General features: G+C 60.2%; 52 protein-coding genes, 1 tRNA gene and 1 riboswitch (1 of these 54 only partly in view). Of the genes, 26 read left to right on the forward strand and 27 right to left on the reverse strand.

Annotation, left to right across the window (positions count from 1 at the left end):
* Window positions 1–18 precede the first annotated feature (18 nt).
* Window positions 19–95 (forward strand) — tRNA-Met (locus ACIQUH_RS13285).
* A 308-nt stretch (window positions 96–403) separates the two neighbouring features.
* Here the strand turns inward: ACIQUH_RS13285 and ACIQUH_RS13290 are convergent.
* Window positions 404–1123, reverse strand: a complete 720-nt coding sequence (locus ACIQUH_RS13290) for a GntR family transcriptional regulator (protein WP_400815698.1) — start codon at window positions 1121–1123, stop codon at window positions 404–406.
* Between the two features lie 200 nt (window positions 1124–1323).
* Here ACIQUH_RS13290 and ACIQUH_RS13295 point away from each other — a divergent pair, with 200 nt between their 5' ends.
* From ACIQUH_RS13295 to ACIQUH_RS13325, 7 genes are read left to right on the forward strand one after another with little or no spacing between them, the layout of a single operon-like run.
* Window positions 1324–2154 carry a substrate-binding periplasmic protein gene (locus tag ACIQUH_RS13295; RefSeq protein WP_400815701.1) on the forward strand — a complete coding sequence of 277 codons (831 nt, stop codon included), beginning with the start codon at window positions 1324–1326 and terminating at the stop codon, window positions 2152–2154.
* Window positions 2155–2214: 60 nt separating this feature from the next.
* Window positions 2215–2985 carry an amino acid ABC transporter ATP-binding protein gene (locus tag ACIQUH_RS13300; RefSeq protein WP_400816198.1) on the forward strand — a complete coding sequence of 257 codons (771 nt, stop codon included), beginning with the start codon at window positions 2215–2217 and terminating at the stop codon, window positions 2983–2985.
* A gap of 10 nt (window positions 2986–2995) precedes the next feature.
* Window positions 2996–3664, forward strand: coding sequence for an amino acid ABC transporter permease (locus tag ACIQUH_RS13305; RefSeq protein WP_400815703.1), 669 nt, complete (start codon window positions 2996–2998; stop codon window positions 3662–3664).
* A gap of 8 nt (window positions 3665–3672) precedes the next feature.
* A complete protein-coding gene (locus ACIQUH_RS13310) occupies window positions 3673–4341 on the forward strand; it encodes an amino acid ABC transporter permease (RefSeq protein ID WP_400815705.1) in 669 nt (222 codons plus the stop codon).
* Window positions 4342–4374: 33 nt separating this feature from the next.
* Window positions 4375–5253 (forward strand): 4-hydroxy-tetrahydrodipicolinate synthase, encoded by an 879-nt coding sequence (gene dapA, locus ACIQUH_RS13315; RefSeq protein ID WP_400815707.1) that lies wholly within the window; start codon window positions 4375–4377, stop codon window positions 5251–5253.
* A gap of 60 nt (window positions 5254–5313) precedes the next feature.
* A complete protein-coding gene (locus ACIQUH_RS13320) occupies window positions 5314–6546 on the forward strand; it encodes an NAD(P)/FAD-dependent oxidoreductase (protein ID WP_400815709.1) in 1233 nt (410 codons plus the stop codon).
* 18 nt (window positions 6547–6564) lie between these two features.
* Window positions 6565–8034: an aldehyde dehydrogenase family protein gene (locus ACIQUH_RS13325; RefSeq protein WP_400815711.1), complete on the forward strand. Its 1470-nt coding sequence runs from the start codon at window positions 6565–6567 to the stop codon at window positions 8032–8034.
* A 109-nt stretch (window positions 8035–8143) separates the two neighbouring features.
* On the opposite strand, the gene ACIQUH_RS13330 is transcribed toward ACIQUH_RS13325, so the two are convergent.
* Window positions 8144–8629: an Lrp/AsnC family transcriptional regulator gene (locus tag ACIQUH_RS13330; protein WP_400815713.1), complete on the reverse strand. Its 486-nt coding sequence runs from the start codon at window positions 8627–8629 to the stop codon at window positions 8144–8146.
* Between the two features lie 161 nt (window positions 8630–8790).
* On the opposite strand from ACIQUH_RS13330, the gene ACIQUH_RS13335 reads away from it, so the two are divergent.
* Entirely contained in the window at window positions 8791–9357 is a 567-nt protein-coding gene (locus ACIQUH_RS13335; protein WP_400815715.1) for a DUF296 domain-containing protein, read from the forward strand.
* Window positions 9344–9751, forward strand: a complete 408-nt coding sequence (locus tag ACIQUH_RS13340; protein ID WP_400815717.1) for a PPC domain-containing DNA-binding protein — start codon at window positions 9344–9346, stop codon at window positions 9749–9751. Before ACIQUH_RS13335 ends, ACIQUH_RS13340 begins: the two co-directional genes overlap by 14 nt.
* Window positions 9752–9789: 38 nt before the next feature.
* Here ACIQUH_RS13340 and ACIQUH_RS13345 read toward each other — a convergent pair whose 3' ends face one another.
* From ACIQUH_RS13345 to ACIQUH_RS13380, 8 genes are all read right to left on the reverse strand, one after another.
* A complete protein-coding gene (locus ACIQUH_RS13345) occupies window positions 9790–10683 on the reverse strand; it encodes a DUF296 domain-containing protein (protein ID WP_400815719.1) in 894 nt (297 codons plus the stop codon).
* Window positions 10680–11459 carry an SDR family NAD(P)-dependent oxidoreductase gene (locus tag ACIQUH_RS13350; RefSeq protein WP_400815722.1) on the reverse strand — a complete coding sequence of 260 codons (780 nt, stop codon included), beginning with the start codon at window positions 11457–11459 and terminating at the stop codon, window positions 10680–10682. Before ACIQUH_RS13350 ends, ACIQUH_RS13345 begins: the two co-directional genes overlap by 4 nt.
* Before the next feature lie 31 nt (window positions 11460–11490).
* On the reverse strand, window positions 11491–13131 hold the full coding sequence (locus ACIQUH_RS13355) for an acyl-CoA synthetase (protein WP_400815724.1): 1641 nt from the start codon (window positions 13129–13131) through the stop codon (window positions 11491–11493).
* A complete protein-coding gene (locus ACIQUH_RS13360) occupies window positions 13128–14297 on the reverse strand; it encodes an acetyl-CoA acetyltransferase (RefSeq protein ID WP_400815727.1) in 1170 nt (389 codons plus the stop codon). Before ACIQUH_RS13360 ends, ACIQUH_RS13355 begins: the two co-directional genes overlap by 4 nt.
* Window positions 14294–15151: an IclR family transcriptional regulator gene (locus ACIQUH_RS13365; RefSeq protein WP_400815729.1), complete on the reverse strand. Its 858-nt coding sequence runs from the start codon at window positions 15149–15151 to the stop codon at window positions 14294–14296. The genes ACIQUH_RS13360 and ACIQUH_RS13365 overlap by 4 nt, the downstream gene beginning before the upstream one ends.
* A gap of 1 nt (window position 15152) precedes the next feature.
* Window positions 15153–15956, reverse strand: a complete 804-nt coding sequence (locus ACIQUH_RS13370; RefSeq protein ID WP_400815731.1) for an SDR family NAD(P)-dependent oxidoreductase — start codon at window positions 15954–15956, stop codon at window positions 15153–15155.
* A gap of 76 nt (window positions 15957–16032) precedes the next feature.
* Window positions 16033–17043, reverse strand: coding sequence for a TRAP transporter substrate-binding protein (locus ACIQUH_RS13375; RefSeq protein WP_400815733.1), 1011 nt, complete (start codon window positions 17041–17043; stop codon window positions 16033–16035).
* A 63-nt stretch (window positions 17044–17106) separates the two neighbouring features.
* Window positions 17107–18984, reverse strand: a complete 1878-nt coding sequence (locus tag ACIQUH_RS13380; RefSeq protein ID WP_400815735.1) for a TRAP transporter large permease subunit — start codon at window positions 18982–18984, stop codon at window positions 17107–17109.
* Window positions 18985–19484: 500 nt separating this feature from the next.
* Here ACIQUH_RS13380 and recQ point away from each other — a divergent pair, with 500 nt between their 5' ends.
* Window positions 19485–21293 (forward strand): DNA helicase RecQ, encoded by a 1809-nt coding sequence (gene recQ, locus ACIQUH_RS13385; protein WP_400815737.1) that lies wholly within the window; start codon window positions 19485–19487, stop codon window positions 21291–21293.
* Window positions 21294–21352: 59 nt separating this feature from the next.
* On the opposite strand, the gene ACIQUH_RS13390 is transcribed toward recQ, so the two are convergent.
* Window positions 21353–22585, reverse strand: a complete 1233-nt coding sequence (locus ACIQUH_RS13390) for an ROK family transcriptional regulator (RefSeq protein WP_400815739.1) — start codon at window positions 22583–22585, stop codon at window positions 21353–21355.
* Window positions 22586–22848: 263 nt separating this feature from the next.
* Between ACIQUH_RS13390 and ACIQUH_RS13395 the strand changes: the two genes are divergently transcribed.
* The 8 genes from ACIQUH_RS13395 to nrdF all read left to right on the forward strand — a co-directional run bounded on the left by ACIQUH_RS13395 (window position 22849) and on the right by nrdF (window position 31050).
* Window positions 22849–23871, forward strand: a complete 1023-nt coding sequence (locus tag ACIQUH_RS13395) for a sugar ABC transporter substrate-binding protein (protein WP_003524279.1) — start codon at window positions 22849–22851, stop codon at window positions 23869–23871.
* Between the two features lie 224 nt (window positions 23872–24095).
* Entirely contained in the window at window positions 24096–25178 is a 1083-nt protein-coding gene (locus tag ACIQUH_RS13400; protein WP_400815742.1) for an ABC transporter permease, read from the forward strand.
* The gene (locus tag ACIQUH_RS13405) at window positions 25178–25960 is read left to right on the forward strand and encodes an ATP-binding cassette domain-containing protein (protein WP_003524281.1); all 783 of its coding nucleotides are present in this window, start codon (window positions 25178–25180) and stop codon (window positions 25958–25960) included. Before ACIQUH_RS13400 ends, ACIQUH_RS13405 begins: the two co-directional genes overlap by 1 nt.
* Window positions 25957–26586 (forward strand): nucleoside triphosphate hydrolase, encoded by a 630-nt coding sequence (locus ACIQUH_RS13410; protein ID WP_400815745.1) that lies wholly within the window; start codon window positions 25957–25959, stop codon window positions 26584–26586. The genes ACIQUH_RS13405 and ACIQUH_RS13410 overlap by 4 nt, the downstream gene beginning before the upstream one ends.
* 133 nt (window positions 26587–26719) lie before the next feature.
* Window positions 26720–26944, forward strand: a riboswitch (cobalamin riboswitch).
* A gap of 307 nt (window positions 26945–27251) precedes the next feature.
* A complete protein-coding gene (nrdH, locus tag ACIQUH_RS13415; RefSeq protein ID WP_003524283.1) occupies window positions 27252–27473 on the forward strand; it encodes a glutaredoxin-like protein NrdH in 222 nt (73 codons plus the stop codon).
* Between the two features lie 12 nt (window positions 27474–27485).
* Complete coding sequence (gene nrdI / locus ACIQUH_RS13420) at window positions 27486–27884, forward strand: class Ib ribonucleoside-diphosphate reductase assembly flavoprotein NrdI (protein ID WP_174006205.1); 399 nt, start codon at window positions 27486–27488, stop codon at window positions 27882–27884.
* Window positions 27872–30058, forward strand: a complete 2187-nt coding sequence (gene nrdE, locus ACIQUH_RS13425; protein ID WP_400815749.1) for a class 1b ribonucleoside-diphosphate reductase subunit alpha — start codon at window positions 27872–27874, stop codon at window positions 30056–30058. The genes nrdI and nrdE overlap by 13 nt, the downstream gene beginning before the upstream one ends.
* Window positions 30059–30075: 17 nt before the next feature.
* A complete protein-coding gene (gene nrdF / locus ACIQUH_RS13430; RefSeq protein ID WP_400815751.1) occupies window positions 30076–31050 on the forward strand; it encodes a class 1b ribonucleoside-diphosphate reductase subunit beta in 975 nt (324 codons plus the stop codon).
* 30 nt (window positions 31051–31080) lie between these two features.
* On the opposite strand, the gene ACIQUH_RS13435 is transcribed toward nrdF, so the two are convergent.
* Complete coding sequence (locus ACIQUH_RS13435; RefSeq protein WP_400815753.1) at window positions 31081–32184, reverse strand: alpha/beta hydrolase; 1104 nt, start codon at window positions 32182–32184, stop codon at window positions 31081–31083.
* A 152-nt stretch (window positions 32185–32336) separates the two neighbouring features.
* On the opposite strand from ACIQUH_RS13435, the gene recF reads away from it, so the two are divergent.
* The 3 genes from recF to ACIQUH_RS13450 are packed head-to-tail and all read left to right on the forward strand — an operon-like array spanning window position 32337 to window position 34727.
* A complete protein-coding gene (gene recF / locus ACIQUH_RS13440; protein ID WP_400815755.1) occupies window positions 32337–33464 on the forward strand; it encodes a DNA replication/repair protein RecF in 1128 nt (375 codons plus the stop codon).
* Between the two features lie 22 nt (window positions 33465–33486).
* Window positions 33487–34254, forward strand: a complete 768-nt coding sequence (locus ACIQUH_RS13445) for a molybdopterin-synthase adenylyltransferase MoeB (RefSeq protein ID WP_400815757.1) — start codon at window positions 33487–33489, stop codon at window positions 34252–34254.
* Window positions 34251–34727, forward strand: a complete 477-nt coding sequence (locus ACIQUH_RS13450) for a GNAT family N-acetyltransferase (protein WP_400815760.1) — start codon at window positions 34251–34253, stop codon at window positions 34725–34727. Before ACIQUH_RS13445 ends, ACIQUH_RS13450 begins: the two co-directional genes overlap by 4 nt.
* Before the next feature lie 6 nt (window positions 34728–34733).
* Here the strand turns inward: ACIQUH_RS13450 and ACIQUH_RS13455 are convergent, their stop codons facing one another.
* A complete protein-coding gene (locus ACIQUH_RS13455; protein ID WP_400815762.1) occupies window positions 34734–35738 on the reverse strand; it encodes a 2-hydroxyacid dehydrogenase in 1005 nt (334 codons plus the stop codon).
* A 180-nt stretch (window positions 35739–35918) separates the two neighbouring features.
* Here ACIQUH_RS13455 and ACIQUH_RS13460 point away from each other — a divergent pair, with 180 nt between their 5' ends.
* Entirely contained in the window at window positions 35919–36452 is a 534-nt protein-coding gene (locus tag ACIQUH_RS13460) for an SH3 domain-containing protein (protein ID WP_035214555.1), read from the forward strand.
* Here ACIQUH_RS13460 and ACIQUH_RS13465 read toward each other — a convergent pair.
* Window positions 36445–37437 carry an adenosine kinase gene (locus ACIQUH_RS13465; protein ID WP_400815765.1) on the reverse strand — a complete coding sequence of 331 codons (993 nt, stop codon included), beginning with the start codon at window positions 37435–37437 and terminating at the stop codon, window positions 36445–36447. The two genes, ACIQUH_RS13460 and ACIQUH_RS13465, sit on opposite strands and share 8 nt — an antisense overlap.
* Window positions 37438–37915: 478 nt before the next feature.
* On the opposite strand from ACIQUH_RS13465, the gene ACIQUH_RS13470 reads away from it, so the two are divergent.
* Window positions 37916–38860, forward strand: a complete 945-nt coding sequence (locus tag ACIQUH_RS13470; protein WP_003507159.1) for an AEC family transporter — start codon at window positions 37916–37918, stop codon at window positions 38858–38860.
* A gap of 5 nt (window positions 38861–38865) precedes the next feature.
* On the opposite strand, the gene ACIQUH_RS13475 is transcribed toward ACIQUH_RS13470, so the two are convergent.
* The 9 genes from ACIQUH_RS13475 to rimP form a co-directional block, all read right to left on the reverse strand.
* Window positions 38866–39882 (reverse strand): class I SAM-dependent methyltransferase, encoded by a 1017-nt coding sequence (locus ACIQUH_RS13475; protein ID WP_400815770.1) that lies wholly within the window; start codon window positions 39880–39882, stop codon window positions 38866–38868.
* 133 nt (window positions 39883–40015) lie between these two features.
* Complete coding sequence (gene pnp / locus ACIQUH_RS13480) at window positions 40016–42157, reverse strand: polyribonucleotide nucleotidyltransferase (RefSeq protein ID WP_400815772.1); 2142 nt, start codon at window positions 42155–42157, stop codon at window positions 40016–40018.
* A gap of 266 nt (window positions 42158–42423) precedes the next feature.
* Window positions 42424–42693, reverse strand: a complete 270-nt coding sequence (rpsO, locus tag ACIQUH_RS13485; protein ID WP_003492949.1) for a 30S ribosomal protein S15 — start codon at window positions 42691–42693, stop codon at window positions 42424–42426.
* Window positions 42694–42917: 224 nt separating this feature from the next.
* Window positions 42918–43865, reverse strand: coding sequence for a tRNA pseudouridine(55) synthase TruB (truB, locus tag ACIQUH_RS13490; protein ID WP_400815776.1), 948 nt, complete (start codon window positions 43863–43865; stop codon window positions 42918–42920).
* 3 nt (window positions 43866–43868) lie between these two features.
* Window positions 43869–44285, reverse strand: coding sequence for a 30S ribosome-binding factor RbfA (gene rbfA, locus ACIQUH_RS13495; protein WP_003507167.1), 417 nt, complete (start codon window positions 44283–44285; stop codon window positions 43869–43871).
* 139 nt (window positions 44286–44424) lie between these two features.
* Entirely contained in the window at window positions 44425–47160 is a 2736-nt protein-coding gene (gene infB, locus ACIQUH_RS13500) for a translation initiation factor IF-2 (protein ID WP_400815780.1), read from the reverse strand.
* A 102-nt stretch (window positions 47161–47262) separates the two neighbouring features.
* Window positions 47263–47964, reverse strand: a complete 702-nt coding sequence (locus ACIQUH_RS13505; RefSeq protein ID WP_400815782.1) for an RNA-binding protein — start codon at window positions 47962–47964, stop codon at window positions 47263–47265.
* Window positions 47961–49577, reverse strand: a complete 1617-nt coding sequence (nusA, locus tag ACIQUH_RS13510) for a transcription termination factor NusA (protein ID WP_400815784.1) — start codon at window positions 49575–49577, stop codon at window positions 47961–47963. Before nusA ends, ACIQUH_RS13505 begins: the two co-directional genes overlap by 4 nt.
* Before the next feature lie 63 nt (window positions 49578–49640).
* On the reverse strand, window positions 49641–50237 hold the full coding sequence (gene rimP, locus ACIQUH_RS13515) for a ribosome maturation factor RimP (protein WP_400815786.1): 597 nt from the start codon (window positions 50235–50237) through the stop codon (window positions 49641–49643).
* A gap of 288 nt (window positions 50238–50525) precedes the next feature.
* Here rimP and ACIQUH_RS13520 point away from each other — a divergent pair, with 288 nt between their 5' ends.
* Window positions 50526–52154, forward strand: a complete 1629-nt coding sequence (locus tag ACIQUH_RS13520) for an MFS transporter (protein WP_400815789.1) — start codon at window positions 50526–50528, stop codon at window positions 52152–52154.
* A gap of 180 nt (window positions 52155–52334) precedes the next feature.
* Here ACIQUH_RS13520 and ACIQUH_RS13525 read toward each other — a convergent pair whose 3' ends face one another.
* Together ACIQUH_RS13525 and recR are read right to left on the reverse strand one after the other, a co-directional pair.
* Window positions 52335–53600 (reverse strand): lytic murein transglycosylase, encoded by a 1266-nt coding sequence (locus ACIQUH_RS13525; protein ID WP_400815791.1) that lies wholly within the window; start codon window positions 53598–53600, stop codon window positions 52335–52337.
* A 34-nt stretch (window positions 53601–53634) separates the two neighbouring features.
* Window positions 53635–54240, reverse strand: a complete 606-nt coding sequence (gene recR, locus ACIQUH_RS13530; RefSeq protein WP_077983270.1) for a recombination mediator RecR — start codon at window positions 54238–54240, stop codon at window positions 53635–53637.
* A gap of 37 nt (window positions 54241–54277) precedes the next feature.
* Between recR and ACIQUH_RS13535 the strand changes: the two genes are divergently transcribed.
* On the forward strand, window positions 54278–54913 hold the full coding sequence (locus ACIQUH_RS13535) for an MOSC domain-containing protein (protein ID WP_400815794.1): 636 nt from the start codon (window positions 54278–54280) through the stop codon (window positions 54911–54913).
* Between the two features lie 68 nt (window positions 54914–54981).
* Here ACIQUH_RS13535 and ACIQUH_RS13540 read toward each other — a convergent pair whose 3' ends face one another.
* Both ACIQUH_RS13540 and ACIQUH_RS13545 read right to left on the reverse strand, forming a co-directional pair.
* Window positions 54982–55305, reverse strand: coding sequence for a YbaB/EbfC family nucleoid-associated protein (locus ACIQUH_RS13540; protein ID WP_400815796.1), 324 nt, complete (start codon window positions 55303–55305; stop codon window positions 54982–54984).
* Window positions 55306–55329: 24 nt separating this feature from the next.
* Window positions 55330–56589 carry the 3' portion of a DNA polymerase III subunit gamma/tau gene (locus ACIQUH_RS13545; RefSeq protein ID WP_400815798.1) on the reverse strand. The gene runs 615 nt beyond the window's last position, so 1260 of the gene's 1875 nt are visible here — the last part of the coding sequence; its start codon lies beyond the right edge, outside the window; the stop codon is at window positions 55330–55332.

Below are 56589 nucleotides of genomic sequence, written 5' to 3' on the forward strand. Positions count from 1 at the left end.
CCGACTTCTCGCTGGTGCCGCGGGGTGGAGCAGCCCGGTAGCTCGTCAGGCTCATAACCTGAAGGCCGCAGGTTCAAATCCTGCCCCCGCAACCAAATTCTATCCAATTATCAAAGGGCTCCGGGAAAACTCGGAGCCCTTTTTGCGTTGCTGCTCCGACTCAAGCTCGCCAGTACGAAACTTCTCCACATAGTCATCGCCCTTCAGCACAGCCAACTGCTTATCCATAATGGTCGCGGCTTCCATGAAAGGACTGGCCACGCTTTGTATAGGCAGAGGAATGGACGTTGCGTGTAGTTGATATGCCGTATCAGGCAGAGGCTATAAGTAGTCGCTGTTTCGGGCTGCGGCCCTGACTGGAAGGGTGTATCATCGATGTCCCGATCTTCCGGGGCTGGAGTGACTATTCCGCGGCGACATTGGAGCCAAGCGAAACGTCTGTCGTATAGTTCTCCCGCAGAAACCGGATGAAGTTGTCCTGGAACTGCCGCGTGTGGGCGTGCGCCAGGTTGTCGGCGCGCTCCACATCCTTGGCGCGGATCGCTTCCAGCATCAGGTTGTGCTCGTCGGTCAGGAGATAGCCCTCACCGGTTCGCTCCAGATATTCGAAGTGGAGATGCAGCATGCGCTGGCCCTGGTTCAGGAGACGCTCGTAAAAAGATGCGAGATAGGCGTTCTTGCCGGCATAGGCCACCGCCATGTGAAATTGCTTGTTGGCCTCCGACATCTTGAGATGTTGTCCGGTTTTCACCGCAGCCTCGAATTCTCTCTGGCGTCTGGCGATGATCTTCAGGTCAGCATCCGTGCGCAGCGCCGCCGCAAGCCGGGTGTTCATGCGCTGGGCGACATCGAGTGCTTCCACATATTTGGGAAAGCTTGCCACCTCGATAGGCGCAACGATGGTGCTGCGGTTGGAGAGCGTCACAACCAGATCTTCGCCCGCCAGCCTGATCAATGCCTCGCGGATCGGCGAGCGTGACATGTCGAAGCGTTCGGCAAGCGTCATCTCGTCAAGAAGCTGCCCTGGCGGCAGAGTCAATGCCAGGATTTCATTTCGCAGCGTGTCATAGACATTTTTCCAACCCGTGCCGCGCACCCGCTTCATTTCAATTTCGTCAGACACTTAGGTCCCTTTCCGTCATCCAGTGGCATTGGGCCAGAAAATCGGCCTGGCGGCAATGTTAAATTTTCCGCTTGACTTTGTCGACATGGAGACGACATAAATTAATAAGTCGACACGGAGCCGACAAAAAAGACAAAAAGAACGGCCAAAGCCGACGAGTGGAACCGCGCGTCCTATACGCTAAAAAATGGGGAATGCTTATGCTATCGAAGATGGTAAGGCCCGCTCTGCGGGCAACGGTCGCGCTCGCCCTGATGTCGGGGCTCGCGACAGCGGCAATGGCCCAAACGGCGGAAGGATATTGGCAGGGTGTCCAGAAGAGCGGCAGGCTGCGCTGCGCCGCCGCCGTAGCGCCGCCTTACGTCATGCGCGATCCGGCCAGCGGTGAATATTCCGGTTTTTTCGCGGATCTTTGCCGGGAATTCGCCGGGGTTCTGCAGGTGAACCCCGAATTTGTCGATACGACCTGGGACAATATCGTGGCGGGTCTCCAGGCCGGCAAATGGGATTTATCGCTGGCGCTCAACCGCACGCCCACCCGCGCCATGGCGGTGCAATTCTCCATCCCGGCGATGGAATATCAGATTTCGCTCGCCTATAATAAACAGAACCCGAAAATTCCGGCCGGCGCCACCTCGGTTGCCGATCTCGACAGGCAAGGCGTGACCATGGCGGTCATGTCGGGTTCCGCACAGGACAAGGCAATTTCGGCGGCCGTGAAGAAGGCGCAGATTCTGCGCCTGCCGACCAACGACGAAACGCGTCTTGCGGTCGTGTCCCGCCGCGCGGATATCCTTGTCGACGCCTCCGATACCAATCAGCTCTTCACCCAGTCGAACCCGGAATGGGCCGTGGCGCTGAACCCGACCCCGGCGCTCGCCAAGCAGGGCGTCTCTTTCGGCCTGCCGCATCAGCTTTCCACGGCCGATATCGAGGTTGTCAACATCTTCCTCGAAGAGCGGGTTGCGACGGGTCATGTCGACGCCTTGATCCGCAAGGCTGTCGATCAGGTTCTCAAGACCGGCAACTGAACAGCGCCGGAGCCGCCGCGCGGGCGGCTCCGGGCCCGTTCCGAACAGGAGAACCTGATGATGCCAGATGCGACTTCGCTGGTGAAAATCGAAGGACTGCACAAGAGCTACGGCGGCGTGGTGAAGGTGCTGCAGGGGCTGGATATCGAGATGAAGGCGGGAGACCGCGTTGTCGTCATCGGCCCGTCCGGCGGCGGCAAGTCCACCCTTTTACGCGTGCTGATGGGACTTGAGCAGATCGACAGCGGCTCCGTCGTCTTCGGCGGCAAACCCTATATTTCCGTAAACGGCAATGGAAAGACAGCCATCGACGCCAGGGTCCGCCGCTCGATCGGCATGGTCTTCCAGCACTATACGCTGTTTCCCCATCTCAATGTGATCGGCAATCTCATTCTCGCACCGATGAAAGTGCGGGGAGAGAAGAAAGCCGAGGCCGAGGCAAGGGCGATGGCGCTCCTGACACGCTTCGGTCTCGCGCAAAAGTCAAAGTCTTATCCGGCTCAGCTTTCCGGCGGCCAGAAACAGCGCGTGGCGATTGCCCGCGCCCTCATGCTCGATCCGAAACTGATGTTGTTCGATGAGGTGACGTCGGCGCTCGATCCCGAGCTTGTGGCCGAAGTCGAACAGGTCATCCTGCAACTCGCCCAGCAGCAGATGCCGATGGTGATCGTCACCCACGACATGTGGTTTGCGAAAAACATCGCGTCGCGCGTCATCTTCTGCGCAGGCGGCGTCGTGGTGGAGGATGGTCCTCCGGAACAGGTGCTCGGCTCGCCGAAGGAAGAGCGTACGCGCGAGTTCATCGAGCGGGTCTTCCATATCAAGCATTGAGGGATGGGCCATGAACTATAGTTTCGATTTCGCGTCCGTCTTCCGCAATTTCGGACCCTTGTGGGAAGGGCTGTTCGTCACGGTCCAGCTCACCGTCGCGGCCAACGCCATCGGGCTGACGCTCGGCTTCGTGCTGGCGCTGCTCGTCATGAGCCGCTGGGCGGCGATCCGGTTGCCGGTGATGCTTTTCATCGAATTTTTCCGCTGCACGCCGGCGATCATCCAGATCGTCTGGTTCTTCTATTGCGTGCCCATGCTGTTCAATGTGTTCCTCGGCTCGGTCACGATGGGCGTGCTGGCGCTCGGCCTCAACCTGGCCGCCTTCAATGCGGAAGCCTATCGCGCCGCGATCCAGGCGGTGCCGAAGGAACAGCTCGATGCCGGCGTGGCGCTCGGCCTGACGCCGCTCCAGAGGGTGCTCTACATCGTTCTGCCGACGGCAGTGCGCAACTCCATTCCGGTGCTGCTGACAAACGGGATCGGCATCTTCCAGCAGAGCGCGCTGGTCGCCATCGTCGCTGTCCAGGATCTGATGTATCAGGGCAAGACGCTGGCCACGCAGACCTACCGGCCGATCGAGACCTTCACCATCGTCGCCCTCGTTTATTTCGCCGTGTCTTTCCCGGTTTCCCAAATCGTCGGTTATCTGGAACGCCGCCGTGAAATCATGGCAAGCTGAGGAGGCGGATGATGACCCTCAACTTCGCGATTGTGCTCAGATTCCAGGACGCGCTTCTTCTCGGCCTCTGGACGACGCTCAAGCTGACCCTCGTCTGCATCGTGCTCGGCTGCATTTTCGGTTTCCTGCTGGCGCTCGCCCGCACATCGAAAAGCGTTATTCTCCCGGGCATGGCCAGCGTCTATGTGGAATTCTTCCGTGGTACGCCGGTGCTCGTGCAGCTGTTCTGGATATTTTTCTGCCTGCCGCTGGTTCTCGGCGTGGAGCTTTCCAACATGGCGTCCGCCATCATCGCCCTGACGCTCTATATGGGTGCGATCAGCAGCGAAACCTTCCGCGCCTCGCTGAAATCCGTCGGGCGCGAGCAACTGGACGCCTGTGTGGCGCTGGGGCTTTCGCCCTTCGTGCGCACCACGAGCGTCGTGCTGCCGCAGGCCGTGCTGCGCGCCACGCCGACGCTGCTATCCAATTGCGTCAGCCTTTTCAAGGAAAGCGCGCTGGTCTCGGCGGTCGGCATGGCCGATCTGATGTTCGTCGGCCAGAACATTTCCAACACAACGGCCCGCCCCATCGAGGTGCTGACCGTCGTCGCTCTGATCTACTTCATTATCGCCTTTCCGCTGACGCGCGCCGTCACGGTTTTCGAACAGCGCATCCTCAAACGGCTTGCCGTCTGACGCGCCAACCACCCATCCGAACGGAGATATTCCATGAAACTGTCCGGCGTTATGCCCGCTCTCGTTACCCCCTTCGATGCCAACGGCAAGATCGATTTCAAGGCCTTCGAAAAACTTCTCGCCCATCTGCGCGAAGCCGGCGTGACCGGCTGGGTGCCGAACGGTTCGACCGGCGAATATTTCAGCCAGTCGACCGAGGAACGCCGCGACGTGCTTCAATTCGTCAAGGACTTTGCAAGGCCCGGTGAAATCCTGATCGCCGGCACCAATGCGCCCGCCACGCGCGAGGTCATCGAGCAGACGGCACTGGCGAAGGACATCGGCTATGACACGGTTCTGCTGGCCCCGCCTTTCTACACGCGCCCGACCCAGGCCGAACTCATCAGGCACTACGAAACCATACTCGCCGCCGTCGACGTTAATCTGGTGCTTTACAGCTATCCCGCCAAGGACGGCTCGGACATCAGCTTCGAACTGATGGATCACTTCGCCAATAATCCGCGCGTCATCGGCATCAAGGAAAGCTCCGGTGTGCTACAGCGTGCGATCGACATCGCCAGCCGCTACGGGGACAAGATCCAACTCGTATCTGGCTCGGACGATATCGCGCTCGATTTCATGGTCTGGGGAGCGGAAAGCTGGATCTGCGGCCCGTCCAACTGCATGGCCAAGGCCTGCTGCGATCTCGACCGGACCTATAAGGCCGGCGATCTCGGCAAAGCCCGCGATATGATGAAGACGCTCTACCGCGCGATGAACATTCTGGAATCCGGAAAATTCGTCCAGAAGATCAAATATGGCTGCGAATTGCAGGGTCTGCCGGTTGGGGAATGCCGCGCGCCGCTCGGTCCCCTGACCGACGAGGAGAAGGCCGAATTCCGCGCCGCCATGCAGCCGATCCTCAACTGGTGAGCGAAGCGCGGCCGGGCGGCTTGCGCCCGGCCCATCGTTGAATTGAACGGAGAGAGCGGCATGACGACCGTCGTGATCGGAGCGGGCATTATCGGCACCGCCATCGCCTATGAATTGCAGAAACGCGGGCGGCAGGTCGTGCTCCTGGACAGGGGTGAGGTCGGAGGCGGCGCGTCCTATGGCAATATGGCGTCCATCGCGGTCACCGAATTCATGCCGGCGTCGCGTCCTTCCATCTGGAAGCAGATACCGGGCTGGATGCTCGACCCCGAAGGGCCGGTGCGCGTTCGTCCCGGTTATATGCCGAAACTCATCCCGTGGTTCGCCCGTTTTGTCGCCGCGTCCCGCCCGAGCCGGCTTCGTCAGATCGAGGCCGAAGGTGCGGCACTCTGCAAGCGCGTCTATGACGACCTGTTGCCGCTCCTGAAGGAAACGGGTCTGGAAGGCGAATTGACGGCGGAGGGGTGCCTCTCCCTCTATACCGATGAGGCGGAACTCTCCGCCGACCGCGACCATATCGAAATCCTCGACCGTTTCGATTTTCCGTATCGCCGCCTGACGGGGGCGGAGGCCAGGGAACTGGAACCGGAATTGTCGAAAGATATCGGCATTGCCGTGCTGTTTCCCGAAAACCGCAGCCTGCGCGACCCGTTCCGCCTGGTGAACGGCCTTGCGCAGCGCTTCACGGCGCTTGGCGGCGATATCCGCCGCGGCGACGTGACGGGTCTCGACCGATCGGACCGCATCACCGCCGTCCGGCTGGCCGGCGGCGAACCAGTCCTTGCCGATGAAGTGGTGATCTGTGCTGGCGCCCATAGCGGCCTCCTGTCAGGGATGCTCGGCGAACCGATGCCGCTCGAAACGGAACGCGGCTACCACACCCAGATCATGTCGCCCGGCATTTCCATGCGGCATTCGATCATCTGGCCGGCGCGCGCCTTCATGGTGACGCCAACGGCTGGCGGTATCCGCGTCGGCGGCACGGTGGAAATGGCGGGCCTCGACGCCGCCCCCGATTATCGTCGTTCGAAGATCACCGTGCGGCGGGCGCAGACTGCCCTGCCGAAGCTGCGCTGCGAGGATTTTACCGAATGGATGGGCCATCGTCCGGCCTTTCCGGATACCGTGCCGGTCATGTCTGCCTCGGCAAAGGTGCCGGGCGTTTATTACGCCACCGGCCACGGCCATCTGGGCGTCACCTATGCGGCGACGACCGCACGCCTGATGGGCGATCTGATCACCGGGCGGGCGCCGCCCGTCGACATGCGGCCGTATCGCATCGACCGCTTCTGACACACATGTGAGGACACCATGCAGAACAAGCTTTTCATCGATGGCAAGTGGGTCGCTCCGGCCGACGGAGCCACGCTTGCGGTGATTGATCCGGCGACCGGGGAGGTCTTCCACCACATCGCCGCCGCCGGTGCATCGGAGGCGGAACTGGCCGTGAGGGCCGCCCGCGAAGCCTTCGACAACGGCCCTTGGCCCCGCCTTTCGGGTAAGGAGCGCGCAACATATCTCCGCGCCATGGCGCAGGGCATTCGCGACCGCCTGCCCGAACTGGCACGTCTGGAAACCCGCGACAACGGGAAACCGCTTCCCGAATCCGAATGGGATCTGACCGACGCCGCCGGCTGCTTCGACTTCTACGCCGATCTCGCCGAGGAGCTGGATGGCGAGGCGGAAGAGGTGAAGCTTGGCGATGCGCGCTTCGTTTCCAGGGCCGTGCGCGAGCCGCTCGGTGTCGCGGTCGCCATCGTTCCCTGGAATTATCCGCTGTTGATGGCGTCCTGGAAGGTGGCGCCGGCGCTTGCGGCCGGCTGCACGATCGTCCTGAAGCCGGCCGAAACGACATCGCTGACGGCGCTGGAGCTTGGCGTGATCGCGCAGGCCGCGGGCCTTCCGAACGGGGTTCTGAACATCCTTTCCGGCAGAGGCTCTGTCGTCGGGCAGGCGCTCGTCGATCACCCTGATGTCGACAAGGTGGCCTTCACCGGCTCCGGGCCGGTCGGCTCGAAAATCATGGCTGCCGGCGCGAAGGATATCAAGCGCATCAGCCTTGAGCTTGGCGGCAAGTCGCCCTTCGTCATCTTCGCCGACAGCGATATCGAGAAAGCGGTCGAATGGATCATGTTCGGCATCTTCTGGAACCAGGGGCAGGTCTGCTCGGCCACATCAAGGGTTCTGGTGGAGGCCCCGCTCTATTCGAGACTGCTGGCGCGGCTGGTGGAGGAAGCCCAAAAGATCAAGCTGGGGAACGGCCTTGATGAAGGTACGCTCCTTGGCCCGCTCGTCAACAGGGGACAATATGAGGATGTGCTGCGCCATATCGACCGCGCCGTCGAACAGGGCGCGACGCTTGCCTGCGGCGGCAGGTATGACGGCTTCGACAGGGGTTTCTTCGTTGCCCCCACCATTCTTGTCGACGTGGCGCTCGACAGCGATGCCTGGCGGGAGGAGATATTCGGCCCCGTCGTCTGCATCCGGCCTTTCGAGACCGAGGAGGAAGCGATCCGCCTTGCCAATGATTCCCGCTTTGGCCTTGCCGCCGCCGTGATGTCGGCGGACGATGCGCGCTGCGAGCGCGTCGCGACCGCCTTCCGCGCCGGCATCGTCTGGATCAACTGCTCGCAGCCGACATTCACCGAAGCGCCCTGGGGCGGCTACAAACAGTCCGGCATCGGCCGTGAACTCGGCCGCTGGGGTCTCGACAACTATCTGGAAACCAAGCAGATCACCCGTCTGGTCAGCGAAGAACCCTGGGGATGGTATCTGAAATGAGGTTCGACAGGGCGCTCTGCGGCCGTCAGCAATTGCGGCTCGATCCGAAGGATCCTCTGCACAATGCCTGCGAGATCGCCGTACAGATCAAAGACGAGGTATCCCTCACTCAGCTCAATGGCGGTTCCGGATCGGGCACAACGGACAATGTGTGTTTGAGACATTTGAGCGCGAAACAGGAGCGTGAATGGCGCACGCCCTCAATCTTATAGAGCTTCCTGCGCAGAAACTGCTCGTAGCCAGCGGTTCCCGCCACCGCCACCTTGATGAGGTAATCATATTCGCCGGTGGTCAGATAGGCTTCCAGCACCTCCGGAAGAGCGGCCATGGCCTCGCCGAAACGTTCCAGAACCTCGTCGTCATGACGCTCCAGCATCACCTCGATGATAACGGTTTCGGTCAGTCCGAGCTTGGCCTGATCGAGAATGGCGGTGTAGCCGCGAATGATCCCCTCGTCTTCCAGCCGCTTGACGCGCTGCCAGCAGGGGCTCGGCGAGAGCCCTACTTTTTCCGAGAGCTCCGTATTGCTCAGCCTGCCGTTCTTCAAGAGGGTGCGCAATATCTTGCGGTCAATTCTGTCCAGCGGTTTGGTCATGCCGGTCTTCCCAAAATACGTTGCAAAAAAATCTGCCGCCCTTGCGGCCGCCGGCGAAAGAAGTGTTTTCCGTCACGCCGTTTGGCGGCGCTATTCGAAAGCACCTTCGGTCGATCCTTGAGTACCGTACTGCAAGGTACAGGCAGCAGGGAGGAGCAGGCATGGCACCAAGAGAACAGCAGCATTTTCCAAGGCCGAGAACGCTGATCCATCCCGGCATTTCCTCGCCGGTGCGCATCAACAGCCTTCACTCGCCATCTGCCCGCCATGTGCGGCTGTTCATCGCGCCGGGATCCAGCCTCTACGATGGCATTGTGCGGCCGCTCTTCGAAAACGGCATCGAAAATGCCTCGCTCACCATTCTCGGCGGTTATTTCGACGTATTGTCCTATTGCGTGGCCCCACCCGATCCTTCCGGCAGGGCTGTCATTGCCTATACGAAACCCATCGATGCCGGTGCGGCATGGCTGGTTTTCGGCAATGCCACACTGGGGCGCAGCATGAAGGGCGAGCCGATCGTCCATTGTCATGCCGCCATGCGCACTGCGGCGGGCGTTGTCAGGGGCGGTCATTTGCTGACGGAATCCTGTATTGCCGGCGAAGGCGGCGTTTCCGCACTTGTGACCTCGCTCGACGGTTTCGTGTTGCAGCAATCCTTCGATCCCGAAACCAATATTCCTCTTCTTCAACCCAGGAACCGCACGGAGCGCGCCGATGAACACGCATAACACTGTCGAATCCGGCTCCATGGGACGTGTGGCCTATGCCCGAATCGCGCCCAACGAGGATCTCGTGCTTGGCGTCGAGAAACTGTGCCTCGCCGAAGGGTTTCGCAACGCTTTCGTGCGCGGCGCGCTGGGCAGTCTGGTCGATGCCTGTCTCGGCACCCGCAGCGGCGCGTTCCTGCAGATACGTGGTCCCGCCGTTGAAATCGTCTCCATTGCCGGGGAGGTGCGCGCCCAGCCAGATGGCTCGCTGCGCGCCGCGCTGACCGGCGTCGTCGCCGATACCGAAGGTGCTGTTTACGGCGGTCCCTTCATCGCGGGCGCCAATCCGGTCTGCATGACCTTCGAGGTGACGCTGGAAGAATGGTTGCCTGCGGAGACGCCGCAGGCGGCCTGAGTTGCGGGAAGGCGGGCCGGTGAGTTGCGCGGCGCAACTCATGCGACGGCCCCCTGTCTTTCGGTTAGAAGTAGCTCGAAAGTGACGCAAACGGGGTTTTTGCCGCGCACCAGCCGCCCGCTGCTGATATGCTTGGTGAGATCGACCATCGCAATATCCAGCATCGCCTGTTCGCTGCCCATAGCGGAGGGGCCGATACGGCCATTGCGGATGAGGATTTCGCTGGCATAGGCGCTGAGACTTGTCCCGTCTTCATAATCCGCACCGACCAGGCTTCCGATACCATTGACCTCGGTCTCCCGCAGGCCAAATTGGGCAGCGGCCGTTTCAAGGGCCGTGCAGATATCGGTATTGGGACGCACCGTGCATAACAGCGCCCGCAGGCCGGTGTCCTTTCGGTTGCGCGGTCGCGCGATGGGGGTGAAGAGGGGGAAATTGGTTTCCTCATCCTTTTGCACATCGAGGATTGCGCCATCCAGCGCCAGCGCCTCAAGTGGCGTTTCCCCGGCAAATTCGGCCTCGAAAGGCAAGAGATGTCCCATGGAGACAACGTCGTCGGCACTCTTCCAGGAACCATGGCAATGCAGAAACGGCTTTCCATCGCGCCGGCCCATATGCAGGCCGGCATCGAGGATCGTGCCATCAGGCATGGAAAAGGTTTCGCTGTACCAGGCGGCATGGGCGTCATCGGGTGCGGCTGCGGGCATGACATAATGCAGCCGTTTCATCGGTACGTTTCTCAGTCTGACGTAACCACCCTCGAAACCCCGTTTCGCAAAGGCATCGGCAATCGCTTCATTGACACAGATGCCGGGCCTGGCCGTCAGCGTGACGGGATAGGCATGGCAGCCGACGGCACGAAAGCGTTCGGCTGTTTCCGGCCCGGGATGGACGATGCTGCGCGGAAGCGCCACCGGGGCCATTGTCGTCATACCGCAAGCCCCGCGGTAATGAAGCCGCCATCCACGGCGAGCACCTGTCCGTTGACGTAGCTTGCGTCATCCGACACGAGGAAGGCCACGGCCGATGCGATCTCATCCGTCCTGCCATAGCGATGCATGGGAACGCGGCTATGCCACTGGCTGCGAACATTCTCCGTGTGAACGGCCTGGGTGAGGGGGGTATCGACCGGGCCGGGAGCAATCGCATTGACCCGAATGCCCGATTGCCCGAGTTCGTTTGCCATCACCATCGTCAGAAGGTTGACGCCGCCTTTCGATGCGCCATAGGCGCTGCGGCCACGATTGCCGCACATGCCGGAAACGGAGCTGATATTGACGATGGAGCCGGAAATCTCGCGGTTCAGCCAGTAACGCGCCGCGGCGCGGGCTACCGCGAAGCTGCCGACGAGATTGACGTCAACGATACGGCGAAATTCCTCGACGCTGGTGTCGACGGAAAGTTTGTCGATACCGACACCGGCGCTGTTGACGACGGCCACCAGTTCAACCGCATGATCGGCGCCGCCCGCCGTCAAGGCGGTGAAAGCCTCTTCTATCGACGCCTCATCCGCCACGTTGCAGACGATGCCGCGCGAGGCATCGATACCGAGTTTTTCGCAGGCCGCATCCAGTGCCTCGCGCTTGAGATCCAGCAACCATGGCTGCCAACCGCGTGCCATCAGCAGCTGCGCGGTGGAAAAACCGATACCGGATGCGCCGCCGGTGATCGCGACAGCCCCTTTTGTTCCTGTCGTCTGTTGTGTCATACCGTCTCCTCCCGGTTGCATGTCGTGCCCGTCAGCCGGTCCGCTTTTCCTCGAAAACGGGCATCTGGCCGCGTTTTTCCAACTCCTCGCGGATCATTTTCTTGGTGATCTTGCCATAGGCGGATTTTGGCATGGCATCCCAGAACACCACGGTTTTCGGCAGCTTGTAGCGGGCCATCTTGCCCTCGAGATAGGCCTTGAGGTCGATGCCTGCGATATCCGCCCCCTCGCGCGCCACGCAGACGGCGACGCCCACCTCGCCCCACACCGCGTCCGGCACACCCAGAACGGCGGTCTCGCTGATATCCGGGTGCATGAGGATTTTCTCCTCGATCTCGCGCGGATAGATGTTCGAGCCGCCGGAAATATACATGTCGGAAGCGCGGCCGGTGATGTAGACGAAGCCGTTCTCATCGCGATGGCCGAGATCGCCGGTGCGGAACCAGCCATTGCGGAAGGCTTTGGCATTGGCCTCGGGATTGTCGTAATAACCGGCAAAGACGGCTGGACCGATAACGCAGATCTCGCCGGTCTCACCCGCGCCAACCTCCTCACCCGCCTCGTTCTGGATCTGCACTTCCATGCCGGTCCGGTCGAAACCGCAGGTGCCGACCCGCGCTTCCGGGCCATCTTCGGCGCTGTGGAAGGAAGCGGGCAGCACGGTGATGTTGCCGGTCACTTCACCGAGGCCGAAATATTGCACCAGCACCGGACCGAGTTTTGCCAGCGCCCGTTTCTGATCGGCGCGATACATCGGCGCGCCGGCATAGATGACGTAGCGCAGTGAGGAGTGATCGAAGCGGTCCACGGAAGGGTCTTCGATCAGCATTTTTAGAATGGTCGGCACGGTGAAGGCATTGGTGACACGCCATTTCTCGATCAGTGCCCAGACAGCGGGCACATCGAGTTTTTCCGCGGCCGGAAGCACGGTTTTGGCCCCGTGCGCCACCTGCACGAGCTGGTGAATGCCCGCACCGTGCGAAAGCGGCGCCACGACGATGGAGGCGTCGCCGGTTCCGGTGCCGGGCATCAGATCGCAGAGATGGTTGGTGATGACGAAAGCCATCTGGCCGTGAGTCAGCACCGCTGCCTTGGGGCGACCGGTGGTGCCCGACGTGAAGAAGAACCAGCAGGGGTCGTCTCGGTTCACGGCTTCGCTTTTGACCGTCTGGCCCAGATGACGGGCCACGATGGCGTCGTAATCCTCACCGAACTCGGCCGGGCCGATGGCAATGGTGAAATCGAGAGCGGTTGCCTCACGGCTGGCTTTGGCATGACCCTGAAAAGCGCTGGCGCAGATCATGCCGCGCGCGCCGCTGGCCTTGGCCAGGTAAGCCACTTCATCGGATGACTGCCGGTAATTGGTCGGCACCCACACCGCACCCACGCGGAAGCAGGCGAACATGGATTCGAACATCTGGTTGTTGTTGGAAGACTGCACCAGAATGCGGTCACCCTTCTTGACGCCGAATTCATTCACCAGCGCATGGGCCATGGCGTTAACGCGGGCATCCATCCGAGCCCAGGTCCATGTGTTTTCGCCCCAGACGAAACCGATATTGTCAGGGTTGCGGCGTGCCGCCTGGGTCAGGAAATGCGAGAGATTCATCACCCGCGTGGTGGAGGGCGCGACCCCGCCCGCGGGATGCTGCACGGCACTTTGCATCGTCATTTCACGCGCTCCATGATCGAGACGTAATTGGCAACCGCAGTACCCCCCATGTTGAATACGCCGGCCAGTGAGGCATTGGGTATCTGCATGTCGCCCGCCTCGCCCATCAATTGCATGGCGGCCATGACGTGCATGGAAACGCCGGTCGCTCCGACGGGGTGACCTTTCGATTTCAGGCCTCCCGAGGGATTGATCGGCAGGCGGCCGGTCTTCAGCGCCGTGCCCTCCTGCACCACCCGATGGCCTTCACCGGGCTTCGCCAGCCCCATGGCCTCATATTCAATGAGCTCGGCGATGGTGAAGCAGTCATGGGTTTCAACGAAAGAGAGATCGTCGAGGGTAGCGCCCGCAAGCTCCAGCGAACCCGCCCAGGCGCGGCGTGCGCCTTCGAACGCCAGCGGGTCGCGACGGCTGAGCGCCAGAATGTCGTTGACGTGTTTGCGCCCCCTGAAGCCGATGGCGCGGTTGAGCGTCGCGGCGGTTTCCTCATCGGCCAGAATGATGGCGGCGGCGCCGTCGGAGATCAGCGAGCAGTCGGTACGGCGCAGGGGGCCGGCGACGTAAGGGTTTTTCTCCGATACGGTATTGCAGAATTCGAAACCGAAATCCTTGCGCATATGGGCATAGGGATTGACCGCGCCATTGGCGTGGTTCTTGGCGGCAATCATCGCCAGCTCTTCGGAGCGATCGCCATAACGCTGGAAATAGGCCTGAGCGATGCGCCCGAACTGACCGGCAAAGCCGCCGCTAATATCGGCCTCTTCGGCGCGGTAGCAGGCGGAGAGCAGAATTTCGCCAACTTCCGCTGTCGGCAACGCCGTCATTTTTTCGGCGCCGACGACAAGCGCGATACGCCCGCGCCCGGCCTCGATGAAATCCATGGCGCTGTAAAGGGCGGCCGATCCCGTCGAGCAGGCATTCTCGAAGCGCACAGCCGGCGTATAGGCAAGCCGCTCATCGCCCATGGCCACCAAAGCGCCCTGAAAATCCTGCTTTGAGAACCCGTTATTCATCACACCGACGAAAATGCCGTCGATATCGCCGACGTCGATGCCGGCATGGTCTATGGCGGGTGCTACGACCGAAGCCATCAGTTGTTCGGTATTTTCAAGGGCCGATTTGCCGAAAGGCGAATGCGCCCAGCCGACGATCTGCGCTTTGCTCATTTGCTCGTTCTCCTTGTTTGCCGTTTCGTGTCGCCTTCACCGCGCGTGCGGGCGCGGCTGGCCATCATTTCTGCGATGCGCGTTTCGATGCGGGTCACTTCCTCGCGCAGCAGGGCGGCCAATTCCGGCTGGCGCTCCGGTCGCATGCGGCTATCGACAGCGGCGATGCTCAGTGCACCGGCGACCGCGCCATCCGGTGTGCGAATGGCGACGCCGATACCCCAGGAATTGGAAAGGATGAGACCGGGATTGAGCGAATAGCCATTCGCCCGGGTCAACTCGACATCACGGCGCAGCCCATCAAGCGTAATGCCCGGATAGTTCGCGGCGATGAGACCGCTATTGGCGGCAATGACGCTTTCCACCTCGGCATCCGGCAGCGCCGCCAGCATGGCGAGCGACCCTGCGCCGATACCTAACGGGTGCTCGAACCCGGCCTGAAGCGCGTGGGTGCGCACCGGCCAGGTGCCTTCTTCACGATAAAGGCACAGCGCAAACGTATCGCGGCGCACGGAAAGGAAGCTCGAATCCTCGGTGCGGCGGGAAATGCGCGTCAACCCGTCCTGGGCCATCTGCAGCAAGCCAAAACGGCGCGACGACAGGCTGCCCAGCACATAGGCTTCCTCGCCGAGATAATATCGCCGTGTTTCCTCGTCCTGTTCCACGAGGCCCGCGCGGATCAGCGCCAGCAGCAGACGGCGGGCCGTGGGCTTGTTCAGCCCGCTTTCGGTGACGATCACGGACAGCGATACGCCGCGTTCGGCGTGCCGCCCCACCATGGACAGCAACGCCAGCGCTCGGTCTACCGCACGCGCGCCCGTCAGATCATTTTCTATCGGAACTGCCGTGGCCATATCAGGAAAACGCCCCCACCGCACAACTTTGCCCGCCATCGACCGGCAGGCAGATGCCCGTAATGAATTTCGCTTCATCGGATGCCAGAAAGACGGCGGCGCGGGCGATATCGAAGGCATCGCCCATACGGCCCACGGGCACCGCGGCATTGCGCGCCGCGACCATATCCTCGACGGAGGCGTATTGGTTGCTGATCTGCTTGTAGATCAGTGGCGTGTCGATCATGCCCGGCAGAATGCAATTGGCGCGAATACCCTGTCGGGCATATTGCATGGCCAGTGCCACGGTCGCCTGATTGACGGCGGCCTTCATGGCGTAATAGGCAAAATAGGGATAGCCGGTCCAGCGGATCGAGGCGAGCGAGGAAATATTGACGATGGCCCCGCCGCCCTGCGCCAGCATCACCGGCAGCACCGCCTTGGCGGTGCGATAGACGGAGCCGATATTGAGATCGACCGAGGCGCGAAAGCGTTCCTCGTCCAGCTCGACCGGCCCGCCCATATGCGTCACGCCGACATTGTTGTGCAGGATATCGACGCCGCCAAAGGCCTCGCAGGTGCGGGCAACGGTGTCCGACACGGACTGCAGCTCGGTGACATCGGCCGCGACAGCAATTGCCTCGAACCCTTCGCCGCGAATGATCTCTGCCGTCTCTTCAGCGGCGTCAGCGGAAAGGTCGATACAGGCGACACGCGCGCCTTCGCGGGCAAACTGCACGGCTGCAGCCTTGCCATTGCCAAAACCCGGACCTGATGATCCTGCGCCAAACACGAGCGCGCGTTTTCCCGTCAGGCGACCTGTCAAAACAGTCTCCATTCCAATCGTCAGACATAATCGGGTTGGCCCCACCGGAGGTGGGGCCAGTTATTCAGCGGACCGATCAGGTCAGGCTGGCGCCAACGGCCTTCTCGAGAATGGCCCAGGCTTCGTCGCCATATTTGCCCTTCCACTCGGAATAGAAGCCCGCTTCCTTCAGCGCGGCGCGGAAGAGTGTCGCATCCGTGTCGTTGAAGGTCATGCCCTTGGCGATCAGGTCTTCCTTAACCGAGGCATTCAGCTTCGCCACATCGGCGCGCTCATCCTTGCCGGACTGGTTGAGGTTCTTTGCAACAATGGCGCGCAGGTCATCCGGCAGGCGTTCCCAGGCGCGCTTGTTGGCGAGGAACCAGAAGCCGTCCCACATGTGGTTGGTGACAGAGCAGAATTTCTGCACTTCGAACAGCTTGGCGGTGGAAATGATGGCCAGCGGATTTTCCTGGCCGTCGACGACGCCGGTCTGCAGCGCGGTATAGACCTCGGCGAAATTGATCGAGGCCGGCGCCGACTTGAAGGCCTTGAACATCGAGGTCCAGAGCGGGCTTACCGGTACGCGGATCTTGAAGCTTTCAAGATCGGCCGGCGTGGCTATCGGCTTTGACGCGCTGGTGATCTGGCGGAAACCGTTATCCCAGATCGTATCCATGGCAACGAGGTTCTGCTTGGCAATTTCGCCACGCACATATTTGCCGAGATCGCCATCCATGGCCGCCCAGACGGAATCGTAGTTGGGGAAGGCGAAACCGATGCCGCTGATGGACGCATTCGGCACCAGCGTCGACAGGATCAGCGGTGAGAGCGTGAAGAATTCAACGCCGCCGGAACGCACCTGGCTCAACACGTCGGTATCGGCACCCAGCTGGCTGCTGGGGAAGATACTGATATTCACCTGCCCGTCGGTCTCCTTGGCGATGCGCTCGGCGGCCTCCTTGGCGCGAATGTTCATCGGGTGTGCGGCAGGCAGGTTGTTGGCATATTTGTAATTGTACTGGGCAGCGCGGGCGCGCGACACGAAGGCGGTGGCCAGAACGGCGGAACCGGCGCCGGCGAGCATGGTACGTCTGTTGATATTCATTGCTTTCTCCTCCCAAAATAAAGCAGTGTCGTTCCTCGGCATGGCGGGCGGCCCGCCACGGTCCTAGAGCAGAATGGTCGAAAAACCGGGAATTGCGGCAATCAGCAGCAGGCCGATGACCATGGCCGCGAGATAAGGCCAGATGGCGCCCATGGCTTCATCGGGCGAGACATTGCCGATCTTGCAGGCGATATAAAAGCCGATGCCGATGGGCGGCGCCATCAGGCCGATATTCATGGCGACCACCACGACCATCGAATAATGGATGTCGTTGATGCCCAGCGTGCGGGCAATCGGGAACATGATCGGCGCGAGCAGAACGATTGCCGGCAAACCTTCCAGTACGCAGCCGAGGATCATGAAAATCAGGATTGACACGACCATATAGGTCATCCAGCCGCCCGGCAGATCGGTAATCATGGCAGTCAGCTGGAAGGCGAAACCGCTCTGCGTCAGCCCCCAGGCCATGGCCGAGGCGCAGCCGAGGATCAGCAGAATGGCGCCGGAAAGGGCTGCCGTCTCCACCAGCATGGAATAGAGCTTTTTAAGGCTGATGCCGCCATAAAGCACCGCACCGATAATCATCGCATAGAGCACGGCGATGGTGGAAACCTCGGTTGCCGTCGCCACGCCGCCGCCGACAAGGCTGCGGATGAGGAAGGGCAGAACCAGCGCCGGGGCGGCAATCAGCGCTGCCTTGCCCACCAGCGGCCACGGGGTGCGTTTTGCGCCTTCCATGTTTTCATGCCGCGCCTTCCAGCGGGCCAGAACGGCCAGCACCAGAAGCAGCACCATGGCAATCATGAAACCGGAGGTGAAGAGGCCGGCAATCGATACGCCCGCCGCTGAACCCAGAACGATCAGCACGATGGAGGGCGGAACCGTATCGGCCATGGCCGCACCGGTGGCCAGAAGCGCGATCATTTCCTTGGGCTTGTGGCCACGGCGCTTCATTTCCGGAAACAGCGCCGGCGCAACGGTTGCCATATCCGAAACCTTGGAGCCGGAAATGCCCGAGACCAGAAACAGCGAACCGAGCAGCACATAGGACATGCCGGCGCGGATATGGCCGAACATCGAGGACAGAAGCTCGACAATCGCCTTGCCCATGCCGGTGGCATCGAGCACGCAGCCCAGCAGCACGAACACTGGCACCGACAACAGAATGATGCCCGACATGCCCTCATCCATGCGCCCGATCATCACGATGGTCGGGACCCAGGTGGTGAAGGTCAGGTAGGCGAGGGTTCCAAGGCCGAAACAGAAGGCGATCGGCACGCCCAGCACCAGAAACACCGCCACGAACAGGCCGAGGAAGATCGCCAGATTAAGATTGCCGAGGGATTCCAGCATCGGGGATGCCAGATAGAGCAGGCCGGAGGCGACCGCGACGGTCAAAAAGGCCGCGATGATATCGCGCAGCTTTTCCCTGCGGAAGAGATTGTTGAGAACCAGGAGCAGCATAAGACAGGCGCCGACCGGCAGCGCCGCAGCGCGGAAGGACATCGGAATATTCAAGGCCGCCGATGTGACCACCCATTCTTCGATGGCGTATTCCATGGCGGGCTTGATAATCGCTGCGAGAAATGTCGCCACCAGCACCAGGGCCAGCGAATTGATGTAGCCCAGAATACGTTGCGGAAACATGTTGAGAAACAGCGTCAGGCGCAGGTGTTCGCTGCGATCGATGGCAATTGCCGCACCCAGCATGGCAAACCACAGGAAGCATAACGACGCCGTTTCATCGATCCAGACGATCGGCAGATGCAGGGCATAACGGGATGTCACGCCCAGCAGAAGCAGGCCGATCATCGCTGCCAGCAGCACGGCCGCCACGGCCTCGATGGGGCGCATGAACCACGAGCCGGTCACCGGCCCGGTGTGCAACAACTCGCCATCGAGCACAAATACGTCGTCATTCGCGTTTGCGGTCATGGTCATCGGGGCCTCCTCTCCCACAGAACAACCTTCGCAATGAAGATGGCCAGCAAAACAGCATGTCCATGCCACGGCCGCGACATCAGGATTCCGTTGTTGCCAGACTGGCCAGACCCCTCCAAAAGTCCTGATGTATCGGTATATTGCCTCCACAATATGGACCGTTACAAAACCATGTATTCGGGATACACAGGAAAATTGGTGAAATCAACAGTAAATAGGCGGATTTGTGTAGTTTATTTGCGTATCTATAAGGTCCATATAGTGGATCATACTTAATTCTGATCTATATTCACGGGTAATGGTGATGCGACGGAATGCCATGCAAATGCCTGCCAATGCTGATCGTGTCGGGTCTTCTGGCTGGCAGGATGCGAAACAGGGTTGGGGGCCACAAAATCAATCCCGCTCCCTGCCTGCTTGACCAATTCCATCTTCGGGATTGCCATAGGTCCCAAAACGGTGATGATGCGCCATCATTCCAGTTCGGATAAAAAGCTGCCGTGACCGCTGACCCCTTACATATCCTCAAGACCGTCTACGGTTACGATGCGTTTCGCGGGCGGCAGGCCGAGATCATCCGGCATGTGGTGGCGGGCAACAATGCTTTCGTGCTGATGCCGACGGGCGGTGGAAAGTCGCTATGTTATCAGATCCCAGCGCTTGCCCGTAAAGGCATGGGGCTGATCGTCTCACCGCTTATCGCGCTGATGGTCGATCAGGTCGCCGCCCTGCGTCAGGCCGGTGTGCGGGCCGAAGCTCTCAATTCCGATCTTTCTTCGGAAGAGCGGCGTGCGCTCTGGCGCGATATGCGGGCCGGCAAGGTCGATATTCTCTATGCTGCGCCGGAAACCCTTCTCAAGCCGGATGTTCTGGATGCGCTCCAGCCTATTCCACTGTCACTGATCGCAATCGATGAAGCCCATTGCCTGTCTCAATGGGGGCATGATTTCCGCCCACCTTATCGCCAGCTCGACACGCTGATCGAGCGTTTTCCCGATACGCCGCGCATGGCGCTGACGGCGACGGCCGATGAGCCCACCCGCACCGAAATTCTCGGTCATCTGGAAATTGACGAAGACGACGCCTTCATCGCCGGGTTCGACCGACCCAATATCCGCTATGCGATCATGGAAAAGGATAATCCGCGCGCGCAGCTGAAGCGTTTTCTGAAAGACCGCGATGGTGAAAGCGGCATTGTCTATTGCCTCTCCAAACGCAAGGTGGACGAAACGGCCGCGTGGCTGCGGGAAGAAGGCCGCGATGCGCTGCCCTATCACGCCGGCATGGACAAGGCCGCCCGCGAAGAGAACCAGACCCGTTTCCAGCACGGCGAGGCGGTCATTATTGTCGCGACCGTCGCTTTTGGCATGGGCATAGACAAGCCGGATGTGCGCTTCGTGGTTCATATCGATCTTCCCGGCAGCATCGAGGCTTATTATCAGGAAACGGGCCGCGCCGGCCGCGATGGCCTGCCGTCAGACGTGCTCATGCTTTACGGCTACGAAGATATTGCCCTGCGTAACCGTTTCATCGAAGAGTCTGATGCCGCCGACCAGCGCAAATATATGGAGCGCCAGAAGCTCGATGCGTTGCTCGGTCTCGCGGAAACCGCGAGCTGCCGCAGGCAGGTTCTGCTGTCCTATTTCGGCGACCGGTGTGAACCCTGCGGCAATTGCGATACCTGCGCCGAGCCGCCCGACCTGTTTGACGGGGCCATCGCCGCGCAGAAGCTTCTGTCCTGCATCTACCGCACGGGTGAACGTTTTGGCCAGGCCTATGTCATCCGCGTATTGCTGGGTGTCGAGGATGAGCGGATTTCCCGCTTCGGACATGATCGCATCACCACCTATGGAATAGGCAAGGAGCATGACAATCGCACCTGGCGCGCCATTCTGCGTCAACTGGTTGCGTTGCGCATGATTGAAGTGGATTTGTCCGGGCATGGAGGCCTGTCCATTTCCGATGAGGGACGGCGGTTTCTGCGGGAAAAACCGGCGTTGATGCTGAGGATACCATCTGCTCCGCGCTCTGCACGGCAACAGACGCCTCGCAACACGGCATCGACGGCTCTACCGGAATCCGATCGTAGCCTTTTTGAAGCATTGCGTGCGAAGCGCATGGAAATTGCCCGCGCGCAGAACGTTCCGCCCTATGTGATTTTCCACGACAGGACACTGATTGAACTTGCCACGGCAAAACCGGTTTCGGCGAAGGAAATGGCCGAGATTGCCGGCGTCGGAGACACCAAGCTCGAGCGCTATGGGCCTGCCTTTCTGGCGGCGATCATGCAGCATACCGCCGGTGAGTGACCGGCAGGCAGCCAAATGAAGAGCCGGGTAATGAAAAACCAGCGTAGTCCGGCGGAGGCTCAGCCGGTCGTGTCCTTGAACAGAACATTCTGGTCGATGAGGTAGCGCGAAAACAGCGGCAGGCTCGCCCCGCCGATTGCGCGTGCCTGGCTGCCAACCGCGCCTTCGACGATTTCCGGCAGCGTGACGCCCTGCAGATCGTGGTGTTTAAGGGCAAGGCGGGTGGCGGCGACGATCCTCGTTCTGACCCAGTCGGGAAAACCGCCATCGATGATGACACTCGAAAAATCGATGATTGAGGCGGCGGCAATAACGGCCTGCGCCAGCGCTGCGGCGGTTTTTCTGATCCAGCTTTCCAGCGGCTCGCCGAAATCGATCCACTCGTCTGGAGAAAACCACAGGGGGCGCGGATCGATGCCCCTTTCGCGCAGCATGTTTTCCAGAACGAAGATCGACGCGATTTTCAGAAGCTGGACGGTATTGCCGTCCTGCCCCTGCACCGGCAGGGGGCCGATTGCACCGGCCGTTCCCGTCTTTCCGGAAAAGAGCGCGGAATTTAGAACGACGCCGCCGCCGATGAAGGAACCGATGAAGATATAGAGAAAATCCGGATAATGCTGACCTGCGCCGAAAACCAGTTCGGCACCGCAGGCGCTGGTCGCATCGTTCTGGAGAAAAACCGGATAGCTGACGCTTTCGGCAATTTCCGACCGGATGTCGACGCCCCGCCACCGCTCCATTTCAATCTGCGGGGCACCCACTTCCTGCGCCCAGTTCCACAATTCAAAGGGGGCGGCGATGCCGACGCCGGCAATTTTCTCTCGCTCGGCCGGGGAGAGCTTCGATTCGAGCTCCGTTATGCCGTCGATCACGAACGGCAATATCCATTCCGGCAGCGGATAAGGGTAAGTTCTGCGCAGCTTGAGCCTGATCCGGCCGACAAAATCCATCAGCACGAGATCGACGCTGCGCCGACCGATCTTTACGCCGAAAGAAAAGACAGCATCGGGATTGAGGCGCATCGGCGTCGATGGCTGCCCGACTTTGCCGCGCAGTCTTTCGCCGCGAATGAGAAGCCCGTCCTTTTCAAGCGAGCGCATGATAACAGAGACAGTCTGCGCCGAAAGGCCGCAAAGTCTTGATATCTCGGCTTTTGACAGTCCGCCGTGACGGCGAACGAGGGACAGCACGAGCCGCTCATTATAAGCGCGCACCCCGATCTGGTTGGCGCCGCCGCTTATATCCAATGTGGTGGGCGGCGCTGGTGGCGCCGTCTCGACAGATTGTCTCATAATGTCATCCTCCCGCCCGCCCTATCCGCCGTGACCGATACAGCAGGCTTTATGGCAATCTTGCTATCGCAACGTTAAACGACGCGGCGATATTCCTCCCTGCCGCATATTAGAATGCCATACGGAATTAATAATTCAATCGGATTTATTTATTGACAGCCGTTTCCTTTGGTGGTTCCATCTGGTCAACGGTCGTCGATCTCGGAGGAGACGGGATCGTCGGGTAACCGTCACGGTGCTCAAATATCCATTGGGAGGATCTCATGAAGACCACTGTTTCCGCTCTTCTGGGCGCGCTTGCGCTTGGCGTTTCTTTCGCTTCCGTCGCGTCCGCGGCCGATACCTCGGTTTGCCTCATTACCAAGACCGACACCAATCCCTTCTTCGTCAAGATGAAGGAAGGCGCGACCGCCAAGGCGAAAGAACTCGGCGTGACGCTGAAATCCTATGCCGGCAAGATCGACGGCGATTCCGAAAGCCAGGTAGCCGCTATCGAAACCTGCATCGCCGATGGCGCCAAGGGTATCCTGATCACCGCATCGGACACCAAGGGCATCGTTCCGGCCGTGCAGAAGGCGCGTGATGCCGGTCTTCTGGTAATCGCTCTCGACACGCCTCTGGAGCCCGTCGACGCCGCTGATTCCACTTTTGCCACCGACAATCTTCTGGCCGGTGAACTGATCGGCAAATGGGCTGCCGGCAGCCTCGGCGACAAGGCCAAGGATGCTAAAATCGCCTTCCTCAACCTCACCCCCTCCCAGCCGACGGTGGATGTGCTGCGTAACCAGGGCTTCATGAAGGGCTTTGGCATCGACGTGAAGGACATCAACAAGATCGGCGACGAGAACGATCCGCGCATTGTTGGTCACGATGTTACCAATGGTAACGAAGAAGGCGGTCGTGCGGCGATGGAAAATCTGCTGCAGAAGGATCCGACCATCAACGTCGTCCACACCATCAACGAACCTGCAGCTGCCGGCGCTTATGAAGCGCTGAAGGCGGTCGGTCGCGAAAAGGATGTTCTGATCGTGTCCGTCGACGGCGGTTGCCCAGGCGTCAAGAACGTGGCGGAAGGCGTGATCGGTGCGACCTCGCAGCAATATCCGTTGCTGATGGCAGCACTCGGCGTCGAAGCCGTCAAGAAGTTTGCCGACACGGGTGAAAAGCCGAAGCCGACCGAAGGCAAGAACTTTGTCGACACCGGCGTGACGCTGGTGACCGACAAGCCGGTCAAGGGCCTCGACTCGATCGACACGAAGGAAGGTCTCAACAAGTGCTGGGGCTGATGCCTCACCGTTGAAACCCGCGGGGGCATTCGTGCCCCCGCCCTTGGACCAGAATGATTTCAGGCACGATCCGGGGGATCGGACAAAGGAACAAACGAGCGCGTCACGCGTCCTGCGGGGATGGCATGGGCGGCTTCACAACACTTTGAAATCTACGCATCATTCTCCTTGGAGATAGACCCGGTATCAGGGCTGATGCGATGGAGCGATCGGGAGGAAAATCCATGAGCGATCAGCCGGTGCGGGCTCAGCCGCATAATGAATTTGAAAAGGTGCTTTCGGGAAGTTCGACACAGGTCGCCGCTTTCGATACGCATGACAAGAGTGCGCTGGAAAAATTCCAGCACTTTCTCCATTCCAGCCCCGCGGCCGTGCCGCTTATCGTTCTGGTGCTGTCGCTGATCATTTTCGGCCTGCTCCTCGGCGGCAAATTCTTCTCGGCCTTCACGCTGACCCTCATCCTGCAGCAGGTCGCCATCGTCGGTATCGTTGGCGCGGCGCAGTCGCTGGTCATCCTGACGGCGGGTATCGATCTCTCGGTCGGTGCGATCATGGTTCTCTCTTCCGTCATCATGGGGCAGTTCACCTTCCGTTACGGCTTGCCGGCGGAACTCTCCATTCTCTGTGGCCTTGCCGTCGGTGCATTTTGCGGCTTCATCAACGGTATTCTGGTCTCGCGCATGCGCCTGCCGCCCTTCATCGTCACGCTCGGCATGTGGCAGATCGTACTGGCGACCAACTTCCTCTATTCCGCAAACGAGACGATCCGAGCCCAGGATATCGCCCAGCAGGCGCCGATCCTGCAATTCTTCGGCGCCAATATCCGTGTCGGCAGTGCGGTCTTCACCTATGGCGTGATTGCCATGGTCCTGCTCGTCGCGCTGCTCTGGTATGTGCTGAACCGCACCGCCTGGGGCCGCCATCTTTATGCTGTCGGTGACGATCCGGATGCCGCCGAACTTGCCGGCGTCAATGTCAAGCGCATGCTGACGACCGTCTACACCCTGTCCGGCCTCATCTGCGCCTTCGCCGGCTGGGCGCTCATCGGCCGCATCGGCTCGGTTTCGCCGACCGCCGGTCAATTCGCCAATATCGAATCCATCACTGCGGTGGTTATCGGCGGCCTGTCGCTGTTCGGCGGGCGCGGCTCCATCATGGGCATGATCTTCGGTGCCCTGATCGTCGGTGTCTTTTCGCTCGGCCTCAGGCTCATCGGAACCGACCCGCAATGGACCTATCTGTTGATCGGCGTCCTCATCATCATGGCTGTCGCAATCGACCAGTGGATCAGAAAGGTAGCAGGCTGATGGCAAAAGAACCCATTCTCACAGCACGCAATCTCGTCAAGCGCTACGGTCGCGTGACTGCCCTCGACCATGCCGATTTTGACCTCTATCCGGGCGAAATCCTGGCTGTCATCGGTGATAACGGCGCCGGAAAATCCTCGCTCATCAAGGCGATTTCCGGTGCTGTAACACCCGATGAAGGGGAGATCCGGCTGGAAGGCCAGCCCGTGCAGTTCCGCTCGCCGATCGAGGCGCGCAAGGCGGGTATCGAGACGGTCTACCAGAACCTCGCCCTCTCGCCGGCGCTTTCCATAGCCGACAATATGTTCCTCGGCCGTGAAATCCGCAAACCCGGCATTCAGGGCAGCCTGTTCCGGGCGCTGGACCGCCCGGCCATGGAAAAATTCGCTCGCGAGAAGCTGTCGGAACTCGGCCTGATGACGATCCAGAACATCAATCAGGCGGTGGAAACCCTCTCCGGTGGCCAGCGCCAGGGTGTGGCCGTGGCGCGTGCGGCGGCATTCGGTTCCAAGGTCGTCATCCTCGACGAGCCGACGGCAGCACTCGGCGTTAAGGAAAGCCGGCGTGTTCTGGAGCTTATTCTCGATGTACGGTCCCGTGGCCTGCCGATCGTCCTGATCTCGCATAACATGCCGCATGTCTTCGAGGTTGCGGATCGCATCCATATTCACCGGCTGGGCAAGCGCCTGTGCGTCATCAATCCGAAGGACTATTCGATGTCGGATGCCGTCGCCTTCATGACCGGTGCCAAGGAAGCGCCGAAGGAAACGCTTGCCGCATGACGCTGAAGCTTGAAACGATCGTCGAGGATGTTCTTCGGCGGGCAGAAGGTAGATCCCGTTTTATCGTTGCCATAGCCGGTCCCCCTGGGGCCGGCAAATCCACGCTGGCGGACGCCCTTTGTGATGCTTTGCTCACGCGCGGCGAGACGGCCGCCGTTCTGCCGATGGACGGCTTCCATATGGATAACGGTATTCTTGAGGAGCGGGGGCTGCTGTCGCGAAAGGGCGCGCCCGAAACTTTCGATGTGCGCGGCTTCCTCGATATAGTGTCGGCCGTTCGTAAAGGCGGCCAGGAAGTCCTTGTCCCGGTTTTCGACCGTTCCCGCGAAATCGCCATTGCGTCCGCCCGCGCTATCGTACCGGAAACACGTTTCGTCCTTGCCGAAGGCAACTACCTGCTGCTGAACGAAGCGCCGTGGACGACGCTTTCCAGGAGCTTCGACCTCACCATCCTTGTGGGTCCCTCCGTCGCGGTGCTGGAAGAGAGGCTGCGCAACAGATGGTTGGGCTATGGTCTCGATGCCGCTCAAATCCACGCCAAACTATTCGAGAACGATCTTCCCAACGGAAAAAGGGTGATCGAAAACGCCCGTCCCGCCGATATTCGCATCGATATCTGGGAATAGATTAACGCTTTTCCGTTCTTCAGCCGCAAAGCGCATTTGCCGTTAAGCCTTTGTTGACCATGTGTTGAATCTTTTTGATCCACAGGGTGGGGCTTTTGTGTGTCTATTCATTGACGCGAAAATTTCCTCATATACTATATGTGGTGTTCGAGGTTCTTCCGATTCGCAAGGATTGGGAGCTAAGACGGGAATTCGGTGCGTAACGCCATCCTGGCGGAGCAAGGCCGAAACTGCCCCCGCAACTGTAAGCGGTGAGCATCGTTCCGATTTGGGTCACTGGGGCTGAAAGCTCCGGGAAGGCCGGGATAGATGTTGTGACCCGCAAGTCAGGAGACCTGCCTTGAGCGCAAACGTCCACGGGCGGGGTGTCCGGAGGAAGGTGTATGACGCAAATGATTTGCGTTCGCCCTTTTCTGCCCCCTCCAGAACAAGCTTCGGGGTGAAGTCATGCCAGTGCATTCTTTTGAGTTGCTACGCTCGTCGGCGTAGAGAGTGATTTTCCGCGGCTTGAAGATCGCCAGGAAAAGGAAACCCGGTTTCCGCCTGGAATGCGACGAACTCTCCAAGCTGCACGTTTTGCCTGAATGACAGATCCATCGCCACCCGATTGCGAGTGCAATCGGCAATGTTGAGCCGTGTCCTAAATCGGCTTCGAAAGGGAAATTATGACCGTCACCGTTTACAGCAAACCCGCCTGCGTCCAATGCACCGCCACGTACCGCGCCCTCGACCGCATCGGCGTTCCCTATGAGATTGTCGATATTTCCGAGGATGCTGACGCGCTCGATCACGTCCGTGGCCTTGGTTATATGCAGGTTCCCGTGGTCGTCGCCGGCGAACGCCATTGGGCGGGTTTCCGGCCTGACATGATTGGCTCGATCAGCTGAGGCGGTGGGGCGATGGGCCTGATCGTCTATTATTCCAGCCGCTCTGAAAACACCCATCGTTTCCTTCTGAAACTGGGACGGCGTTTGTTTCGCCTGCCGCTCGGCGCTGAGGATGACGTGCCTCAGGTGTCGGAGCCCTATGTGCTCGTTACCCCCACCTATGGGGGCGGCGGCACAAAAGGGGCCGTGCCGAAACCGGTTATCCGGTTCTTGAACGAGCCCTCCAACAGAAATCTCATTCGCGGCGTCATCGCGGCGGGCAACACGAATTTTGGCGCAGCTTTCGCATCCGCCGGAGATATCGTCTCGCGCAAGTGCGCAGTGCCGTTTCTCTATCGCTTCGAGCTTCTCGGCACGGAGGAAGATGTCGCCAACGTCAAACATGGATTGGAACGATTTTGGACACGCTGACCTCGAGCGCGCTGCGCAAGGACGCCAAACAGCCGGTAGCAGCAAGCCAGAAACCGCTCGATGCGGCTCTGGACTACCACGCACTGAACGCGATGCTGAACCTTTATGACGAGAACGGGAAGATCCAGCTCGACAAGGATCGCCTCGCCGCCCGGCAATATTTCCTCCAGCACGTCAACCAGAATACGGTGTTTTTCCATAACCTAAGGGAAAAACTCGATTATCTGGTGACGGAGGGATATTATGAGCAGGAGGTGCTGGATCAGTACTCCTTCAATTTCGTCCGCGACCTCTATGACGAGGCTTATGCCCGGAAATTCCGCTTCCCGACCTTTCTGGGCGCCTTCAAATATTACACCTCCTACACGCTGAAGACCTTCGACGGAAAACGTTATCTCGAGCGTTATGAGGATCGCGTCTGCATGGTGGCGCTGGCTCTCGCGCGTGGTGATGAGCAGCTTGCCCGCAATCTGGTCGATGAAATCATTTCCGGCCGCTTCCAGCCGGCAACACCGACATTTCTCAATGCCGGCAAGAAGAGCCGCGGCGAGCTGGTCTCGTGTTTTCTGCTGCGCGTGGAAGACAATATGGAAAGCATCGGCCGCTCCATCAATTCGGCGCTGCAGCTTTCCAAGCGCGGCGGCGGCGTGGCGCTCTCCTTGACCAATATTCGCGAGGCTGGCGCGCCGATCAAGCAGATCGAAAACCAGTCTTCCGGCGTCATTCCTGTCATGAAACTGCTGGAAGATTCGTTTTCCTACGCCAACCAACTGGGTGCACGCCAGGGTGCCGGCGCGGTCTATCTACATGCTCACCACCCTGACATCATGCGCTTCCTCGATACCAAGCGTGAAAATGCCGACGAAAAGATCCGTATCAAGACCCTGTCGCTCGGCGTGGTGATCCCGGACATCACCTTCGAACTCGCCCGCAATAACGAGGATATGTACCTGTTCTCGCCCTATGATGTGGAGCGGGTCTATGGTGTGCCGTTTACCGAGATTTCGGTCAGCGAAAAATACCACGAAATGGTCGCCGACAGCCGCATCCGCAAGAAGAAGATCAAGGCGCGCGAATTCTTCCAGATCATCGCCGAAATCCAGTTCGAGAGCGGTTATCCCTACATCATGTTCGAGGATACGGTGAACCGCGCCAATCCGGTCGCCGGCCGCATCAGCATGAGCAATCTGTGCTCGGAAATCCTGCAGGTCAGCGAGGCGAGCGAATTCAACGCAGATTTGTCCTATAGCCATATGGGCAAGGATATTTCCTGCAATCTCGGTTCGCTCAACATCGCCTCGGCGATGGATTCGGCCGATTTCGGCAAGACCATCGAGACCTCCATCCGGGCGCTGACCGCGGTGTCGGACATGAGCCATATTTCCTCCGTTCCCTCGGTGGAAAAGGGCAATGATGCCAGCCACGCCATCGGGCTTGGCCAGATGAACCTGCACGGTTATCTGGCACGCGAGCGCATCTTCTACGGTTCCGAAGAAGGTATCGATTTCACCAATATCTATTTCTATACCGTGACCTATCACGCCATCCGCGCCAGCAACCGGCTCGCGGTGGAACGGGGCCAGAGCTTCAAGGGCTTTGAGAATTCCAAATATGCTTCCGGCGAATATTTCGACAAATATACCGACCGGGAATGGTTGCCTGCGACGGAAAAGGTCCGCGACCTGTTCGAAAAAGCCGGTATTGTCATTCCAACACAGGAAGACTGGACGGCGTTGAAGCAGGAGGTCATGGCATCGGGTCTCTATAACCAGAACCTTCAGGCCGTGCCGCCGACGGGTTCGATCTCCTATATCAACCACTCCACCTCTTCCATTCATCCGATCGTTTCGAAGATCGAAATTCGTAAAGAGGGCAAGATCGGCCGCGTTTATTACCCGGCTTCCTATCTCTCGAACGACAATCTCGAATATTATCAGGATGCCTACGAGATCGGGCCGGAAAAGATCATCGACACCTATGCGGCGGCCACCCAGCATGTCGATCAAGGCCTGTCGCTGACGCTGTTCTTCCGCGATACGGCGACGACGCGCGATATCAACCGGGCGCAGATTTATGCCTGGAAGAAGGGTATCAAGACCATCTACTACATCCGTTTGCGCCAGATGGCGCTGGAAGGCACGCAGGTTCAGGGCTGCGTTTCCTGCACGCTCTGATTTTGAGGGACAAGAGAATGAACATCGCCGTAAAACCCGTGTCCCGCATTCGCGCGGTCAACTGGAACCGCATCGAGGACGACAAGGATCTCGAAGTCTGGAACCGCCTGACCTCGAATTTCTGGCTGCCCGAAAAGGTGCCGCTCTCCAACGACATTCCCTCCTGGGGAACCCTGAAGCCGGAAGAGCAGAAACTGACGATCCGTGTCTTCACCGGGCTGACATTGCTCGACACCATCCAGAACGGCGTCGGCGCCGTGCGCCTGATGGCGGATTCGGCGACGCCGCATGAGGAGGCGGTACTTTCCAACATCTCCTTCATGGAGGCCGTGCACGCCCGTTCCTATTCATCGATCTTCTCGACGCTCTGCCTCACACCTGATGTTGACGACGCCTATCGCTGGTCGGAGGAAAACGAGTTTCTGCAGCGCAAGTCCGCGCTCATCATGCGGGAATATGACAGCGGCGATCCGCTGAAAAAGAAAATCGCCAGCGTGTTTCTGGAAAGCTTCCTGTTCTATTCCGGCTTCTACTTGCCTATGTTCTGGTCAAGCCGCGCCAAACTCACCAACACGGCGGATTTGATCCGTCTGATCATCCGCGACGAAGCGGTGCATGGCTATTATATCGGCTATAAGTTCCAGCGCGCGCTGGATCGTCTGGACGAGGCAAAGAGACAGGAGATCAAGGATTTCGCCTTCGATCTCTTGCTGGAACTTTACGACAATGAGGCGAAATATACTGAAGACCTCTATGACGGCGTCGGCCTCACGGAAGACGTCAAGCAGTTCCTGCACTACAACGCCAACAAGGCCCTGATGAATCTGGGTTACGAGGCGCTGTTTCCGGCCGAGGCCTGCCGTGTCAATCCGGCGATCCTCTCCGCCCTCTCGCCCAATGCCGACGAGAACCACGACTTTTTCTCCGGCTCCGGTTCGTCCTATGTCATCGGCAAGGCTGTTGCCACCGAGGACGAAGACTGGGATTTCTGAAGCAGGGTATTTCGGCGGGGGCCCGCAAAACTATTGCGGGTTCACCACCTGGCTCGCAAGGCGGAAGGGGCTGGAGACGGTGGCGCCGATCGCATCGAAAACGAAGGCTCCGGCACTGTTGATGTCGCCCCCGCGCCTGCTTGCCTCAAGTTGCGGCACCATGGAGGCCAGCGCCGCATAGCGGTCGTGATTGAGCGGGTCCGAGGCTTCCAGATTGGAAATGTCGACGAATTGCACGCCCTCCTTGAGGGCGGCTTCCTGCACCTGGCGGTCGGTGACATCCAGCGCACCGATACGGGTGATGTCCGCACCGAGGATGGAGGAGGCTTTGAGCGCACGGTCGTCCTTGGAAACGAGCACGGTGAGCGGCGGGTTGAGCCGGCCGACCACTTCGATCTGCTTGCGGAAGACATCGGCGTCGATGTCAGGCGCTGCCAGCACCACCTGCAGCTTGGCAATCACGTCGTTCCTGCCCTGCAAGCGCAACTGTCGTAGTGCCTCCATGACCAGCCAGCCACCCATGCTGTGGCCGAACACCACGACGCTTTTCTTCGGGGTCTGCCGGGTGAGGTCGATCAACATCGATGCCAGCGCATCGCGTGAAAAAGTCGCGGACTCCTTGTCGGCCACATAACCGGCGACAGTGGCCTGCGACGGCCAGGAAAAGACCAGCGGCACGCCGTTCATATTGGCATCTGCCGCCATCTGCGCCGCGCGGAACAGGGCTTCCTGATAGCTGTAATTATAGCCATGTACAAAAAGTGCGATCTGCTTGCCGGAGCGGGCTATGTCGCCAAGATCGGCATTGAAGCGTGTTTTCGTCAGCATATCGGCCCTGGTGACGACGAAATCCCTGTTCGGATCGGGCTTGCTGCTGGCCCATTCGATTTTGCCGCTTTTATGGGTCGGCGGGATGGAAATATCGAAACTGGCGTAGTTCGGCTCCATCGCCCGCTCCGTGGTGAAGCCCTTTTTCGCGTCCTTGTTTTTCTCCCGTGTGCTCGCCACGAAGGCAGTCACGATTTTCGTGTCGCGGGCCCTGGTGTTGACGGCTTCCAGCACATCCGCCCCCGGTCGGCCTGCGCAGGAAGAGAGAAGACCGAGAGTGAGGAAGAGCGAGAGGATCAGGCGCATGAATGGGCTACCAGTGATGAGGACCGGCTCATAAATAACCGGCCACTAAAAAAGTTGCTACTGGAGAATGAATTGCACTGTAGCGGCGGTCTTCGTTGCGGACGGGCATTCCCCACCTTGCTATCCGGCCATGTTCGTTTTAGGCCGTAAAGATGACGAACAAGGTGTCGCTTTTACGGCTGAAACTCACGGACTTCCGCAATTATGCTGCGGCAGCGCTCACGCTTGATGACCGCCATGTGGTGCTGACAGGCGACAATGGTTCCGGCAAGACAAATCTCCTGGAGGCCGTCTCCTTTCTCTCCCCCGGAAGGGGCCTGCGCCGCGCCACCCTGTCTGACGTGACGCGGGTAGGCGCCGAAGCCGCCGGTTTCTCGATCTTCGCCGATGTCGAGGGCATGGATGGCGAAGTCGCCATCGGCACAGGGATCGAAGGCGATGGCGAGGTGGTGTCGCGTCGGCTAAGACTGAACGGGACGCCGGTGAAATCTGTCGATGAGTTGACCGATCATCTGCGGGTTCTGTGGCTGACGCCCGCCATGGACGGCCTCTTTACCGGTTCGTCCTCGGATCGCCGGCGTTTCCTCGATCGGCTGGTGCTGTCGCTCGATCCCACCCATGGCCGGCGGGCAAGCGATTTCGAAAAGGCCATGCGTGGCCGCAACCGCCTGCTGTCGGAAGGCCGTTTCGATCCGGTCTGGCTGGATGGCATCGAAAAACAGATGGCGGAACTCGGCATCTCCATGGCGATTGCCCGTTATGAGATGCTCGGTCTTTTGAGGACCCTGATCGAAGGGCAGGCAGGCGATGCGGCGTTCCCATCGGCAGCGCTGTCGTTGTCCGGTTTCATGGACGACGGACTCAATCGCCCGGCTGTCGATCTGGAAGACGAATATGGCGTGATGCTTCGGGAAGGTCGATATCGGGACGCTGCTGCCGGTCGCACGCTGGACGGGCCGCATCGCGTCGATCTCTTCGTGCGCCATGCGGAAAAGGACATGGAAGCCGAACGTTGTTCAACCGGAGAGCAGAAAGCGTTGCTGGTCGGGCTGGTGCTTGCCCATGCGCAGCTGACCGCCAATATGACCGGTTACGCGCCGGTTCTGCTGCTCGACGAGATCGCCGCCCATCTGGATGAGGGCAGGCGGGCGGCTCTGTTCGATCTCATCCATGCGCTTGGCGGCCAGAGTTTCATGACGGGAACCGATGCGGCAATGTTCTCCGCTCTTGGCGACAGGGCGCAATTTTTCAATGTATCCCACGGGAGCATCACCGCATGACGGCTAAGAGATGGAGGGCGGCATGGACCCGCTGAGCCCGGAAGAAATCGAACGTTACAAGCGCCACATCCTGTTGCCGGAAATCGGCGGCGCCGGCCAGCAGCGGCTGAAGGCGGCGCGTGTTCTGGTCATCGGCGCAGGCGGCCTTGGAGCGCCCGTGCTTCATTATCTCGCCGCAGCCGGTGTCGGCACGCTCGGCATGATCGATGACGATGTGGTTTCGCTGTCCAATCTCCAGCGACAGGTGATCCATGATACCGGCACGATTGGGGAACTGAAAACGGAAAGCGCCCGCAAAACCATTGCCCGGCTTAATCCGCATGTTCGCACGCTTGTTTATGAGGAGCGATTTTCGCAGGTCTGGGCGCATGACCACCTGCCGTCCTTCGATCTCCTGATCGATGGCTCGGATAATTTCGATACGCGTTACGCCGCAGCAGATGCCGCCGAGGCCGCAAAAAGACCGCTCGTGACAGGCGCCGTTGGCCGTTTCGATGGCTCGATTACAGTGCTGAAGCCCTATGAGACCAACGCAGAAGGTACTCTGCTGCCGGGTTACCGCGATCTGTTCCCGGAACCGCCGCCACAGGGTCTCATTCCCAATTGCGCGGAAACGGGTATCGTTGGCGCGCTGACCGGGGTCATCGGCACGCTCATGGCGATGGAGGCGATCAAGGTGATCACCGGCGCCGGCGAGCCCCTCATCGGCCGCCTGCTTCTCTATGATGCCTTGTCAGCGCGGTTTGAAACTGTGCGATACAAGCGCCGGGCAGCGGGAAAGAAAGAATGATCGAGATCGTAGGGATCGGCGAGGATTTCGACCGCTGGCAGGATTTGCTGGCGCTCATCATGGCGTCCTTCGCTTATATGGATGGTGTCATCGACCCGCCCTCTTCGGCCCATCGGCTGACACCCGAAAATCTCGCCGAAAAGGCGAGGGCGGAGATCGCTTTCATGGTGCGGGATGGTGATGAATTGCTGGGCTGCCTGTTTTGCCGGCCCGAACCGCCGGCCTCGCTTTATGTCGGCAAGCTCTGTGTTTCCCCGAAAGCACAGGGAAAGGGCATCGGCAAGCTGCTTCTGCAGCAGGCCGAAGCGCTGGCAAGAGAATTGGCGCTGCCGGCGCTCAGGCTGGAAACGCGCATCGAGCTTCTCTCCAACCACGCGAAATTCGCCGCCTGGGGTTTCGTCAAGACGGCTGAAAATGCCCATGCCGGGTATGATCATACGACCTCGATCGAAATGACCAAATTCCTCGGCTGAACCGGCTCAGTTTCGCCCCGGCAGCACCCGGTTTGGCGGACGGTGTCCGTCGAACAGCGTGCGGATGTTGATGATGACCTTGTCACCCATTTCGATGCGGCCTTCGATCGTTGCCGAGCCCATATGCGGAAGCAGCACGACCTTGCCTTCCTTGGCGAGCTTGATGAGCTTGGGGTTCACCTGCGGCTCGTTCTCATACACATCGAGACCGGCGCCGGCGATCTTGCCCTCGCGCAGGCACTGGATCATCGCCGCCTCGTCGATGATATCGCCGCGCGCCGTGTTGACAATGTAGCTGGTCGGCTGCATCAGCGCGAGCCGCCGTGCCGAGATCAGGTGATAGGTCGCTGGCGTCGAAGGGCAATTGACCGATACGATATCCACCCGCGCCAGCATCTGGTCGAGACTGTCCCAATAGGTTGCCTCAAGCTCCGCCTCCGTTGCCGGATTGACCCGCTTGCGATTGTGGTAATGAATGGAAAGCCCGAAGGCCTTGGCGCGCCGCGCAACCGCCGTGCCGATGCGGCCCATGCCGACAATGCCGATACGCTTGCCGGAAATCCGCCGTCCAAGCATCCAGGTGGGTGACCAGCCCAGCCACTCGTCGGCGCCATTGGCGAGCACCCTCGTGCCTTCGATCATGCGGCGCGGCACGGCTAGCACCAGCGCCATGGTGATATCGGCGCTGTCCTCGGTCAGTACATTCGGCGTGTTGGTGACGGTGATGCCCTTCCGTGCGGCCGCATCGACATCCACATGGTCGATACCGTTGGAGAAGCTGGCGATCAGCTTCAGCTGCGGTCCGGCTTTCTCGATCATGGCGGCGGTGATGCGGTCGGTCACGGTCGGCACCAGCACGTCCACCCGTTGCATGGCGGCGACAAGCTCTGTCTCGCTGCGCGGCGTATCGTCGATATTCAGTTCGGCATCGAAGAGCTCGCGCATTCTGGTCTCGACGACGTCAGGCAATTTGCGGGTGATATAGACTGTCGGTCTCTTCTTGTGGGTCATCGTTTGCCGCTGCCTTGTTCAGAAGTCATTAACCAGAAAGAGCGATAATTTCTTTCAATCAGGGCGTTTCTACCAGACCCACCGGCGAAGACAAATAAAACTCGCCGCGGCTTGAGGCATGTGGAAACGCGCCTCCTTAAATATCATCCGGTTTGCAGAAGGCGGGAAACGGAAATGGGCATGCGCAGTGTGGTTTCTATCGTTTGCATTGCATTGTCTCTCGGCCTCCTCGGTGCGGCGGGAGAAGCCATGGCGCAGGGTGCGGCCAAGGGCGCAAGCGGTCTGCCGCTGCCGCGTTTTGTCAGCCTGAAATCCAAGCGCGTCAACATGCGCATTGGCCCCAGCACGGACTATGCCGTGTCATGGATGTATCTGAAATCCGGAATGCCGGTGGAAATCATCCAGGAATATGAAAACTGGCGGCGCATCCGCGATGCCGACGGCACGGAAGGCTGGGTCAATCAGGCCCTGCTGTCAGGCGAACGCACCGCTGTCGCCGCTCCATGGATGCGCGGCAAGGGCAAGGAAGTCTATGTGAACATGCGTCGTGAGGCACAGTCTGGCGCTGCCGTTACCGCCCGGCTGGAGCCCGGCGTCGTCTTCCGTATCGGCGAATGCAATGGAGACTGGTGCCGTGCCGAGGCCGGTCAGGCCTCGGGTTGGGTATCCCAGGGGGAAATCTGGGGCGCTTACCCCGGCGAAGCCTTTAAATAAGACCGTGTTTTTCGCCCAGCGCCTTCAGCGATGACATGGGGCGAGGTCCGATCTGCTGAATGACGGCAGCGGCGGCAAGGCAGCCGAGCTTGCCGCAATCTTCAAGCGAACGGTCCTGCGTATAACCGAACAGGAAGCCGGCGGCGAAAAGATCGCCCGCACCCGTCGTGTCGACCACGTCATGCACGGGATAGGCTTCCACCTTCACGCGTTCCGTGCCGCGCAGGATGACGGCGCCTTCTTCGCTCATCGTTACCGCCGCGATCTTGCAATCGGCGGCAATTTTCGTCAGCGCCAGCTCGAAGTCGTCGGTTTCGTAAAGCGAAAGCGCTTCCTGCTTGTTGGCGAAAACGATGTCCACCGTGCCGGAACGCATCAGGTCTAGAAACTCGTCGCGGTAGCGGCCGACGCAGAAACTGTCGGACAGCGTCATGGAGACTTCGCGGCCGTTTTCATGGGCAATGCGGGCGCATTCGCGAATGGCGTCCTTGGCGCGCGGTGGATCCCACAGGTAACCTTCGAAATAGGTGACCTTGGTCTGCGCAACGACATCGTCTTCCACGTCTTCCGGACCAAGATCGACGCAGGCGCCAAGATAGGTGTTCATCGAACGCTCGCCATCTTCGGTCACGAAGATCATCGAACGCGCCGTCGGCGGGAATGTGCCTTCCGGTTTGGTTTCGAAATAGACGCCCTGAGCACGGATATCGTGCTGGAAGATTTCGCCGAGCTGGTCTTCGGCCACCTTGCCGAAATAGGCGGCCTTGCCGCCAAAATTCGCAACGCCTGCCGCCGTATTGCCCGCGCTGCCGCCGGAGGCCTCAAGCGCCGGTCCCATCAGCGAATAAAGCAGTTCGGCGCGTTCCGCGTCGATCAGGTTCATTGCACCCTTGGTAATGGCATTGTCGTTGAGGAAGCGATCATCGCAGCGGGAGATGATGTCGACGATGGCATTGCCGACAGTCAGTACGTCGAATTTCGTCATAGGCCCTATCCGGTTCGCACGGGGTGTGCTTTTTTCGAATGGTCTTAAACATTTCTGGCTGCAAGAAAAGCCCAAAGAGAAAATATGCGGTTCTCCACGAAAGGCGGAAGCGCGTCATTTGTCTGTAATGTGGTTAAGCTATTACTCCGATCAGAGCAAAAGGTGTGTGAATGCATACCGAAATAGAAGACATGAGGTTTTCTGGCTCAACCGTTATCTCCGCCACGGATGTACTGGCGGCATTTAACGGACATAAAAGGCGGGGGTAACCCCGCTTTTTCTTTTTTAGGGATGTTGGCCTGCGCCATCGCGCGGGCAATGAGCGGCGCTTCCGTCCATCGCTCATCAAGTTCCTTTCCCTACGGCACATGTCTCATTTGATGAAAACAAGGAATGGAAGCGTATTCGCGATTCCATTCCCGTGGAAAAGGCTCTAAAGCGGAGTATCTCCCGCAAAAGCCGCGAAAGCTTTCCCTTCATGTCTGCCGTTGCCGCGAATGTCGCCCCGATTTTCATTCTCATCCTGATCGGCTGGCTCACCGTCAAGGCTGGCCTCTTCAGGGCCGATGCCGGTGATATCCTCAGTGATTTCGTCTTCAAGATCGCGGTGCCGACATTGATCTTCCGCACGCTTGCGGAAGCGAATTTTCACGGCGCGTCGCCTTTCCGTCTCTGGATAACCTATTTCGCCGGCGTGGCCGTCACCTGGACGGTCGGGCATATCGTCACCCGTTATGTCTTCAAGCAGGATGTCCGCATCGCCGTCATCGCCGGCATTTCCTCGGCCTTTGCGAATAATATCTTCATCGGCCTGCCGCTGGTCGGGCGTTCGGTGGGGGATGAAGGGCTGGTGGCTCTCTCCATCCTGCTCGCCATCCATTTGCCGGTCATGATGATCGCCGGCACCATCCTGATGGAAAATGCCACTCATAAAGCGGTTGGCGGCGAAAAACGGAGCATGGCTGCGGTCTTCAAACAGGTGGGCCGCAATCTCATCACAAATCCGCTGGTGATCGGCCTTGTCATCGGGCTTTCGACCAATGTTTCCGGTGTGGCGCTGACACCCATTTTGAAAACCGTGGTCGATCAGATCGCCTCGATGGCGGGACCGGCAGCACTCATCTCGCTCGGCATGGCGCTGACGAAATACACCATTCGCGGCAATATGGGCATTGCCGTCACCATGACCGTTTTCAAGCTGCTGCTTCTACCCGCCTGCGTGTGGGCCATGGGCCACGCTCTTGGCCTCAGCCGCGAATGGACGGCGGCGCTGGTGCTCACCTCGTCGGTGCCGACGGGCGTGAATGCCTGGCTGATCGCCAACCGCTTCGGCATCGGCCACAGCGTTGCGGCCTCCACCATCAGCATTTCCACGGCGACCGGCGTTTTGTCCGTGTCGCTATGGGCCTGGTTGCTGAGCTGATCCGATTATTTCTGAGCGCTCAGAATCTTGAAGCGGGCGTTACGGCACACTTCGGCGCTCGTGCGGAATTCCGCCGCGAGAACCGGCTCATAGGGCAGGCCGCGATTGGCGACCATCAGCAGCTTGCCGCCGCTGCGCAAAGCGCCGGCCGCGGCCTTGATGAAGGCCTGGCCAAGCGCCGGTTCCGCCGCCTGTCCGCCCGCATGGAACGGCGGGTTCATGATGATGAGGTCGTATTTTTCCTTCGGCGGCTCATTGGCCAGATCCTGCCAGAAGAAACGCGTCGTCAGCCGCGGATTGTTTTCGAGAAGATTGGTCTTGGCGAATTCCAGCGCGTTCCAGTCCGCTTCGAAAAGATCGATACGGGCCGTACGCGGCGATTTTTCCGCCAGCATGATGGAGAGATAACCCCAGCCGGCGCCGAAATCGGCGGCATTGCCGTCAAAGTCGGTCGGCAGACGCGATGCGAGAAGCTCAGAACCGTCATCCACGCGGTCATGCGAGAACATGCCCGGCAGGGCGGTAAAGCGGCCCTCGACCGTCGCAGGCTTCTGGGCAAGCTTGGAGACGGCGGCTGAGACATCCTCGGGCCGTTTGAACCAGATTGCAACGCCGTGATATTTCGGTGTCGATTCCGACTCGATGCCGAGCTTTGCCAGCGTCTTGCGCAGCGTCACGATGCCGTCTTCCTTGGAACCCGCCGCGACGATCAGGCCGCCGGCCTTCACGCGCGAAAGCGCTTCGGCAACACGGTTTTCATTCTCACCGCGATGTTTGCCGCAAAGCAGCAGCGCCGCATCGTAATCTTCGCCCGAAACATCCGGGGTGACTTCCGCGCCCTGTGCCTCGAGAGCCCGGTAAAGCGGCCGAAGATGCTGAACAGCGACGATCTCCGCGTCGAAGCCATCCAGCCGCGAGCCGGCTTCCGCTCCCAGAAACAGAACGCGTTCACCCTCTTTCGGCATGGCAAGCATGTCCGAGGCAAAGGGATGGAAAAGGGTTTTCACGGCGTCACGGCTCATGGGAGCGTCCTCAAGGTAGGATGGAGTTTGTCAGGGAAAGTGGAAACCGGTTTTCCCGAACAGACAAACGATAACAAAACGAAAAAAAGGCGCGGGCAGAACCCGCGCCTCGATAGGGTCTGGCGGCGCGGCCTTATTCGGCAGCGGCTTCGCCGTCTTTCTTGTCGGCAGCGACTTCCTTGCCGGTTGCCTGGTCGACAACCTTCATGGACAGGCGAACCTTGCCGCGCTCATCGAAGCCCATCAGCTTGACCCAGACCTTGTCGCCTTCCTTGACGACGTCGGAGGTCTTGGCCACACGCTCGGAAGCGAGCTGCGAGATGTGGACGAGGCCGTCACGGGCACCGAAGAAGTTGACGAAAGCGCCGAAGTCGGCGGTCTTGACGACCGTGCCTTCGTAGATCTGGCCGACTTCCGGTTCCGCAACGATCGAGTGGATCCACTTGCGGGCCGCTTCGATTTCCTTGCCGGAAGAAGAAGCGATCTTGACGGTGCCGTCATCTTCGATGTTGATCTTGGCGCCGGTCTTTTCGACGATTTCGCGAATGACCTTGCCGCCCGAACCGATGACTTCACGGATCTTGTCGACCGGAATGTTCATCACTTCGATGCGCGGTGCGAATTCGCCGAGCTGGCTGCGGCTCTCGGTGATGGCGTTGGCCATTTCGCCGAGAATATGCTTGCGGCCGCCCTGTGCCTGTTCCAGAGCGATCTTCATGATCTCTTCGGTGATGCCGGCGATCTTGATGTCCATCTGCAGCGAGGTGATGCCGTCGGCCGTACCCGCAACCTTAAAGTCCATGTCGCCGAGGTGGTCTTCGTCACCGAGAATGTCGGAGAGAACCGCAAAACGCTCACCTTCGAGGATGAGGCCCATGGCAATACCGGCAACCGGCTTCGCCAGCGGCACGCCGGCATCCATCAGCGCGAGCGAGGTGCCGCAAACCGTCGCCATCGACGAGGAGCCGTTGGACTCGGTGATTTCGGAAACGACGCGCAGCGTGTAGGGGAACTGTTCCGCCGTCGGCAGCATCGGGCGGATAGCGCGCCATGCGAGCTTGCCGTGACCGATTTCGCGGCGGCCCGGGGAGCCCATGCGACCGGTTTCGCCGACCGAGTAGGGCGGGAAGTTGTAGTGCAGCAGGAAGCGTTCCTTGTACATGCCGGTGAGGCTATCGACATACTGCTCGTCTTCGCCGGTGCCGAGGGTCGCAACAACGATTGCCTGGGTTTCACCGCGGGTGAACAGCGCCGAACCATGGGTGCGCGGCAACAGGCCGACTTCCGAGATGATCGGACGAACGGTCGACAGGTCGCGGCCGTCGATGCGGCTTTTGGTGTCGAGAACGTTCCAGCGAACGATCTTCGCCTGAAGGTGCTTGAAGACGGCGCCGATTTCTTCCGGCGTGTACTTGGCTTCGCCTTCTTCCGGCAGGAAGTGTGCCTTCACCTTCGCCTTCACGGCGTCGACGGCAGCGTAACGGGCAGCCTTTTCGGTGATTTTGTAGGCGGTGCGCAGTTCGGTTTCGGCCAGAGCCAGCATTTCGTTTTCGAGCGCGGAGAAATCTTCCGGTTCGAATTCGCGGGGTTCCTTGGCGGCAACTTCGGCGAGCTTGATGATCGCGTCGATAACCGGCTGGAAGCCCTTGTGGCCGAACATGACGGCGCCGAGCATGATCTCTTCGTTGAGTTCCTTGGCCTCCGATTCAACCATCAGAACGGCGTCGGAGGTACCGGCGACAACCAGATCGAGCGTGGATTCTTCCATCTCGTCCAGATGCGGGTTCAGAACATATTCGCCGTTGATGTAGCCAACGCGCGAGCCGCCGATCGGACCCATGAACGGAATGCCGGAAAGGGTCAGCGCAGCCGAAGTGGCGACCATCGACAGAATGTCGGGGTTGTTTTCCAGATCGTGCTGAATGACGGTCACGACAACCTGCGTGTCGTTCTTGTAGCCTTCAGGGAAAAGCGGGCGGATCGGGCGGTCGATCAGACGCGAAACGAGGGTCTCGTTTTCGCTCGGACGGCCTTCGCGCTTGAAATAACCGCCGGGGATCTTGCCGGCTGCGTAGGTCTTTTCCTGGTAGTTGACGGTGAGCGGGAAGAAGTCCTGGCCGGGCTTCGGAGACTTTGCGGAAACCACGGTCGCGAGAACCATCGTCTCGCCGTAGGTTGCGATGACGGCGCCATCAGCCTGACGGGCAACCTTGCCGGTCTCAAGCTTCAGCGGGCGGCCTGCCCATTCGATTTCCACGGAGTGCTTATTGAACATATCTTGTCCTTGTTTGTGCGTGCCACCAAAAGGGGCAACGAATGACGCAATCACGGGCAAGACAGCGGGAGGCTTTAAGGATCAAGCATCCGGCAATCCTGCCCCATGACAGGTCTGCGGTTGAAAAGGCGGCCCCGGCCCATCCGGGTCTACCTCATCCGTCCGGGGGCCACATCTGCGGCAGACGCCCGGAAATTCATGTGGCCTTCAAAAGGCTCGATATAAAAACCGGCGGGTATCTTTGCGAAACCCGCCGGACACAAGTTTTAGCGGCGAATGCCGAGAGCACCGATCAGCTTGGAGTAGCGGGCTTCGTCCTTCTTCTTCAGATAGTCAAGAAGCGAACGGCGGCTCGAAACCAGCGTCAGAAGGCCACGACGGGAGTGGTTGTCCTTCTTGTGGTCCTTGAAGTGACCGGTCAGGTTGTTGATCCGCTCGGTGAGGATTGCGACCTGAACTTCCGGAGAACCGGTGTCGCCTTCCTTCGTTGCATATTCCTTGATGAGGGCGGCTTTGCGCTCTGCAGTAATCGACATCGGACGATCCTTTCTGTTTTAAGGAAAATGGGACGCCAAAGAGCCGGGATGTCGTCCAGCTCTGGCCATTCAGCAGCATAGGCAAAGCCCAAGCTGGCGCTGCCTATAAACTATTCCGGGTGCAATTGAAAGAGGCGATTGACAGCGCCTCTTTGAGCGTTTCCGGGAAAAGTGTGAAGCGGTTTTCCGGGCGGAAATGCGAAAAACAGATAGATGGAGCCGTTTCAGCCGAAAACGCGCTTCGGTCGGAACTCGCCTTCGCCGATCTCGCCGATGGCGACAAGCTTGCCATGCGCAGTGGCATAGGCTTCCGGATGATTGGCTGGCGCATCGCGTCCGCGCAGCAGGATGGGGTTGCCCATCTTCAGCCGGTGCGCCTGATCGTCGTTGATGATGAGGCGGGGAAGGGCGGAAAGCGCCTCGGCCGTGTCGATGAGATAGGCGTCCAGCGCTTCCAGCCGTTCGTCGCGGTCCTCTACGGCTTCCAGCGCCGTCAGGGTTTCGAGCGGCACCATCATGTCTTCGCCAAAGGGCGCGACCATGGTGCGGCGCAATTCCGAAATATGGCCGAAACAGCCGAGATCGCGGCCCATGTCGCGGGCCAGCGCCCGCACATAGGTTCCCTTGCCGCACTCCACTTCGAAATGCGCGGTATTAGCATCCGGACAGGCAAGCAGTGTCAGGCGGTGGATTTCCACCTCGCGGGCGGGGATTTCGACCGTCTCGCCGTCACGCGCCAGATCATAGGCGCGCTCGCCGGCGATCTTGATCGCGGAAAATTGCGGCGGTGTCTGCAATATCACGCCGGTATAATTGGGCAGAATATTGCGGATCGCCTGCTCGTCAGGTCGCTGATCGGAGGATTCGACCACCTCGCCTTCCAGATCGTCAGTCGTGCGCTGCTCACCCCAGGTCACGGTGAATTCATAAATCTTGCGACCGTCCATGACATAGGGCACGGTCTTGGTGGCATCGCCAAGCGCGATCGGCAGCATGCCGGAAGCAAGCGGATCGAGCGTGCCGGCATGGCCCGCCTTCTGGGCGTTGAACAGCCACTTGATCTTGGAAACGGCCTCGGTCGAGCCGAAATCCAGCGGCTTGTCGAGAATGAGCCAGCCGGAAATCGGACGGCCCTTGGGTTTGCGGTTCTGCTGTTTGCGTGGTTTGGACATGCTTCAGTTCTGTTCGTCGTCTTTTTCGTTCGAAGGTCCAAGATCGCGCTGCACTTCAGGCGAACGCAGAAGCGCGTCGATCTTCTGGTAATTGTCGAAACTCGTATCGTCGCGGAAGCGCAGTTCCGGCATGTATTTCATCTGCCGAAGCTGCGGACCGAGGCGGCCGCGCATGAACTTGGCATGGCGGTTGAGTGCGGTGATGATGTCGGTGTGATCGGCAACGCCAAGCGGCGTCACGTAAGCGGTGGCGATCTTGAGATCGGGCGACATGCGCACTTCCGAAATGGAAATGACGGTGCCTTCGATCAGATCGTCGCGGACTTCGCCGCGCTGGAGAATCTGGGTCAGTGCGGCGCGCACCTGTTCGCCAACACGCAGCATGCGTTGCGAAGGGGCCGATGATGTTGCTTTTGCCATGGGTTATGCCTCAAACGGAGCGAGCGCCGGTAAGCCGGCGCCCGACAGTAAAGTCCTGTTTTGCGGCGAGAACGCTCTAACTCTTTGTTTTATCGCATTTTCGGACTGAAAACCGGGGTCCAGTTTTCCTGGAAATGCTTTAGAGCGTTCTCGTGATGTGTTCGACGCGGAAGCACTCGATGGTGTCGCCGGCGCGGATGTCTTCGTAGTTTTCGAAGGCCATGCCGCATTCCTGACCGACCGGCACTTCCGAGACTTCGTCCTTGAAGCGCTTGAGGGTCTTGAGCTTGCCTTCGTGGATGACGACGTTGTCGCGAACCAGACGCACGCCCGCACCACGTTCCACCTTGCCTTCGATGACGCGGCAACCCGCGACCTTGCCGACCTTGGTGATGTTGAACACCTCGAGGATTTCGGCATTGCCGAGGAAGGTCTCGCGACGTTCCGGCGAAAGCAGGCCCGACATCGCCGCCTTCACGTCATCCACCAGATCGTAGATGATGTTGTAGTAGCGGATCTCGATGCCGGCGCGTTCGGACGCCGTACGTGCCTGTGCGTTGGCGCGAACGTTGAAGCCGATGATCGCGGCGTTGGAGGCCTCGGCAAGCGAGATATCCGATTCCGTGATGGCGCCAGCGCCCGAGTGAACGATACGAGCGCGGACTTCGTCGGTGCCGAGCTTGTCGAGCGAAGCAATAATGGCTTCGACCGAACCCTGCACGTCCGCCTTGATGACAAGCGGGAATTCCTTCATTCCCGAAGTCTGCAACTGGCTCATCATCTGTTCCAGCGAACCGCGCTGGCCCGTCTGACGTGCGACAGCCTTGTCGCGTGCCAGACGCTGGCGATACTCGGAAATCTCGCGGGCACGGCTTTCGTTTTCGACAACCGCGAAACGGTCACCGGCAGATGGCGTGCCGGAAAGACCGAGAATCTCGACAGGCATAGCCGGACCGGCTTCCTTGACGTGTTCACCCTTGTCGTTGACGAGGGCGCGAACGCGGCCCCACTGGTCGCCGGCCACGATGATCTGACCAGGCTTCAGCGTACCCTTCTGCACGAGAACTGTAGCGACGGCACCACGGCCGCGGTCGAGTTCCGCTTCGATGACGGTACCTTCTGCGGTACGGTTCGGATCTGCCTTGAGGTCGAGAATCTCAGCCTGCAGCAGGATCGCTTCAAGCAGTTTGTCGAGACCAAGCTGTTTCTTGGCGGAGACTTCCACGTCAAGCACTTCACCGCCCATCGATTCCACGAAAACTTCGTGCTGCAGGAGCTGCTGGCGAACCTTTTCAGGGTTTGCTTCGTGCTTGTCGATCTTGTTGATCGCCACGACGATCGGAACACCCGCTGCCTTGGCATGGTTGATGGACTCGATCGTCTGCGGCATCACGCTGTCATCAGCTGCGACCACCAGAACGGCGATATCCGTCGCCTGTGCACCACGGGCACGCATGGCCGTGAAGGCGGCGTGGCCGGGGGTATCGATGAAGGTAATCTTCTGGCCGTTCTTTTCGACCTGATAGGCGCCGATATGCTGGGTGATGCCACCGGCTTCGCCAGCAACGACGTTGGCCTGACGGATCGCGTCGAGAAGCGAGGTCTTGCCGTGGTCGACGTGGCCCATGATCGTGACAACCGGCGGACGCGGCAGCATTTCGCCTTCGTCGTCTGCCTGGTTGAAGATGCCTTCTTCCACGTCGGATTCGGAAACGCGCTTGACGGTGTGGCCGAATTCGACCGCGATCAGTTCCGCCAGATCGGCGTCGATCACGTCGCCCGGCTTCATCATCTGGCCTTCCTTCATCAGGAACTTGATGACGTCGACGGCGCGTTCGGACATGCGCTGCGACAGTTCCTGAATGGTGATGGTTTCCGGCAGGATCACTTCGCGCATGACCTTTTCACGGGTTTCCTGCATCTGGCTGCGGCGGAATTTCTCCTGCCGGCGGCGCATGGATGCCATGGAGCGGCCGCGCGGTGTGCCGTCTTCGTCCAGATTGGATGAGGTGACGGTCAGCTTGCCGCGACGGCGTTCTTCTTCCGTTTTCAGGCGTGCAGCGGGCTTTGCCGGTGCAGGTGCGGCGACTTTGCCACGAACCGGGAGATTGCTACGGCGCGCACCGCGATCGTCCTCGTCGTCACCATCGGTACGACGTCCGCGCGGAGCGACGGATTCCGGAAGAGCGCGGGCAGGGGCGGCGGCCGGCTGAGGACGAGCCTCGGTGCGCGGTGCCGGCTGAGCGGCGGCAGCCGGCTTTTCAGCGGCCGGTTCGGATTTCGTTTCCACGGCCGGCTGGCTCGCTGCCACCTTGGCGGCTTCGGCCTCTTCGGCGGCACGGCGTGCAGCCTCTTCCTTTTCAGCGGCGATGCGGCGCTCTTCTTCCACCTTGCGGCGCGCTTCGTCTTCGGCACGCTGCTTGGCTTCGATCACGTCGCGGGCCTGCGCTTCCATCAGCGCGCGGCGGCGGGCTTCCATCTCGCCGGCGGACAGATCGTGCAGGACGTTGCCGCGCGGACGCTCAGGCTGGCGCTGCTGCGATGCGGACGAGCCGGTACGCTGCTGCTGCGGCTGGGAGGAACCCGGACGCTGCTGCTGGCCGCTCGGCTGGTGGATGCGCGGCTGCGGAGCCTGCGGACGCGGTGCCGCGGGGGCAGGGGCGGCCGGCTTCGAAGCGGGTGCTGCAACCGAATGAACCTGCTTCTCGTCTTCAGGTCGATGGGGGCGGCGCTTGCGTGTTTCCACGACAACCGCATTGGTGCGACCTCGACCCATATCCTGCCGCACGGTGCCCTGATTCATCCCGCCCGGCTTGAGGGTGAGAGTCTTCTTGGCAGGCGCGTTAAGTGTCTTGTCGTCGTTGTTGTCGGTCATTCCGTTCCCGTTCCTTCGGACGAGAACCGGATGACGTCCATCAGGTCTCGTCGTTCAATTGCTGCATCGGAACGCGGCGACCGTTGATGTCGGTTAACCGCGTCATTGTTCTGTCCGGGCAGCGTCGCGTTCCGCCTGAGATTGGCCGCCAAGGCGGTACCGCTCAAGCATCGTTGCGCGCTTCACTACACCCTCACCCGCCTGCCCTGCAAGCGCGCAGGCATGGATAAAAGCATTCTGGCCCATCAACTCGTCCATTTCGGCTCCGCTGAAGAGCCGGAAGGACGGAATTTCATTGCCGGCATCGCTGCCGAGCGCCCAGGCCTTGCGGGCCTGGTCCAGTTTTCTCACGCCGTCGGCCGCAGCATCGGTCGCATGAAACACGGCGATCGCGTTCCCGGACCGGACGGCGGCATCGACCTTCGTCGCGCCGCTGATGAACTGGCCGGCTTTTCGCGCCATGTTCATCATCCCGGCAAGCTGCTGCGCCATCAGCCGGTCGAGAAGAGCGAGAAGCTCCGGCCCGGCCTTGACGTCGCGTTTGAGAGCCCGCGCGAAGAGCTTCTTCGCGATGGCCTTCTCGATCAGGGCGCGCTCGGGTGTCACCCAGCAGCCGCGCCCCGGCAATTGGCGTTTCAGGTCCGGAACGACGCCGCCGTCCGGGCCTGCGACGAAGCGGATCAGCTCATCCGGCGATCCGCTCTGCCGTGTCACAATGCACATACGTCCATTGACGTCGCCTTTGATCCGCCCGTCATCGTCAGTCTCGGGCAGATCGTCCGGCTCATGCGCCTGCGATATCATTCCTGTTCGGCGGTATCCGCCTCCTCGGCAGCTTCCGCATCGGCTTCCTGTTCGGAAGCGAGCTCTTCGGCGGTGATCCAGCCTGCCAGAAGACGGGCCTGCACCACCATGTTCTCGGCTTCGACGCGCGAAACATCGAGCTTGGAGAAGATGCCTTCGAACTTCTTGGTCTCGCCGTCCTTGCGCTCGCTCCAGCCGACCAGATCGTCCGCTGCGCAGCCGGCAAAGTCCTCGATGGTCTTGATGCCGTCTTCACCGAGCGCGACCATCATCTGCGAGGTCAGGCCATCGATCTGGCGCAGCTCATCGGTAACGCCGAGTTCCTTGCGCTTGGCGTCCATTTCGGCTTCCAGGCGTTCCAGATATTCGCGAGCGCGGGTCTGGATTTCATCGGCGGTGTCTTCGTCGAAGCCGTCGATCGAGGAAATTTCGTCGAGATCGACATAGGCCAGTTCTTCAACCTGCGCGAAGCCTTCCGAAGCCAGAACCTGGCCGACCATTTCGTCGACATCCAGCGCTTCCATGAAGAGTGCCGTGCGCTCGTTGAATTCCTTCTGGCGACGCTCGGATTCTTCCTGCTCGGTCATGATGTCGATATCCCAGCCGGTCAGCTGCGATGCCAGACGCACGTTCTGGCCGCGGCGGCCGATGGCGAGCGACAGCTGCTCGTCGGGAACAACCACTTCGATACGCTCGGATTCCTCATCCAGAACGACCTTGGCGACTTCCGCCGGCTGCAGGGCGTTGACGATGAAGGAAGCCGGTTCCTGGCTCCACGGAATGATGTCGATCTTCTCACCCTGGAGTTCGCCGACAACGGCCTGGACGCGCGAACCGCGCATACCGACGCAGGCGCCGACCGGATCGATCGAGCTATCGTTCGAGATAACCGCGATCTTGGCGCGCGAACCGGGGTCACGGGCAACCGACTTGATCTGGATGATGCCGTCGTAGATCTCGGGAACTTCCATGGTGAACAGCTTCACCATGAACTGCGGATGGGTACGCGACAGGAAAATCTGCGGGCCACGCTGTTCGCGGCGAACGTCGTAGACGTAAGCGCGCACGCGGTCGCCGTAACGCATATTTTCGCGCGGGATCATCTCGTCGCGACGGATGATGCCTTCGCCACGGCCGAGATCGACGATGACATTGCCATATTCGACGCGCTTGACGGTGCCGTTGACGATTTCGCCGATGCGGTCCTTGAATTCGTCATACTGACGGTCCCGCTCGGCTTCACGAACCTTCTGAACGATGACCTGCTTGGCCGACTGGGCAGCGATACGGCCGAAATCCATCGGCGGCAGCGGATCGGCGATGAAGTCGCCGAGCTTGGCGTCGGGGTTGCGGTCGCGGGCGAGCTCCAGCGGGATCTGGGTCGAATAATCTTCGGCGGCCTCGACAACCTCCAGAAGACGCTGCAGGCGGATTTCGCCGGTCTTGGAGTTGATGTCGGCGCGGATGTTGGTTTCCGAACCATAGCGCGAGCGGGCGGCTTTCTGGATAGCGTCGGCCATTGCGGCAAGCACGATTTCGCGGTCGATGACCTTTTCGCGCGCCACAGCATCGGCGATCTGCAGAAGCTCAAGCCGGTTAGCACTCACTGCCATTTTTTTATCTCCGTAAGTCGCATAATTGCGGGGATCGCCCGTTTTCCGGGCTTTACGTTGGAATTAGTCTTCGTCTGCTTCGTTTTCGTCGTTCTGGTTTGCGGCGGCGGCCTTTGCCGCCTTGTCTGCCCGCAGCGCATCACGAATAAGGTCGTCCGTCAGAATGAGCTTCGCATCGGAAAGCGCATTGAACGGAACGATGACTGTCGGCTCTTCGCCATAGGCGATCTGGTCGCGTTCGAGCTTGAAGCCGTCAGCATCGACCTCAACGATCTTGCCGCGAAACCGCTTGCGGTTCTCGACCAGAATGGAGGTTTCGACCTTCACCAGATGACCCTGCCAGCGGGTGAAATCCGATTTGCGAACCATCGGCCGGTCGATGCCGGGCGAGGAAACTTCGAGATGATACGCTTTCTCGACCGGATCTTCCACATCAAGAACCGGTGAAATCGCCATCGAGATGGCTTCACAGTCCTGAACGGTCATCGTTCCGTCTTCCCGCTCGGCCATCACCTGCAGCGTCATGCCGTTCTGGTTGGAGAGCCGCACGCGCACCAGAAGATACCCCATGCCCGTCAGAACAGGCTCGATGATCTCGGCAATGCGCTGGTCGATGCCCGTTTCGGTTATCAGTCGCGGTTCATGTGCGGTGTCTGCCATCTGGCCTTCCGGTCTTTAGATTTTCACCGGGCACTCAGCCCGTGGTTTCCGGTTCGCCTAACGAAAAAGAGCGGAGCCTTGCGGCCCCACTCTTCATCAAGCGATCAAGAATTTCAGGGGTCATATAGACCCATCGGGGCAGGATTGCAAGGTTTTCACGGGCGGTCTCGCCCGGAGCGTGGCTCCGGCCATATTTTCACCCTTACCGTGTCGGAAAGGCTGGCATGAATTCCGGCACTGTCTATAGTTGCCGTTTGATAGATCGCAGTTGCATCAAGTGGACAGAGCGTGCCTGACCGAAAATCGCCACTCGCGCCTTTAAGGCATTTGACTTACAGACGAATCTGGATCGCGAGCCTTGCCTCGAATTTCGGCGGATTGATCCAGGCGGTGGGTGCCGCGTGGATGATGACCTCGCTGTCGAGTTCGGAAAACATGATCGCGCTGGTGCAGGCCTCGACCTCGCTGCCGATCATGCTGTTCTCGCTGATTTCAGGTGCGCTGGCCGATAGTTTCGATCGCCGCCGCATCATGATTTCGGCGCAGCTTTTGATGTTGACGGCCTCCGTGCTGCTCACCGTCTTTGCCTGGTCAGGGTGGCTCACGCCCTGGCTGCTGCTCTTTTTCACCTTCATGATCGGCTGCGGCACGGCGCTCAACAACCCGTCCTGGCAGGCCTCGGTCGGTGAAATGGTACCGCGTGAGGATTTGCCGGCCGCCGTGACGCTGAACAGCGTCGGCTTCAATATCACCCGCAGCGTCGGCCCGGCCATCGGCGGTATCATCGTCGCCGCCGCCGGGGCCGCGGCTGCGTTTTTTGTCAATACGCTCAGCTATTTCGCCCTGATCTACGCGCTGTTTCGCTGGCAGCCGCCCAAATATGCTTCGAGCCTGCCGCGTGAGCAGCTTCTGGCCGCCATCTCGGCCGGCATGCGTTATGTGGCGATGTCGCCCAATATCGGCAAGGTGCTGGTGCGCGGCTTTCTCTTCGGCCTTTCCGCCAGCGCCATCCTTGCTTTGATGCCCATTGTCGCGCGCGATCTGGTAGAAGGCGGTCCCTTGACCTACGGCGTCATGCTCGGCGCGTTCGGCGTCGGCGCTATTGGTGGGGCCCTTATCAGCGCCAGATTGCGCGAGGTCCTGTCCAGCGAATGGATCGTGCGCGTCGCCTTTTTAGGCTTCGCTCTCAGTTCCGGCGTAACGGCGCTGAGCACCAGTTCGATCATCACCTCGCTGGTTCTCACCATTGCCGGTGCCTGCTGGGTGCTGGCGCTGTCGCTCTTCAACACCATCGTTCAACTCTCCACCCCACGCTGGGTGGTGGGCCGCGCGCTGTCGCTTTACCAGACACTGACCTTCGGCGGCATCGCCGTCGGCAGCTGGCTGTGGGGTGAGCTGGCGGAAGATTACGGCATTTCCTATTCGCTGCTCTGTTCCTGCGTGCTGATGCTGCTCGGTGTCGTCGTCGGTCTCAAGCTTGCGATGCCGGCCTTCGCCTCGCTCAATCTCGATCCGCTCAACCGTTTCGTGGAGCCGCCGCTGAGGCTGGATATCAAGCCGCGCAGCGGCCCCATCGCCATTCTCATCGACTACGAAATCCATGACGAGGACCTCGGCGAATTCCTGCCGCTGATGGCCGAGCGCCGCCGCATCCGCATCCGCGATGGTGCCCGCAACTGGAACCTGATGCGCGACCTCGAAAACCCCGACATCTGGACGGAAAGTTACCATGTGCCGACATGGGTGGAATATGTCCGCCACAACCATCGCCGCACCCAGGCGGATGCGGAAGCCTGGGACCGGCTGCTGGAGCTTCATCGTGGCAAGACGCGGCCGCGGGTGCATCGCATGATCGAACGGCAGACCATTCCGCCGACCGATGATATCTTTCACAAGCCGCATACCGATCAGCATTGAGAGTTGGGGCAGAAACAGGCTAGGTTAAAAGACTAGTGGATGCCCTTGCCATACCCTCGACGTCATCCTCGGCCTTGTGCCGAGGATCCAATCACCTATCGCTAAATCAATCGGTTGCAGATGCTCGGGACAAGCCCGAGCATGACGATGGAGAGGTTTTCGGACTTCGCCAGCAGCCTGCTATTTCAGCTTCGCCTTCAGCGTCGCATCGGGAAAACATGTCGGCGCGAGGCCGTTTTTCGACTGCCAGTCACCGAGTGAGCGGCGCGTCTTGAAGCCCGCAAGCCCGTCCGCCTTACCGACATCGTAACCTTTGGCGACCAGCGCCTTCTGCATGGCCAGCACGTCGGAGCGCAGCATCGACCCGACATTGCCCCATTCCCCCTTGAAGGGTCCCGCCCCATGGGCGATGCGGTCGGCGAGATTGCCGATGAAAAGCGCGTAGAGATCGGAATTATTATATTCCTTGATGACGTAGAAATTCGGCGTCACCACAAATTCCGGCCCATGCCGCCCGGCCGGCACCAGCATCATGCCATCGGCGGTCAGGTCATTGGCAGGAAAGGCTTTTCCGGAAATGCGGGTAATGCCCATCTTCGCCCAGTCGGCCACCGGCCGGGCCAGATCAGGGCCTTCCTGCGCGCAGGAAACATTGGCGGGAATGGAGACTTCGAAGCCCCAGTCGCGATTGCGCTGCCAGCCGCGCTCAGAAAGATAGTTCGCTATGGATGCCAGTGCATCCGGCACGGAATTCCAGATATCGCGGTGGCCATCGCCATCGAAATCCACGGCGTATTTGAGATAGCTCGACGGCATGAATTGCGGCTGGCCCAGCGCGCCGGCCCAGGAACCCATCATGCGTGAGGCGGCGATATCGCCGCTTTCGACGATCTTCAGCGCGTCGATCAGTTCAGTGCGGAACATCTCCTTGCGGGTCGACATATAGGCTTTCGTGGCCAGCACATCGACCGCCGAATGCGGCAGCTTCGCCCGGCCGAAGCCGGATTCGCGGCCCCAGATCGCAATGACGATGTCTCCGGGAACACCATATTTCGCCTCGATCCTGCGCAGCGTTGCCGCATGCGTGGCCGCAAGCGAGCGGCCGGTGCCGGCAAGTCCCTGCAACCGCTTTTCGGAGAAATAGGCGCCCGGCGAGGAGAACTCCGCCTGGCTCTGGCTCTGTTCCTTCGGCGGCTTCTGACCGGGAATGACGAGATCGGGCAGGTTCCAGCTGATGGAGAGACCGCTGAGCGTGGCCTCCAGCGTCTTTTGCGAAATACCGGCCTTGCGGGCTTCCGGCCAGATTTCCTTTTTCAGCCAGGCATTGAAGTCTGCGTCATATTTGGCTGCAGCCGCACCTGTCGGGGCCGACTGTGCAAGAACTGTCGTTGCTGAAAAAACGGAAAGAATGGCGGCCAATGCCCTGGTAGCAAATCGGTGTCGCATTCGGTCTCCTCTTGGGTGATGGGGAGGGAAGGCTTCAGATTGTCGTTCGCGCGCGAAGCGCCGCCGTCAATGTGCCCTCGTCGAGATAATCCAGCTCGCCGCCCACAGGCACGCCATGCGCGAGCCTCGTGATCTTGATGCCGAGATCGGAAAGGCGATCGGTGATGTAATGGGCGGTCGCCTGTCCTTCCACCGTCGCATTAACGGCGATGATGAGCTCGCGAATGCCGCCGGCGCTCACACGGTCGATCAGGCCCTTGATGTTCAGATCCTCGGGCCCAACACCGTCGAGCGGTGACAGCGTGCCGCCCAGAACGTGATAGGCGGTGTTCATCGCACCCGCTCGTTCCAGCGCCCAGAGATCCGACACGTCTTCCACCACGATGATGACGGACTGGTCGCGCCGGTCATCGGCGCAGACGGTGCAGGGATCGATCGTATCGACATTGCCGCAGCAGGAGCAGATCTTCACCTTGTCATAGGCTTCGCCCATGGCGTGGCCCAGCGGCCCGAGGAGCTGTTCCTTCTTTTTGATGAGATGCAACGCCGCCCGCCGTGCCGAGCGGGGCCCAAGCCCCGGCACTTTTGCCAGAAGCTGGATCAGTTTTTCAATTTCGGGACCGGTGACTCGTTTTGCCATGAGCGCTTTCTACTGCATAAATCGGGAAACGGGAATCATGAAGCTTGAAGGGCAATCCATGAAAATCAGGGCGGTGTGCCGGGGCGAGGCAAAAAACCTGCCGGGAAAGACAGCGAAGACGGGCATATTCAAACACGCCGTGAACGGCCCGGTCATGGTCGACGCGGAAGGCATTGTCAGCGATGCCGTCTGCAATCGCAAACATCATGGCGGGCCGGATCAGGCGATTTATGTCATGGGCTCCGTCGATCTCGACTTTTGGTCCAGCGCCCTGGGCTTCATGGTCGAACCCGGGTTTTTCGGCGAGAACGTCGTGCTTGATGGTGTCGACAGCGCGAAACTGCATGTGGGTGACAGGTTCACGGCAGATGACGTCGTACTGGAGGTGACCGCTGCCCGCATCCCCTGCGCCACGCTGTCGGCCCGCGTCGGCGATCCCGATTTTGCCCCGCGTTTTCGGCAGGCGGGCCAGCCGGGTTTTTATTGCCGCGTGCTGAAAGGCGGAATGCTCGCCGCAGGTGAGGCTGTCGCATTCGAGGCCTATCAGGGTAGGAAACTGCCGATACCGACTATTCTGCAGCGCTTCCGCCCCATGCAACTCAGCGAAGCCGAACGTGCGGCCTATCTCGAAACACCGCTCGCAAGCCGGTTCCGCGCGATGCTGGAAGCCTAGCCCCAATCTTTGAGGCGAGGATGGCGAATGCTCAACAGCGGTTCGCCATCCTCTTCAGTCGGATGATATCAGAACGGCAGCTTCATGCCGGGCGGTAGCGGCAGACCGGCGGTCAGGCCGGCCATTTTTTCCTGGGCCTGCGCTTCGCCTTTTTCCTTGGCGTCCTTGTGGGCAGCCACGATCAGATCCTCAAGGATTTCGACCTCGTCTTCCTTGAACAGCGAAGGATCGATTTTCAGGCCGCGCATTTCGCCCTTGCCGTTGAGGATGACGGTCACCAGACCGCCGCCGGCCCTGCCTTCGACTTCAAGGGCGGAGATTTCTTCCTGCACCTTCTCCATCTTGGACTGCATTTCCTTGACCTTGCCCATCATGCCCATGATGTCGCGCATGTGCCAATCTCCTGTTCTTTTTGTTTAAAACTCGATGTCGTCGCCGGGAAGGATGTCGCCTTCGCTCGATTCGGCAACCGATGGCGGGGCGATGTCCTCCGCCTCATCCTGTATCGCGGCGCGGATACGAACGTCGGTGATCTTTGCGCCGGGAAACTGCGCCAGAATCGCGGCAACATCAGGGTCCTGACGCGCATCGACCAGGCGGGCATCGCGGGCATTGCCTTCGGCTTCGACAAGCGTCGGCTCACCCTGTTCCTTGCTGAGGCTGACGATCCAGTGAATACCGGTCCATTCCTTCAGCCTGACGCCAAGTTCACCGGGCAGCGAGCCGGGCGCACCGTCGCCAAGGCGCATATCAAGGCGGCCTGGCTCCAGCCGCACCAGCCGCACGAAGTTGCGTACCTTCGCCCGCATGACGGGATCGCGGTTTTTCTGGCAGAGATCGGCAATATCCTGAACCGAATTGACGGGAACCTTCGGCTCCGGCCGCTCCTCGGTTTTCGGGGGCGCGACCTGCATCTCCTGCGGCCGGCTATCCGGCACGGCGCGAAGCATGGTGGAGGGTTGCGGACCGGCCTGCCTCGGGGCGGCAAATTCTGCAGGTCTTCCGGCTGCCACGGTCTGCGCCGAAGAATAGGCACGCGCGCCACCGCCGTTGCCGCCACCTGAGGGCCCGCCATTGGCGTAACCGCCGTCGCCGCTGGAAAGCTCCAGCAGGCGTCGCGCCGCATCTTCCGGTGCCGGCAGGTTGGCGGCGTGCGAAAGCCGGATCAGCACCATTTCGGCCGCACCAGCGGGCCGCGAGGCATTTTCCGTTTCCGGAATGCCTTTCAGCAGCATCTGCCAGATGCGCGACAGCGCCGTCACCGCGATGGTTTCGGCAAACTCCGCGCCACGCACGCGCTCGATCTCGGAAAGCGAGGGGTCTTCCGCTGCGTCAGGCACATATTTCATGCGGGTGACGAGATGGGTGAAATCGGCGAGGTCGTTCAGAACGACAACCGGGTTCGCGCCCGCCTCATATTGCCCGTTGAATTCCGAAAGGGCAGCAGCGACATCGCCTTTGACGACGTGCTGGAAGAGATCGACGATGCGCGCCCGGTCAGCAAGGCCAAGCATGCCGCGCACCGCTTCGGCCTCCACACGGCCGCCGCCATGGGCAATCGCCTGGTCGAGCAGGGAAAGACCGTCGCGAGCAGAACCCTCGGCCGCCCGCGCAATCATCGACAGTGCCTGCGGATCGGCCTCGAAACCTTCCTTGCCGGCAATGGCGGTGAACAG

This window comes from Agrobacterium sp. NPDC090283, assembly GCF_044769685.1.
Lineage (GTDB): Bacteria > Pseudomonadota > Alphaproteobacteria > Rhizobiales > Rhizobiaceae > Agrobacterium.

Excerpts from the sequence above, each read along its gene's own strand:
- ACIQUH_RS13295 (WP_400815701.1), top strand. The coding sequence starts at position 1,324 with ATGCTATCGAAGATGGTAAGGCCCGCTCTGCGGGCAACGGTCGCGCTC.
- ACIQUH_RS13300 (WP_400816198.1), top strand. The coding sequence starts at position 2,215 with ATGCCAGATGCGACTTCGCTGGTGAAAATCGAAGGACTGCACAAGAGC.
- ACIQUH_RS13305 (WP_400815703.1), top strand. The coding sequence starts at position 2,996 with ATGAACTATAGTTTCGATTTCGCGTCCGTCTTCCGCAATTTCGGACCC.
- ACIQUH_RS13310 (WP_400815705.1), top strand. The coding sequence starts at position 3,673 with ATGATGACCCTCAACTTCGCGATTGTGCTCAGATTCCAGGACGCGCTT.
- dapA (WP_400815707.1), top strand. The coding sequence starts at position 4,375 with ATGAAACTGTCCGGCGTTATGCCCGCTCTCGTTACCCCCTTCGATGCC.
- ACIQUH_RS13320 (WP_400815709.1), top strand. The coding sequence starts at position 5,314 with ATGACGACCGTCGTGATCGGAGCGGGCATTATCGGCACCGCCATCGCC.
- ACIQUH_RS13325 (WP_400815711.1), top strand. The coding sequence starts at position 6,565 with ATGCAGAACAAGCTTTTCATCGATGGCAAGTGGGTCGCTCCGGCCGAC.
- ACIQUH_RS13330 (WP_400815713.1), bottom strand. The coding sequence starts at position 8,629 with ATGACCAAACCGCTGGACAGAATTGACCGCAAGATATTGCGCACCCTC.
- ACIQUH_RS13335 (WP_400815715.1), top strand. The coding sequence starts at position 8,791 with ATGGCACCAAGAGAACAGCAGCATTTTCCAAGGCCGAGAACGCTGATC.
- ACIQUH_RS13340 (WP_400815717.1), top strand. The coding sequence starts at position 9,344 with ATGAACACGCATAACACTGTCGAATCCGGCTCCATGGGACGTGTGGCC.
- ACIQUH_RS13345 (WP_400815719.1), bottom strand. The coding sequence starts at position 10,683 with ATGACGACAATGGCCCCGGTGGCGCTTCCGCGCAGCATCGTCCATCCC.
- ACIQUH_RS13350 (WP_400815722.1), bottom strand. The coding sequence starts at position 11,459 with ATGACACAACAGACGACAGGAACAAAAGGGGCTGTCGCGATCACCGGC.
- ACIQUH_RS13355 (WP_400815724.1), bottom strand. The coding sequence starts at position 13,131 with ATGACGATGCAAAGTGCCGTGCAGCATCCCGCGGGCGGGGTCGCGCCC.
- ACIQUH_RS13360 (WP_400815727.1), bottom strand. The coding sequence starts at position 14,297 with ATGAGCAAAGCGCAGATCGTCGGCTGGGCGCATTCGCCTTTCGGCAAA.
- ACIQUH_RS13365 (WP_400815729.1), bottom strand. The coding sequence starts at position 15,151 with ATGGCCACGGCAGTTCCGATAGAAAATGATCTGACGGGCGCGCGTGCG.
- ACIQUH_RS13375 (WP_400815733.1), bottom strand. The coding sequence starts at position 17,043 with ATGAATATCAACAGACGTACCATGCTCGCCGGCGCCGGTTCCGCCGTT.
- ACIQUH_RS13380 (WP_400815735.1), bottom strand. The coding sequence starts at position 18,984 with ATGACCATGACCGCAAACGCGAATGACGACGTATTTGTGCTCGATGGC.
- ACIQUH_RS13390 (WP_400815739.1), bottom strand. The coding sequence starts at position 22,585 with ATGAGACAATCTGTCGAGACGGCGCCACCAGCGCCGCCCACCACATTG.
- ACIQUH_RS13395 (WP_003524279.1), top strand. The coding sequence starts at position 22,849 with ATGAAGACCACTGTTTCCGCTCTTCTGGGCGCGCTTGCGCTTGGCGTT.
- ACIQUH_RS13400 (WP_400815742.1), top strand. The coding sequence starts at position 24,096 with ATGAGCGATCAGCCGGTGCGGGCTCAGCCGCATAATGAATTTGAAAAG.
- ACIQUH_RS13405 (WP_003524281.1), top strand. The coding sequence starts at position 25,178 with ATGGCAAAAGAACCCATTCTCACAGCACGCAATCTCGTCAAGCGCTAC.
- ACIQUH_RS13410 (WP_400815745.1), top strand. The coding sequence starts at position 25,957 with ATGACGCTGAAGCTTGAAACGATCGTCGAGGATGTTCTTCGGCGGGCA.
- nrdH (WP_003524283.1), top strand. The coding sequence starts at position 27,252 with ATGACCGTCACCGTTTACAGCAAACCCGCCTGCGTCCAATGCACCGCC.
- nrdI (WP_174006205.1), top strand. The coding sequence starts at position 27,486 with ATGGGCCTGATCGTCTATTATTCCAGCCGCTCTGAAAACACCCATCGT.
- nrdF (WP_400815751.1), top strand. The coding sequence starts at position 30,076 with ATGAACATCGCCGTAAAACCCGTGTCCCGCATTCGCGCGGTCAACTGG.
- ACIQUH_RS13435 (WP_400815753.1), bottom strand. The coding sequence starts at position 32,184 with ATGCGCCTGATCCTCTCGCTCTTCCTCACTCTCGGTCTTCTCTCTTCC.
- recF (WP_400815755.1), top strand. The coding sequence starts at position 32,337 with ATGACGAACAAGGTGTCGCTTTTACGGCTGAAACTCACGGACTTCCGC.
- ACIQUH_RS13445 (WP_400815757.1), top strand. The coding sequence starts at position 33,487 with ATGGACCCGCTGAGCCCGGAAGAAATCGAACGTTACAAGCGCCACATC.
- ACIQUH_RS13450 (WP_400815760.1), top strand. The coding sequence starts at position 34,251 with ATGATCGAGATCGTAGGGATCGGCGAGGATTTCGACCGCTGGCAGGAT.
- ACIQUH_RS13455 (WP_400815762.1), bottom strand. The coding sequence starts at position 35,738 with ATGACCCACAAGAAGAGACCGACAGTCTATATCACCCGCAAATTGCCT.
- ACIQUH_RS13460 (WP_035214555.1), top strand. The coding sequence starts at position 35,919 with ATGCGCAGTGTGGTTTCTATCGTTTGCATTGCATTGTCTCTCGGCCTC.
- ACIQUH_RS13465 (WP_400815765.1), bottom strand. The coding sequence starts at position 37,437 with ATGACGAAATTCGACGTACTGACTGTCGGCAATGCCATCGTCGACATC.
- ACIQUH_RS13470 (WP_003507159.1), top strand. The coding sequence starts at position 37,916 with ATGTCTGCCGTTGCCGCGAATGTCGCCCCGATTTTCATTCTCATCCTG.
- ACIQUH_RS13475 (WP_400815770.1), bottom strand. The coding sequence starts at position 39,882 with ATGAGCCGTGACGCCGTGAAAACCCTTTTCCATCCCTTTGCCTCGGAC.
- pnp (WP_400815772.1), bottom strand. The coding sequence starts at position 42,157 with ATGTTCAATAAGCACTCCGTGGAAATCGAATGGGCAGGCCGCCCGCTG.
- rpsO (WP_003492949.1), bottom strand. The coding sequence starts at position 42,693 with ATGTCGATTACTGCAGAGCGCAAAGCCGCCCTCATCAAGGAATATGCA.
- truB (WP_400815776.1), bottom strand. The coding sequence starts at position 43,865 with ATGTCCAAACCACGCAAACAGCAGAACCGCAAACCCAAGGGCCGTCCG.
- rbfA (WP_003507167.1), bottom strand. The coding sequence starts at position 44,285 with ATGGCAAAAGCAACATCATCGGCCCCTTCGCAACGCATGCTGCGTGTT.
- infB (WP_400815780.1), bottom strand. The coding sequence starts at position 47,160 with ATGACCGACAACAACGACGACAAGACACTTAACGCGCCTGCCAAGAAG.
- ACIQUH_RS13505 (WP_400815782.1), bottom strand. The coding sequence starts at position 47,964 with ATGATATCGCAGGCGCATGAGCCGGACGATCTGCCCGAGACTGACGAT.
- nusA (WP_400815784.1), bottom strand. The coding sequence starts at position 49,577 with ATGGCAGTGAGTGCTAACCGGCTTGAGCTTCTGCAGATCGCCGATGCT.
- rimP (WP_400815786.1), bottom strand. The coding sequence starts at position 50,237 with ATGGCAGACACCGCACATGAACCGCGACTGATAACCGAAACGGGCATC.
- ACIQUH_RS13525 (WP_400815791.1), bottom strand. The coding sequence starts at position 53,600 with ATGCGACACCGATTTGCTACCAGGGCATTGGCCGCCATTCTTTCCGTT.
- recR (WP_077983270.1), bottom strand. The coding sequence starts at position 54,240 with ATGGCAAAACGAGTCACCGGTCCCGAAATTGAAAAACTGATCCAGCTT.
- ACIQUH_RS13535 (WP_400815794.1), top strand. The coding sequence starts at position 54,278 with ATGAAGCTTGAAGGGCAATCCATGAAAATCAGGGCGGTGTGCCGGGGC.
- ACIQUH_RS13540 (WP_400815796.1), bottom strand. The coding sequence starts at position 55,305 with ATGCGCGACATCATGGGCATGATGGGCAAGGTCAAGGAAATGCAGTCC.